The organism is Kribbella hippodromi, from assembly GCF_039531045.1.
Taxonomy (GTDB): domain Bacteria; phylum Actinomycetota; class Actinomycetes; order Propionibacteriales; family Kribbellaceae; genus Kribbella; species Kribbella hippodromi.
Map to the genome: position 1 here is coordinate 27039 of NZ_BAAAPH010000002.1, position 57671 is coordinate 84709.

Annotated in this window: 48 protein-coding genes (1 of these 48 only partly in view); 23 read left to right on the top strand and 25 right to left on the bottom strand. The window is 67.4% G+C overall.

Annotation, left to right across the window (positions count from 1 at the left end):
* The 3 genes from ABD260_RS02915 to ABD260_RS02925 all read left to right on the top strand — a co-directional run.
* A partial coding sequence (locus tag ABD260_RS02915; RefSeq protein ID WP_344231726.1) for a hypothetical protein occupies positions 1-256 on the top strand: 256 nt, incomplete at its 5' end.
* A gap of 390 nt (positions 257-646) precedes the next feature.
* Positions 647-1384: a TetR/AcrR family transcriptional regulator gene (locus tag ABD260_RS02920; RefSeq protein WP_344231727.1), complete on the top strand. Its 738-nt coding sequence runs from the start codon at positions 647-649 to the stop codon at positions 1382-1384.
* A gap of 727 nt (positions 1385-2111) precedes the next feature.
* The gene (locus ABD260_RS02925) at positions 2112-3476 is read left to right on the top strand and encodes an MFS transporter (RefSeq protein ID WP_344231728.1); all 1365 of its coding nucleotides are present in this window, start codon (positions 2112-2114) and stop codon (positions 3474-3476) included.
* Positions 3477-3665: 189 nt separating this feature from the next.
* Here the strand turns inward: ABD260_RS02925 and ABD260_RS02930 are convergent, their stop codons facing one another.
* Entirely contained in the window at positions 3666-4919 is a 1254-nt protein-coding gene (locus ABD260_RS02930) for an aspartate aminotransferase family protein (RefSeq protein ID WP_344231729.1), read from the bottom strand.
* Between the two features lie 80 nt (positions 4920-4999).
* Between ABD260_RS02930 and ABD260_RS02935 the strand changes: the two genes are divergently transcribed.
* Positions 5000-6463 carry an NAD-dependent succinate-semialdehyde dehydrogenase gene (locus tag ABD260_RS02935; RefSeq protein WP_344231730.1) on the top strand — a complete coding sequence of 488 codons (1464 nt, stop codon included), beginning with the start codon at positions 5000-5002 and terminating at the stop codon, positions 6461-6463.
* Here the strand turns inward: ABD260_RS02935 and ABD260_RS02940 are convergent.
* On the bottom strand, positions 6450-7100 hold the full coding sequence (locus tag ABD260_RS02940) for a GntR family transcriptional regulator (RefSeq protein WP_344231731.1): 651 nt from the start codon (positions 7098-7100) through the stop codon (positions 6450-6452). The two genes, ABD260_RS02935 and ABD260_RS02940, sit on opposite strands and share 14 nt — an antisense overlap.
* Positions 7097-7825 carry a maleate cis-trans isomerase family protein gene (locus tag ABD260_RS02945; RefSeq protein ID WP_344231732.1) on the bottom strand — a complete coding sequence of 243 codons (729 nt, stop codon included), beginning with the start codon at positions 7823-7825 and terminating at the stop codon, positions 7097-7099. Before ABD260_RS02945 ends, ABD260_RS02940 begins: the two co-directional genes overlap by 4 nt.
* A gap of 45 nt (positions 7826-7870) precedes the next feature.
* Here ABD260_RS02945 and ABD260_RS02950 point away from each other — a divergent pair, with 45 nt between their 5' ends.
* Positions 7871-10891 carry an FAD-binding and (Fe-S)-binding domain-containing protein gene (locus tag ABD260_RS02950; RefSeq protein ID WP_344231733.1) on the top strand — a complete coding sequence of 1007 codons (3021 nt, stop codon included), beginning with the start codon at positions 7871-7873 and terminating at the stop codon, positions 10889-10891.
* Between the two features lie 54 nt (positions 10892-10945).
* Here ABD260_RS02950 and ABD260_RS02955 read toward each other — a convergent pair whose 3' ends face one another.
* From ABD260_RS02955 to ABD260_RS02965, 3 genes are all read right to left on the bottom strand, one after another.
* Positions 10946-12136: an aminotransferase-like domain-containing protein gene (locus ABD260_RS02955; RefSeq protein WP_344231734.1), complete on the bottom strand. Its 1191-nt coding sequence runs from the start codon at positions 12134-12136 to the stop codon at positions 10946-10948.
* 5 nt (positions 12137-12141) lie between these two features.
* Positions 12142-13326, bottom strand: coding sequence for a M24 family metallopeptidase (locus tag ABD260_RS02960; protein ID WP_344231735.1), 1185 nt, complete (start codon positions 13324-13326; stop codon positions 12142-12144).
* Positions 13327-13422: 96 nt separating this feature from the next.
* The gene (locus ABD260_RS02965) at positions 13423-14172 is read right to left on the bottom strand and encodes a maleate cis-trans isomerase family protein (RefSeq protein WP_344231736.1); all 750 of its coding nucleotides are present in this window, start codon (positions 14170-14172) and stop codon (positions 13423-13425) included.
* Positions 14173-14481: 309 nt separating this feature from the next.
* On the opposite strand from ABD260_RS02965, the gene ABD260_RS02970 reads away from it, so the two are divergent.
* Genes ABD260_RS02970 through ABD260_RS02980 form a run of 3 tightly spaced genes read left to right on the top strand, consistent with a single transcriptional unit; the run spans position 14482 to position 17281 of the window.
* The gene (locus ABD260_RS02970) at positions 14482-15390 is read left to right on the top strand and encodes a D-2-hydroxyacid dehydrogenase (protein WP_344232089.1); all 909 of its coding nucleotides are present in this window, start codon (positions 14482-14484) and stop codon (positions 15388-15390) included.
* Positions 15391-15401: 11 nt separating this feature from the next.
* Positions 15402-16787: an amidase gene (locus tag ABD260_RS02975; protein WP_344231737.1), complete on the top strand. Its 1386-nt coding sequence runs from the start codon at positions 15402-15404 to the stop codon at positions 16785-16787.
* Entirely contained in the window at positions 16784-17281 is a 498-nt protein-coding gene (locus tag ABD260_RS02980) for a DUF3830 family protein (protein WP_344231738.1), read from the top strand. Before ABD260_RS02975 ends, ABD260_RS02980 begins: the two co-directional genes overlap by 4 nt.
* Positions 17282-17283: 2 nt before the next feature.
* Here the strand turns inward: ABD260_RS02980 and ABD260_RS02985 are convergent, their stop codons facing one another.
* The 4 genes from ABD260_RS02985 to ABD260_RS03000 form a co-directional block, all read right to left on the bottom strand.
* Entirely contained in the window at positions 17284-18447 is a 1164-nt protein-coding gene (locus ABD260_RS02985; protein ID WP_344231739.1) for an amidohydrolase family protein, read from the bottom strand.
* 51 nt (positions 18448-18498) lie between these two features.
* Positions 18499-19755, bottom strand: coding sequence for a M20 family metallopeptidase (locus ABD260_RS02990; RefSeq protein ID WP_344231740.1), 1257 nt, complete (start codon positions 19753-19755; stop codon positions 18499-18501).
* Positions 19756-19773: 18 nt separating this feature from the next.
* On the bottom strand, positions 19774-20712 hold the full coding sequence (locus tag ABD260_RS02995) for an NAD-dependent epimerase/dehydratase family protein (RefSeq protein WP_344231741.1): 939 nt from the start codon (positions 20710-20712) through the stop codon (positions 19774-19776).
* Between the two features lie 71 nt (positions 20713-20783).
* The gene (locus ABD260_RS03000) at positions 20784-22187 is read right to left on the bottom strand and encodes a serine hydrolase domain-containing protein (RefSeq protein ID WP_344231742.1); all 1404 of its coding nucleotides are present in this window, start codon (positions 22185-22187) and stop codon (positions 20784-20786) included.
* A 35-nt stretch (positions 22188-22222) separates the two neighbouring features.
* Here ABD260_RS03000 and ABD260_RS03005 point away from each other — a divergent pair, with 35 nt between their 5' ends.
* A complete protein-coding gene (locus tag ABD260_RS03005) occupies positions 22223-23119 on the top strand; it encodes a diacylglycerol/lipid kinase family protein (RefSeq protein ID WP_344231743.1) in 897 nt (298 codons plus the stop codon).
* Here ABD260_RS03005 and sigJ read toward each other — a convergent pair.
* The gene (sigJ, locus tag ABD260_RS03010; RefSeq protein WP_344231744.1) at positions 23093-23992 is read right to left on the bottom strand and encodes an RNA polymerase sigma factor SigJ; all 900 of its coding nucleotides are present in this window, start codon (positions 23990-23992) and stop codon (positions 23093-23095) included. The two genes, ABD260_RS03005 and sigJ, sit on opposite strands and share 27 nt — an antisense overlap.
* A gap of 110 nt (positions 23993-24102) precedes the next feature.
* On the opposite strand from sigJ, the gene ABD260_RS03015 reads away from it, so the two are divergent.
* The gene (locus ABD260_RS03015) at positions 24103-24471 is read left to right on the top strand and encodes a DoxX family protein (RefSeq protein ID WP_344231745.1); all 369 of its coding nucleotides are present in this window, start codon (positions 24103-24105) and stop codon (positions 24469-24471) included.
* A 23-nt stretch (positions 24472-24494) separates the two neighbouring features.
* On the opposite strand, the gene ABD260_RS03020 is transcribed toward ABD260_RS03015, so the two are convergent.
* The 4 genes from ABD260_RS03020 to ABD260_RS03035 all read right to left on the bottom strand — a co-directional run bounded on the left by ABD260_RS03020 (position 24495) and on the right by ABD260_RS03035 (position 33799).
* On the bottom strand, positions 24495-27326 hold the full coding sequence (locus tag ABD260_RS03020; RefSeq protein ID WP_344231746.1) for a glycoside hydrolase family 2 protein: 2832 nt from the start codon (positions 27324-27326) through the stop codon (positions 24495-24497).
* A gap of 1042 nt (positions 27327-28368) precedes the next feature.
* Positions 28369-31395: an alpha-amylase family glycosyl hydrolase gene (locus tag ABD260_RS03025; protein WP_344231747.1), complete on the bottom strand. Its 3027-nt coding sequence runs from the start codon at positions 31393-31395 to the stop codon at positions 28369-28371.
* A gap of 302 nt (positions 31396-31697) precedes the next feature.
* Entirely contained in the window at positions 31698-33035 is a 1338-nt protein-coding gene (locus tag ABD260_RS03030) for a 6-phospho-beta-glucosidase (protein WP_344231748.1), read from the bottom strand.
* A complete protein-coding gene (locus ABD260_RS03035) occupies positions 33032-33799 on the bottom strand; it encodes a DeoR/GlpR family DNA-binding transcription regulator (protein WP_344231749.1) in 768 nt (255 codons plus the stop codon). The genes ABD260_RS03030 and ABD260_RS03035 overlap by 4 nt, the downstream gene beginning before the upstream one ends.
* Before the next feature lie 104 nt (positions 33800-33903).
* Here ABD260_RS03035 and ABD260_RS03040 point away from each other — a divergent pair, with 104 nt between their 5' ends.
* From ABD260_RS03040 to ABD260_RS03060, 5 genes are read left to right on the top strand one after another with little or no spacing between them, the layout of a single operon-like run.
* Positions 33904-35022 carry a carbohydrate kinase family protein gene (locus ABD260_RS03040; RefSeq protein WP_344231750.1) on the top strand — a complete coding sequence of 373 codons (1119 nt, stop codon included), beginning with the start codon at positions 33904-33906 and terminating at the stop codon, positions 35020-35022.
* 26 nt (positions 35023-35048) lie between these two features.
* Positions 35049-36416, top strand: coding sequence for an extracellular solute-binding protein (locus ABD260_RS03045; protein ID WP_344231751.1), 1368 nt, complete (start codon positions 35049-35051; stop codon positions 36414-36416).
* 40 nt (positions 36417-36456) lie between these two features.
* Positions 36457-37290, top strand: coding sequence for a carbohydrate ABC transporter permease (locus ABD260_RS03050; RefSeq protein ID WP_344231752.1), 834 nt, complete (start codon positions 36457-36459; stop codon positions 37288-37290).
* Positions 37287-38087, top strand: coding sequence for a carbohydrate ABC transporter permease (locus ABD260_RS03055; protein WP_344231753.1), 801 nt, complete (start codon positions 37287-37289; stop codon positions 38085-38087). Before ABD260_RS03050 ends, ABD260_RS03055 begins: the two co-directional genes overlap by 4 nt.
* Positions 38088-38138: 51 nt before the next feature.
* On the top strand, positions 38139-41192 hold the full coding sequence (locus ABD260_RS03060) for a PIG-L family deacetylase (protein ID WP_344231754.1): 3054 nt from the start codon (positions 38139-38141) through the stop codon (positions 41190-41192).
* Positions 41193-41252: 60 nt separating this feature from the next.
* Here the strand turns inward: ABD260_RS03060 and ABD260_RS03065 are convergent, their stop codons facing one another.
* The 4 genes from ABD260_RS03065 to ABD260_RS03080 are packed head-to-tail and all read right to left on the bottom strand — an operon-like array spanning position 41253 to position 43864.
* On the bottom strand, positions 41253-41975 hold the full coding sequence (locus ABD260_RS03065; RefSeq protein ID WP_344231755.1) for an SIR2 family NAD-dependent protein deacylase: 723 nt from the start codon (positions 41973-41975) through the stop codon (positions 41253-41255).
* Positions 41972-42526: a GNAT family N-acetyltransferase gene (locus ABD260_RS03070; RefSeq protein ID WP_344231756.1), complete on the bottom strand. Its 555-nt coding sequence runs from the start codon at positions 42524-42526 to the stop codon at positions 41972-41974. The genes ABD260_RS03065 and ABD260_RS03070 overlap by 4 nt, the downstream gene beginning before the upstream one ends.
* 13 nt (positions 42527-42539) lie before the next feature.
* The gene (locus tag ABD260_RS03075) at positions 42540-42752 is read right to left on the bottom strand and encodes a sulfurtransferase TusA family protein (RefSeq protein ID WP_344231757.1); all 213 of its coding nucleotides are present in this window, start codon (positions 42750-42752) and stop codon (positions 42540-42542) included.
* Positions 42749-43864 carry a cysteine desulfurase family protein gene (locus tag ABD260_RS03080; RefSeq protein ID WP_344231758.1) on the bottom strand — a complete coding sequence of 372 codons (1116 nt, stop codon included), beginning with the start codon at positions 43862-43864 and terminating at the stop codon, positions 42749-42751. Before ABD260_RS03080 ends, ABD260_RS03075 begins: the two co-directional genes overlap by 4 nt.
* Before the next feature lie 190 nt (positions 43865-44054).
* On the opposite strand from ABD260_RS03080, the gene ctaC reads away from it, so the two are divergent.
* The 4 genes from ctaC to ABD260_RS03100 all read left to right on the top strand — a co-directional run bounded on the left by ctaC (position 44055) and on the right by ABD260_RS03100 (position 48477).
* Positions 44055-44852: an aa3-type cytochrome oxidase subunit II gene (gene ctaC / locus ABD260_RS03085; protein WP_344231759.1), complete on the top strand. Its 798-nt coding sequence runs from the start codon at positions 44055-44057 to the stop codon at positions 44850-44852.
* Between the two features lie 26 nt (positions 44853-44878).
* Positions 44879-46627 carry an aa3-type cytochrome oxidase subunit I gene (gene ctaD, locus ABD260_RS03090; protein ID WP_344232090.1) on the top strand — a complete coding sequence of 583 codons (1749 nt, stop codon included), beginning with the start codon at positions 44879-44881 and terminating at the stop codon, positions 46625-46627.
* Positions 46624-47019, top strand: coding sequence for a cytochrome c oxidase subunit 4 (locus ABD260_RS03095; protein ID WP_344231760.1), 396 nt, complete (start codon positions 46624-46626; stop codon positions 47017-47019). Before ctaD ends, ABD260_RS03095 begins: the two co-directional genes overlap by 4 nt.
* Before the next feature lie 219 nt (positions 47020-47238).
* The gene (locus ABD260_RS03100; RefSeq protein ID WP_344231761.1) at positions 47239-48477 is read left to right on the top strand and encodes a L,D-transpeptidase; all 1239 of its coding nucleotides are present in this window, start codon (positions 47239-47241) and stop codon (positions 48475-48477) included.
* Positions 48478-48848: 371 nt separating this feature from the next.
* On the opposite strand, the gene ABD260_RS03105 is transcribed toward ABD260_RS03100, so the two are convergent.
* A complete protein-coding gene (locus ABD260_RS03105; protein ID WP_344231762.1) occupies positions 48849-49625 on the bottom strand; it encodes an alpha/beta hydrolase in 777 nt (258 codons plus the stop codon).
* Positions 49626-49666: 41 nt separating this feature from the next.
* On the opposite strand from ABD260_RS03105, the gene ABD260_RS03110 reads away from it, so the two are divergent.
* Positions 49667-50131, top strand: a complete 465-nt coding sequence (locus ABD260_RS03110; protein WP_344231763.1) for a MarR family winged helix-turn-helix transcriptional regulator — start codon at positions 49667-49669, stop codon at positions 50129-50131.
* Between the two features lie 49 nt (positions 50132-50180).
* On the opposite strand, the gene qcrB is transcribed toward ABD260_RS03110, so the two are convergent.
* Genes qcrB through ctaE form a run of 4 tightly spaced genes read right to left on the bottom strand, consistent with a single transcriptional unit; the run spans position 50181 to position 54473 of the window.
* Positions 50181-51854: a cytochrome bc1 complex cytochrome b subunit gene (qcrB, locus tag ABD260_RS03115; protein WP_344231764.1), complete on the bottom strand. Its 1674-nt coding sequence runs from the start codon at positions 51852-51854 to the stop codon at positions 50181-50183.
* A complete protein-coding gene (gene qcrA, locus ABD260_RS03120) occupies positions 51851-52879 on the bottom strand; it encodes a cytochrome bc1 complex Rieske iron-sulfur subunit (RefSeq protein ID WP_344232091.1) in 1029 nt (342 codons plus the stop codon). The genes qcrB and qcrA overlap by 4 nt, the downstream gene beginning before the upstream one ends.
* Before the next feature lie 17 nt (positions 52880-52896).
* A complete protein-coding gene (gene qcrC, locus ABD260_RS03125; protein ID WP_344231765.1) occupies positions 52897-53763 on the bottom strand; it encodes a cytochrome bc1 complex diheme cytochrome c subunit in 867 nt (288 codons plus the stop codon).
* The gene (gene ctaE, locus ABD260_RS03130; protein ID WP_486327063.1) at positions 53760-54473 is read right to left on the bottom strand and encodes an aa3-type cytochrome oxidase subunit III; all 714 of its coding nucleotides are present in this window, start codon (positions 54471-54473) and stop codon (positions 53760-53762) included. The genes qcrC and ctaE overlap by 4 nt, the downstream gene beginning before the upstream one ends.
* 31 nt (positions 54474-54504) lie before the next feature.
* On the opposite strand from ctaE, the gene ABD260_RS03135 reads away from it, so the two are divergent.
* The 3 genes from ABD260_RS03135 to trpD are packed head-to-tail and all read left to right on the top strand — an operon-like array spanning position 54505 to position 56937.
* Positions 54505-55422, top strand: coding sequence for a cytochrome c oxidase assembly protein (locus ABD260_RS03135; RefSeq protein WP_344231767.1), 918 nt, complete (start codon positions 54505-54507; stop codon positions 55420-55422).
* A 47-nt stretch (positions 55423-55469) separates the two neighbouring features.
* The gene (locus ABD260_RS03140) at positions 55470-55889 is read left to right on the top strand and encodes an Rv3143 family two-component system response regulator (protein WP_344231768.1); all 420 of its coding nucleotides are present in this window, start codon (positions 55470-55472) and stop codon (positions 55887-55889) included.
* 4 nt (positions 55890-55893) lie between these two features.
* Positions 55894-56937: an anthranilate phosphoribosyltransferase gene (trpD, locus tag ABD260_RS03145; protein ID WP_344231769.1), complete on the top strand. Its 1044-nt coding sequence runs from the start codon at positions 55894-55896 to the stop codon at positions 56935-56937.
* Positions 56938-57009: 72 nt separating this feature from the next.
* Here the strand turns inward: trpD and ABD260_RS03150 are convergent, their stop codons facing one another.
* Positions 57010-57671 carry the 3' portion of a hypothetical protein gene (locus ABD260_RS03150; RefSeq protein ID WP_344231770.1) on the bottom strand. Its footprint extends 10 nt past the window's final position, so 662 of the gene's 672 nt are visible here — the last part of the coding sequence; its start codon lies off the right edge, out of view — the gene reads right to left on this strand; it ends in the stop codon at positions 57010-57012.

Genomic DNA, 57671 nt, shown 5'->3' on the forward strand with positions numbered 1-57671 from the left:
CGGCGACACCACCCGCGTCACGCAGTGCGTCTACGGCGCTCGCGCTGGCGCCACCAATCACGCTGCTGCCCGCGCCGGCTCCACCACCCGCGCCGCCGCCACAGACCACGCTGCCACCCGCGCCGGCGACACCACCCGCGTCACGCAGTGCGTCTACGGCGCTCGCGCTGGCGCCACCGATCACGCTGCTACCCGCGCCAGCTTCACCACCCGCCTCATGCTGGGCGAGTTCGCCACCCGCGCCGCCGCCGATTGAACTGCCTACCGCGCGGGGTGCGCCACCCGCCTCACCTGCGGTGCTTTCGCCGGCCGCCTGACGCGGGGCGAGTTCGACGCTCGCGCCGCCGCCGGTCAAGCTGCCTACCGCGCCGGGTGCACTGCCCGCTTCATGTGCGGTGTGTTCGCCACCCGCCCCACGCGGAGCCTGTCCGTCTCTCGCGCCGCCGGCGGCATCCGTCGTCTCCACAGCGGTCGTGCTGCTTGTGGTGTGGGTGCTGTTGGTGTTCGGGGTGGTGGGCGGGTCTTCTGCTGCTGTTCTGGTGCTCATATGTGCCCCCTCTTGAGATGGTTCGAGTGGTTCGAACGGTGTTCGTCTACGAACACTGTTCTACTCGCGAACGATGTTCGCGTCAAGTACAGTGTTCGTATGAGCCAACCTCCGTGGCAGCCGATCGCCCCCGCGAAACCTGCTCGGCCGGCGAAGGAACCGCTGACCCGGGACCGGATTGTCGACGCCGCCATGCGGGTGCTGACCCAGAGCGGGTACGAGGCGGTCTCGATGCGCAAGATCGCGAGCGAGCTGGGTACGGGACCGGCGTCCTTGTACGCCCATGTCGCGAACAAGCGCGAACTCGATCAGCTACTCGTGGAGCGCACCGCCGAGCAGATGGTCTTCGACGACCCGATCGACCCGGACCGCTGGCAGGAGCAGCTGAAGGCGACGATGCGCGAGATGCTCCGGGCGATGCGGGCGAATCCCGGCGTGGCACGGGCGGCGATCGGCGCGGTGCCGGTGGGGGAGCGCGCCTTGCGTACCACCGAACGCATCCTGACTCTGCTCAAAGCCGGCAACGTTCCGGACCAGGCGGCGGCTTGGGCGGTCGACCTGATCCCGCTGTATGTGACGGCGGTCGCGTTCGAGGAGACGGTCCAAAGCGCGTCGGACTGGACCCCCGAAGACGTGGAGCGCTTTGTCAACAATCTGCGAACCTACTTCGAAGGCCTCCCAGCCGACCGTTTCCCCCTAACCGTCGCCCTGGCCAACCAGCTGACCTCCGGAGCCGACGGCGACGCCCGCTTCGAATTCGGCCTCACCGTCATCACCGCCGGCCTAGCCGCCCTAGCCCCAACCCCCCTAACCCCGACCCCTAACCCCAACCCCTAGCCCCGCCCCCGATCCACCACCCCCGCGCGATCGATCCGCGACACCCGCACGATCCACCACGCCTGTGATCCACCACATCCGCGCGATCCGCCACGCCGGGTTCGCGCCAGAGGTGGTCGTACGTCGGCCCAGCGCACGGCGTACAGCCGGAATCCCGTAACCGGCGGCCAGCGCCCCCGACCGCCCACTGCACCTGCGCGTGCTCCCGATCCACCGAGCTCCCAGTCCATCGCGCTCTGGGTCCCCACCGCCTCGCTGGATCTGCCGTGCGCCCGATCAAGCGGGGCCGGACTAAGGGTGTAGTCGGCGGCTTCTGTTGCGGTTGCCATCGCTCTCCCGATCCACGCGTACCGGCTCTGCGCCGACCGCGATCCAGTGCGTACTGGGTCTGCGCCCACCGTGATCCACCGCGTACGGGATCTGCGCCGATCGCGATTTACCGTGCGCCGGATCTGTGCCCACCGCGATCTGCTGTGTACCGGATCGGGTGCGTGGGTGCTGTTCGGGCGTATTCGGGGGTACTGGGTGCTGATAGTGGATCAACTGGGAGTTACTTCTTGTGGTTCACGAATGCACATGGTTAACCTTCGGATTGTCAACAAAACTACGACCTTCCCGTGGGGCGTGTTGATTCGTGAGAGGTGGGCACTCGGGTGAGGCCGTAAACGACAGGAGGAACACTGTGGAGCCCGAGAATCGACGACCCGTGGACACCCCGTCGCCCGGGGTGAGTCCCACGGTTGAGGCGGAGCCACCGCCCGGGGTGCTCAAGAAGGCGATCGCCGCGTCGGCGATCGGGAATGCCACCGAGTGGTTCGACTACGGCATCTACGCGTACGGCGTGACGTACATCTCGGCCGCGATCTTCCCGGGTGACACCGAGAGTCAGACGCTGCTCGCGCTGATGACGTTCGCCGTCTCGTTCCTGGTCCGCCCGCTCGGCGGCCTGGTTTGGGGCCCGCTCGGCGACCGGCTCGGCCGCAAGCACGTGCTCGCGATCACCATCATCCTGATGTCCGGCGCGACCCTGTGCGCCGGACTCGTGCCTTCGTTCCACACCATCGGCTACTGGGCGCCGGTCCTGCTGGTGCTGCTCCGGATGGTGCAGGGCTTCTCGACCGGTGGTGAGTACGGCGGTGCCGCGACCTTCATGGCCGAGTACGCGCCGAGCCGCAAGCGCGGGTTCCTCGGCAGCTTCCTGGAGTTCGGCACGCTGGCCGGCTTCTCGCTCGGTGCGCTGCTGATGCTGGGCTTCTCGCTGCTGCTCGGCGACGAGCGGATGCATTCGTGGGGCTGGCGGCTGCCGTTCCTGGTCGCCGCGCCGCTCGGCCTGGTCGGGGTCTACCTCCGGTCCAAGCTCGAGGACACGCCGGTCTTCCGCGAGCTCGAGGCGAAGGGCCAGAAGGAAGAGCAGACCTCGCATCAGTTCAAGGACCTGCTGGCCGGGTACTGGGCGCCGATCCTGCGCCTCGGTGGCATGGTCATCGCGCTGAACGTCGTCAACTACACGCTGCTCACGTACATGCCGACGTACCTGGAGAAGGAGATCGGGCTCAGCTCCGACAAGTCGCTGGTGGTGCCGATCATAGGAATGTTGACAATGATGGTCTTCGTTCCGTTCGCCGGCCGGGCGTCCGACCGGGTCGGGCGAAAACCGTTGTGGTGGGTCTCGCTCGGCGGGCTGTTCGTGTTCGGCGTACCGATGTTCATGCTGATGAGTACGAACATGCTCGGCGCGATCATCGGGTTCGCGGTACTCGGCCTGCTCTACGTACCGCAGCTGGCGACCATCTCGGCGACCTTCCCGGCGATGTTCCCGACGCATGTGCGGTACGCCGGGTTCGCCATCGCGTACAACGTGTCCACCTCGCTGTTCGGTGGAACCGCGCCCGCGGTGAACGACTGGCTGACGGCGAAACTCGGGGATTCGCTGGTGCCGGCGTACTACATGATGGCGGCTTGTGTGGTCGGCGCGATCGCGCTGATCAAGGTCCCGGAGACTTCCCGGTGCCCGTTGAACGGCACTGAAATCCCCGGCACCGATGAAGCACTGCCACCGGTGGACCTGGAACCGGCTCCCACCAAGGCCTGAACCAGATCTGAACCACGCAGGAGGCCGGCCCGCCGATCTCCGGAAACAATTCGCCACTTGGCGCACCAATTGTTCCGGAAACCGCGGACCGGCCTCCTGCTACGTCAATCTGCTCAGTGAACCGAAGACGCCGCGCCCGACAGGACGCGGCGTCTTGGCCAAGGACTGCCGATCAGGTGATGGACCCGATCAGCCGACGACCGCGGAAACTGCGTCGGCCCAGAGGCCGGCGGCTTCATCGACCTCGTCGGGGGAGACCACCAGCGCCGGAATAAACCGGACGACCTGGCCCCAGGCGCCGCACGTCAGCAGTAACAGCCCGCGCCGCGCTGCCTCCTGCTGAACCGCCGCCGCCGTGACCGGATCGGGCTTCCCGTCGGCATCGCGGAACTCGTTGCCGATCATCAGCCCGAGCCCGCGTACGTCGGTGATCTGCTCGTGCTTGTCCGCGACCAGCTGCAACGCCTGCTTGAGCTGCGCGCCACGCTCGGCCGAGTTCCGGACCAGGCCTTCGTCCTCGATCACATCGAGCGTCGCCAGCGCGGCCGCGCACGCGACCGCGTTCGCCCCATACGTCCCGCCCTGCGAACCGGGCCAGGCCTTCTCCATCAACTCCGACGACGCGGCGATTGCAGACAATGGGAATCCGGACGCCAGCCCCTTCGCGGTGACGACAACATCCGGCCGCGAGCCGAAGTGGTCGCCGCCCCAGAACTTCCCGGTACGCCCGAACCCGGTCTGTACTTCGTCGACAACCAGCAGAATCCCGTGCGCGTCGGCGCGCTCCCGCAGACCGGCGAAGAACCGCTCGTTCGCGGGTACGTACCCGCCCTCGCCGAGCACCGGTTCGACGAAGAACGCGGCGGTGTCAGCCGGGGTGCTCAACGTTTGCAGTACGTAGTCCAGCTGGCTGAGCGCGAAGTCGGTGGCCTGCTCGACCGGCCAGCCGAAGTGGCCAGGGTCGGGGAACGGCGACACGTGGACGCCGGCCATCAACGGGCTGAAACCGGACCGGAACTTGGTGCCGGAGGTCGTCATCGAGGCCGCGGCCACGGTCCGGCCGTGGAATCCGCCGTGGAACACGATCACGTTCGGCCGGCCCGTCGCCTGCCGGGTCAGCCGCAGGGCCGCCTCGATCGCTTCGCTGCCGGAGTTCGCGAAGAACATCCGGTCCAGGCCCTGGGGGAGTACGTCACCGAGCCGCTCCACCAGATTGAGCAGCGGCCGGTGCATGACGGTCGTGTACTGCGCGTGAATGATCCGGCCGACCTGCTCCTGTGCGGCCGCGACCACGCGCGGGTGGCAGTGCCCGGTCGAGGTGACTCCGATCCCCGCGGTGAAGTCCAGATATCGGCGGTCGTCCTCGTCGAACAGCTGGACGCCCACACCGCGGGCAGCGACCACACCGGTCGCCTGTTTCAGGATTTGCGAGAGCTCGGCCACGGACTTCCCCTCTGAACGTCAAATGGTAGATTGTTGACAATCAGCGTATCTCAGCTGCCGAGGCCGGTGAAGGGGTGCTCATGGACGAAGCGCGCGTGGTGGACGCGGTCGAGAAGCGGTTGTTCATCGACGGGAAATGGGTCGAGGCCGGCAGCGGCGCGACCTTCGACGTCGTTGATCCGTCCACCGGCAAGGTCCTCTGCGCCGTCGCCGACGCGACTCCCGCGGACGGCCGGGCCGCGCTCGACGCGGCGGTCGCGGCGCAGCGCGACTTCGCCAAGACCTCGCCGCGCGAACGCGCCGACATGCTCACCGCGGCGTACGAACTGCTGATCGAGCGCACCGACGACCTGGCCCTGCTGATGACCTTGGAGATGGGCAAACCGTTGCCCGAGGCCCGCGGTGAGATCGCGTACGCGGCCGAGTTCTTCCGGCACTTCGCGGGTGAAGCGCTGCGGATCGACGGCGGGTACCAGACCGCGCCGGCCGGCAACGCGCGCTTCCTGATCACGAAGCAACCGGTCGGCCCGTGCCTGCTGATCACCCCGTGGAACTTCCCGATGGCGATGGGCACCCGCAAACTCGGCCCGGCGATCGCGGCCGGCTGCACGAGCGTGATCAAGCCGGCGCACCAGACGCCGCTGTCGATGCTCGCGTTGATGGGCATCCTCGCCGAGGCCGGCGTACCGGCGGGCGTCGTCAACTGTGTCACCGCGATGGACGCGGGCGGTGTGATGGAGCCGCTGATCCGGTCCGGCCTGGCCCGCAAGTTGTCCTTCACCGGGTCGACCCGGGTCGGTCGCGTCCTGCTCGAACAGTGCGCGGAGAAGGTACTCCGTACATCCCTCGAGCTAGGCGGCAACGCACCGTTCATCGTCTTCGAGGACGCCGATCTCGACGAAGCCGTCGACGGCGCGATCGCGGCCAAGATGCGGAACATGGGCGAGGCGTGTACGGCCGCCAATCGTATTTTTGTTCACAATGCGGTGATCGACGAGTTCGGCCGCCGGCTCGCGGACCGGATGGGCGCGCTGACCGTCGGGCGGGGCACCGAACCGGACATCAAGGTCGGCCCGCTGATCGACGAGGCCGGGCGGGAGAAGGTGCGGTCGCTGGTCGCGGACGCGGTCGGCCGGGGCGCGACCGTGCTCACCGGCGGCGACATCGCCCCGGGCGACGGGTACTTCTACCCGCCGACGGTGCTCACCGGCGTACCGCGGGACGCCGCGATGGCGGATCAGGAGATCTTCGGGCCGGTCGCGCCGCTGACGCCGTTCAGCACCGAGGACGAGGTGATCGCGGCCGCGAACGACACCGAGTACGGCCTGGTCGCGTATGTGTTCACCAACGACCTGCGCCGGGCGCTGCGGGTGGCGGAGTCGATCGAGACCGGCATGGTCGGGCTCAATCAGGGGGTGGTGTCGAACCCGGCGGCACCGTTCGGCGGGGTGAAGCAGTCCGGACTCGGCCGGGAGGGCGGTGCCGTCGGGATCGACGAATTCCTGGAGACGAAGTACATCGGGATCGCCGTCAGCGGCGGTTGACCAGCCGCTCGATCGCGTCGTCCATGTGCGCCAGCAGGAGCATCTCGGTACGCGCCACGTTGCCGGCCTCGATCGCGTCGGCGAGATCGGAGTGCTCCAGCGCGCGGACGTCGGTGGCGAGGTACGTCTCCTCCAGCGCGTGGATGCACATCCGGGTCTCGATGATGGACGTCTGATGCATCCGGATCAGCCGCGGGCTGCCGGACAGCCGCACCAGCGTCTCGTGGAACTCGATGTCCAGCTCGCCGATCGCGCCCGGATCGCCGTCGGCATCCAGCATCGCGTGGCCGAACCTGGACAGCTCCTTGCCGGCCGCCTCGAAGTCGCCGACCAGGATCTGGCGGGCCGCGGCCAGCTCGATCGCCTGCCGGGCGACGTACATGTCGCGGATGTCGTGCGGCGTCAGGTCGACGACGAACAGGCCGCGGTTGCGGATCGAGATCAGCAACCCTTCCTGGGTGAGCCGCTGCATGCCCTCACGCAGCGGTCCCCGACTGACGCCCAGCTTGCGGGCCAGCTCGGCCTCGCCGAGCTGCGAGCCAGGCTTGATCTCGCCGTAGCCGATGGCTTTGCGCAGCTTGTCGGCGATGATGCTCGGCGTCGACTCCTGCACCAGCGGCTCGATGTAATCGGTCACTCTCGCTTCCCCCTTGTGGTGAACAGCGTCCCCAGATGTGGCAATGACGGTACATCGCCGGTCAACTGGAGGCCTTTCCAGACCGTCACCTGGTTCGCGGTCAGGACCGGCTTGCCGACCGCCGTCTCGAGTTCGTCGACAATCGACAGCGTGTGCATCGCGGTGTCGGGAACCAGGATCGCCTCCGCGTCCGGGTGGTCGGCTGCCTTCACCATCGCGACCACCTGCTCGGGCGCCAGGGTGCCGACCTCAGCGGCGGTGATGATTCCGTTGCTGCCCATCGACACCACCTCGACGCCGCCGCCGGTGAGGAAGCGGACGAAGTGCTGGGCGACCTCCTCCGGGTACGAGGCGGCCACGGCGACCCGCCGCAGGCCGAGCTCGCGGCAGGCGTCGACGAAGGCGATCGAGGTGGACGACGCCGGTACGCCGAGCGCCTGCGCCACGCCGGCCGCCTGGATGTTCGCGCCCTCACGGCCGAACACGAAGCTGCCCGACGTGCACGCCCACATCACCGCGTCCGGCCGGGACGGCGCGAGCTCGGCGGCGCCTTCGGCCAGCCGTTCGGCCCGGCCGAGGTCGAGCAGCGCGTCCACCCGGTGCGCGTCCTCACCGACGGAGGTGATCACCACCGGCAGCTTCACGGTCCCGTCCAGCCGCGCCTCGAGCGTCGGGTAGTCGTCCTCCGCGCTGTGTCCGGGATAGAGCAGCCCTACCGTGACCATCCGACCTCCTGGCTGACGTCAACCGAAATGAGTAGATTGTCGACAATGTTAACCCCAGACGATCCAACAATCGGCTCCACCGGGTACGACATCTCCCGCCTTGTTGCCGCCCTTCGCCGGGAACTGCGCGGCGAAGTGGCTGACGACCGGCGTACGCGGGCGCTGTACGCCGCGGACGGATCGAACTACCGGGCTGTGCCGGACCTGGTTGTCGTACCGGCGGATGCCGACGAATTGGCGGCCGCCGTCACGCTGACCGCCGCGGCCGGGGCGCCGGTGGTGGTACGCGGCGGCGGTACCTCGATGGCCGGCAATGCGATCGGGGGAGTCGTCATCGACACCTCGCGGCATGTGAACCGCATCCTCGAGCTCGACCCTGCTGCACGGACTGCCGTCGTCGAGCCTGGGGTAGTACTGACTGATCTGTTGGCCGCCGCGCGTCCGCACGGGCTGGCGTTCGGCGCCGATCCGTCGTCCGCGAGCCGCGCCACGCTCGGCGGCATGATTGCCAACAATGCGTGCGGCGCGCACTCGGTCGCCTGGGGTACGACTGCCGACAATCTGCAATCTCTGGACACCGTCCTCGCCGACGGCACCCGGCTCACCTTCGACGCCGTCTCGGCCGGACGCGACGTGCTGGCCGCTCGCCCAGGGCGGGAAGGCGAGCTGCATCGAGCCCTGCAAGCGTTCGTGGACCAGAACGAACTGTTGATCCGGCGCCGGTTCGGTCAGTTCACTCGCCAGATCTCGGGCTATGCGCTGCACCGGCTGCTGCCCGAGCACGGCTACAACGTGGCCGGTCTGCTGGCCGGCAGCGAAGGCGGGCTTGCCGCGACGCTCCGCGCCACCGTGCGCCTGACAGAGTTGCCCAAGGCAAAGGTTCTCTGCGTACTCGGCTTCGGCGATTCGATCACCTCCGCCGACTGCGTACCCGTCGTCCTCCGGCACCGCCCGCTCACGATGGAATCCATCAACAACGAGCTCGTCGACCGGCTGCCCGCGGAGGTCCGCGACGCGGCCGTCAGCGCTGGGCTTCCGGCCGGAAACGCCTGGCTGCTGGTCGAGATCGGCGGCGACGACGAGCCGGCCGCCGCCGGCGCAGCACGCACGATGCTGGAAGAACTGCGTGACTCGGGCTCGCCCGCCACCGCCTCGCTTGTCACTGACCCGAAGGCGCAGGCCGTCCTGTGGCGGTGCCGGACCGATGCCGCCGGCCTCGCGACCCGGCGTGCGGATGGTGCCGAGGCGTGGGGCGGATGGGAGGACGCCGCGGTACCACCGGAGCGGCTCGGCGCGTACCTGCGCGGACTGGACGAGCTGCTCGGGCGGCACGGTCTGTCCGGTGCGTCGTACGGGCATTTCGGCGAGGGCTGTATGCATATGCGGATCGACTTCGACTTGCTGAGTACGCGCGGCGTCGCAACGTACCGGGAGTTTGTCGACCAGGCCGCGGACCTTGTGGTTGAGCTTGGCGGTTCGGTGTCCGGCGAACATGGCGACGGGCGGGCGCGCGGCGAGTTGCTGAGCAAGATGTACGGCGCTGACGGCGTTGCGCTTTTCGGTGAACTGAAGCGCATCTGGGATTCGGACGGCGTGCTGAACCCTGGCATGATTGTCGACCCGCCGCGGCTCGACCTGGCGATCCGGCACGACGGCGCGGCGAAGAACCGGCATGTGGCGACGCTGTTCGACTACCCGGACGACGGGCACGATTTCGCTCGGGCGCAGCGGCGGTGCGTGGGGATCGGCAAGTGCCGGCAGACGTCGGGCAGCGTGATGTGCCCGAGCTATCAGGTCACGCGCGAGGAACTGCATTCCACCCGCGGCCGGGCGCATCTGCTCTGGGAGATGCTGCAGGGCGACCTGATCACGGATGGGTGGCGGTCGACGGAGGTACGCGACGGGCTCGATCTGTGCTTGTCCTGCAAGGGCTGTTTGTCGGATTGTCCGGTGAACGTTGACGTGGCGACGTACAAGGCGGAGTTCACGCACCATCACTATGCACGGCGCCCGTGGGCCCGGCCGTTGTCGCATTGGTCGATGGGGTGGTTGCCGTTGTGGTCCCGGCTCGCGTCCCGGGCGCCGAAGCTCGCCAACCGCTTCGCCGGGCTGCAGCTGACCAAACGCCTGGGCGGGATCGCGGCCGAACGAGAGGTGCCGCCCTTCGCACCTGAAAGCTTCACCCAGTGGTTCAACCGCCGAGGGGGATCGTCGCCACAGAGTCGTCCTGCTGGGGAGAGTCGCGCCGTCGCTCGGGATGGCGGAGCTGGTCTGGAGGGCGGAGTTGGTTGGGGAGGTGGTGCTGGTGGTGGGCGGAAGGTGGTGCTTTGGCCGGACACGTTTACCAACTATCTGGCGCCTGAGGTCGGGCGGGCGGCTGTGGAGGTCCTGGAGGCGGCGGGGTTCGAGGTCGTGCTGCCGGACAAGCCGGTTTGTTGTGGGTTGACCTGGATCTCGACCGGACAGCTGACAACTGCCCGGCGCGTACTCGACCGCTCGGTGCAGGCACTTGCGCCGCACCTGGCCGCAGGTACACCGATTGTCGGTCTCGAACCGAGTTGTACTGCCGCGCTGCGCGATGATGCGCGACGCCTTCTGGTCGACAATCCTCTTGTTGACACGTTGGCGGCGAACACGCGGACCTTCTCGGAGTTGCTCATCGAGGCGGGCTGGAAACCGCCGCAGGTCGGCGGCGAGGCGTACGTGCAGCCGCACTGTCATCAGCACGCCGTACTCGGCTTCGATGCCGATCGTGAACTGATGTCAGCCGCCGGAATCGACGCTCGCGTCGCCGACCCCGGCTGCTGCGGCCTGGCCGGCAACTTCGGTTTCGAACGCGATCATTACGAGGTGTCGAAGGCAGTCGGCGAACGTACGCTCCTGCCGGCCGTACGCTCGTTGCCCGACGCAACGACCGTGCTGGCCGACGGCTTCAGCTGCCGTACCCAAATCACCCAAGGCACGCCCCGCCGACCACAGCACCTGGCCGAGCTCCTAGCCGCCGCACTACCCGACCCGAACCGTCAAGCGGACGAGACCCCGCACGACCACCCCGTCACCGAGTAGCCCGGCAGCGCCTCCGCGTGATCGCGCACGACCCGCATGGTCACCACGTGCGGGTCAGGCGGCGGAGAGTTTGTCGGTGGCGCGGCGGAGGCGGGTGATGCCTTCGTGGATTCGGTCGGGGGGTGTGGAGGCGAAGCAGAGGCGGAAGGCGTCGTTGAAGCGGCCGGTGGGGGAGAAGGCGGGGCCGGGGATGAACGCGACGCCCTCGGCCAGGGCGACCTCGAAGAGCTTTTCGGTGTCGACGCCGTTCTCCAGCGTGACCCAGAGGAAGAATCCGCCCTCGGGATCGGTCCAGTGCGCGATGTCGCCGAAGTGCTCGGTCAGCGCCGCGTGCATCGCCTCCTTGCGGCGCTTGTACTCCGCCCGCTGCGTGACCAGATGCTCCTCGAGATGCCCACCGGCGAGGAACCCAGTGAGCAGTCGCTGCGCCGGCAGGTTCGTACACGTGTCCATGGCCTGCTTCGCATTGATCAGCAACCGCTGCAGCTCCGGGTCCGCGTCGACCCAGCCGACGCGCAGACCGGGCGCGACGATCTTCGAGAACGTCCGGACCGCGAACACCAGCGGATCACCCGCGCCGAGCTCCCGCAGCGTCGGCAGCGGATCGCCCGCGAACCGCAGCAGACCGTACGGATCGTCGTCGATCACCATCGATCCCCAGGAGCGGGCGAGCTCGAGCAGGCGATGCCGGCGTTCGAGTGAGAGCGTCGCGCCGGACGGGTTCTGGAAGGTCGGGATCGTGTAGATCGCCTTCGGCGTCCGTCCGTTGAGCAGCCGTGGTAGATCGTCGACAATCATACCGTCGACATCGACCGATACCTCGAGCAGTTCGGCCCCGTACGAGAGCGCGGTCGCGCTGCCGTTGGTGTACGTCGGCGACTCCACGACGACGAGATCGCCCGGGTCGACGAAGATCTTGCAGAACAGGTCGAGCCCCTGCATGCCGCCCGCGGTGACGGTGAGGCGATCGGCGGTCGTCTCGTCACTGGTGCCGCGCAACATGTCCAGCAACGCCGCGTGCAAAGGCGGATCGCCCTCGGTCGCCGCATAGTCGTACGCGTCCGGGCGGCTCAGCTCCTGGGCGGCGATTGCCGACAATATCTGCGCCGGCACCGCCTCGGCAGCGGGCGATCCCATCGCGAAGCGAACGATGTCGTGCGTCTGCTTGTGCAGCAGGGATGTGCTCGAGTCGATCACCGAGCCCACCAGTCCGGTGGTGCGTGCGGCGTAGGGGAGTGCTGGCACAGCGGCTACCTCCTGATTGTCAGTTCGTGGGACAGTCCGGTCAGACGTTCCACTCCGTCGGCGGTGACCACCACGGGCTCGGACAGCTCATAACCCCAGCCGTCCATCCACATCCCGAGAATGACGTGGAACGCCATCCCCGCGGTCAGCACGGTGGTCTCCTCGGGGCGCAGGCTGACGGTGCGTTCGCCCCAGTCCGGCGGGTACCCGATGCCGATCGAGTACCCGATCCGGGATTCCTTCACCAGTCCGTGCGCCGCGATCACGTCGTTGAACGCGGCGTGGACGGCGTGGCCGGTGACGCCTGGCCGGATTGTCGACAATGCGGCGCTCATGCCGTCGGCAACGATCTTGGCGGTTTCCCGGAGCCGCCGCGGCGGCTCGCCGAGCATCATCGTCCGGGCCAGCGGCGCGTGATACCGGCCGAACACGCCGGCCAGTTCGATCGTCGTCGCCTCGCCCGCGACGAACGGGCGGTCGGTCCAGGTCAGGTGCGGCGTACCGGCGGCGTTGCCGGTCGGCAGCATCGGCACGATCGCCGGATAGTCGCCGCCGTGCTCCGGCGTACCGGTCGCCTGCGCGGCGAGGATCTCGGCGACCAGGTCGCACTGCCGCAGTCCCGGCTGCAGCTGATCGAGCGCGATCCGCATCGCCTGCTCGGCGATCCCGCCCGCGATCCGCAGCTGGCGCAGTTCGTGCTCCGACTTCACCAGCCTGACCCAGTTCACCAGCTCGGCCGAGTCGACCAGCCGGCGCCCGGGCAGTCCGTTGCCAAGGGCAAGATAACCGCGGGGCGTGAAGTAGTGCGCGTCCGCTTCGACGGCGACCTCCGCGCCAACCGGTACGAGATCGCGGCACCTTTCGGCAATCCAGTCGTACGGATGAACGTCCGGCCGGTGCACCAGATGTTCCGGGTACCCGTGGATTTGATCGGCGCGCAAGTTGCACGTGTACGACGCGCCGGCCGCGTCCATCGCCCGCGCGAACAACTGCACTTCGCCGTCGGCCGGGACCAGCAGGCACTGTGGCGTGTAGAAGGACCACGCGTCGTACCCGGTCAGGTAGAAGAGGTTCGCGGGATCGCTCACGATGAGTGCGCCGAGGCTGCGCTCGGCCAGGACGGCGCGGACCCTGGTCAGCCGGCCGGAGTACTCGTCCGGCTCGACCGCCTGCTCCAGCAGGTCGGACACCTTCGTCACCTCTTTCCGGTTCGCGCGGGATGTCGTTGGATGGTGCTGTCGCTGGGATGGTGCTGTCGTTGTGATGGGTGCTGCCGTGGTGGGTGGTCAGCCGAGCAGGCGCTGGCCCGGTCCGATCGCGGTGTGGCCGGCGAGTTCCAGCGCAGACCACATCGTGACCTGGTTGGCGGTCAGTACGGGCTTGCCGAGGGTGGCTTCCAGACCGGCGATCACGTCGTACGTCGGCAGGTTCGTGCAGCTGATGAAGATCGCCTCCGCGGAATCACTGTCGACGCCGCGGACCAGCTCGACGGTCGTCTCGTACGGGACCGCCCAGATCTGCGCGATCAGCCCGAGCCCGGCGGTCGCGACCACCTCGATCCCGGCCTCGCCGAGGAATCTGCTCAGCCCGGCGGTCAGGTCGTTCGTGTACGGCGTGACGGTCGCGATCCGGTTGATGCCGAGCCGGTGTAACGCGAGCAGAAGCGCCCCGCTGGTGGTCACCGCGGCCGGGGCGCCGGCCGCGACCATCGCGTCGACGAGCGCGGCCTCACCGGTCAGCCCGCTGACGAAGCTGCCGAACGTGCACGCGTACGCGACCGCCAGCGGGGCGACCGGGAGCACGTTGTAGGTCGTCCGCGCGACGAGTTCCGGGTCCGAAATGTGTACTGCCATTTCGACGGTCGCGGCCATCGGGGCGTACGGCATCCGGGTCAGGTGCAGGGTGACATCGTCGGGTACCCAGCGCCACAGTTCGCGGTCGAGCGCGAAGTCGTACGGCGCGACGACGCCGATGCCCGTCTGCAGCAGTGTCGGCACCGCTGCCGGCAACGGGTGAGTGGAAGGACGCGTGCTCATGCGAGTCAGTGTGCGGTCCCGAGGATATTGTTGACAATCCTACCAGCGAGTTCCTAGCCTCAAGTGGTGCCAGCCACCCCGCCAACCAGCCCGCCTGACACCCCATCAGCTCCGCCTGCCACCCCCGCGGCCGCCGGAGCAGCCACCCCCTCGGCCACCGGAGCAGCCACCCCTGAGGCCGCCGGAGCGGCGACCTCCTCCGGGGCAGGCACATCTGTCATTGCCGGGGAAGTTGAATCGTCGGCGCGGGGTGGGCGGCCTGTTGTGGCGGTGTTGTGTGAGCGGGCGATTGATCGGCCGCCGGGGCTGGTGGGGTTGCCGGTCGACTTTCGGTATTGCGACGCCGGTGGGCTGCGGGATGCGGTGCGTGGGGCGCGGGCGCTGCTGCTCTGGGACTTCTTCTCCACCGCGGTGCGGGACGTCTGGGCAGACGCCGACGCGCTCGAGTGGATTCACGTCACCGCGGCCGGCGTCGACACCTTGCTCTTCGACGAGTTGCGCGATTCAGCCGTCGTGGTGACCAATGCGCGCGGCGTCTTCGACCGGCCGATCGCGGAGTACGTGCTCGGCGCGGTGATCGCGCACGCCAAGGACAGCAGGCGCAGCTTCGACCTGCAGCGCGCGCGGCAGTGGCAGCATCGCGAGACCCAGAGCATCCTCGGCGCGAAGGCGCTCGTCGTCGGCACCGGCGGGATCGGCCGGACCGTCGCTCGCCTGCTCCGCGCCGCCGGCTTGGAGGTCCGCGGCGCCGGCCGGACCGCACGCTCGGACGATCCGGACTTCGGAGAGATCGTTGCCAGTAGCAACCTGCGGGACGAGATCGGCTGGGCCGACCACGTCATTCTCGCCGCACCGCTGACCGATGCGACCCGCAACCTTGTCGACAATCCTGTATTCACCGCGATGCGGCCGGGTACCCACCTGGTCAATGTCGCCCGTGGTCCGATTGTCGACGAAACCGCACTGCTCGCGGCCGTCGGCACCGGCCACGTCGCCGCCACCCTCGACGTCTTCGATCGCGAACCGCTGCCGCCCGACCACCCGCTCTGGACCGCGCCGAACGTGACAGTCACCGCGCATATGTCCGGCGACGTGATCGGCTGGCGGGCCACCCTCGCGGCCCAGTTTGCAGACAATGCACAACGCTGGCTGGCCGGCGAGCCGCTGCTGAATGTTGTTGACAAAAAGCTGGGCTACATCCCGACGGGAGATCGATGACACAAACATCGATGACACAGGCGACCGAGTTGGTCGAGGGCTACCGGACCGGCGCGCTGTCCCCGGTCGAAGCGACCCAGGATGCGCTGAACGCGATCGAGAAGTACGACGAACAGGTCAACGCGTTCGTCCTGGTGGATGCCGAAGGAGCACTCGCCGCGGCCAAGGAGTCGGAGGCCCGCTGGCGCGCGGGTACGCCGCTCGGCCCCGGGGACGGCGTGCCGACCTCGATCAAGGACGCATTGTGGACAATCGGATGGCCGACAATGCGCGGCAGCACGATGATCGACCCGGCCGGGCCATGGGACCAGGACGCGCCCTCGGTCGCACGGCTGCGGGAGACCGGCGCGGTCATCCTCGGTAAGACGACCACCCCGGAGTACTCCTGGAAGGGCGTCACCGACTCGTACACCTACGGTGCGACCGGCAACCCGTGGGATGCGACCAAGACATCCGGCGGTTCGAGCGGCGGCTCGGCGACTGCGGTCGGCCTCGGCATGGGCGCGTGGTCGCTCGGTACCGACGGCGGCGGATCGGTCCGGATCCCGGCCGCGTTCACCGGTACGGTCGCCCTGAAACCGACGTACGGGCTGATCCCGCTCTTCCCGCCCAGCGCGTTCGGTACGTTGTCGCACGCCGGACCGATGACCCGGACCGTACGCGACGCGGCCGCCCTGCTCGACGTGGTCAGCGGCTTCGACCCGCGGGACTGGTCCGCGATGCCGACGCCGGCGACCTCGTTCCTGCACGGGATCGACGACGGCGTCGCCGGACTGCGGATCGCGTTCTCGGCCGACCTCGGTTTTGTCAACAATGATCCGGAGGTCGAGGCGCTGGTCCGGACCGCGGTCGGCGTACTCGCGGACGCCGGCGCCGTGGTGACCGAGGTCGACCCAGGCTTCACCGACCCGATCGACGCGTTCAACGTGCTGTGGTGGTCGGGCGCCGCCAAGGTGCTGTCGGCGTACGACGTCGACGATCGAGTCGATCCAGGACTGCGCCGGGTCGCGGAACTCGGCGCGGCGTACTCGGCCTCCGACTTCCTCGACGCCACCAACATCCGGATGGAACTCGGCACGTTGATGGGGAAGTTCCACGAGCAGTACGACGTACTCATCACGCCGACGTTGCCGATCACCGCATTCCCCGTCGGCCAGGACGTACCGGACGGGTCCGCGTCACCGGATTGGACCGACTGGACGCCATACACCTATGCGTTCAACCTCACGCAGCAGCCGGCGCTCAGCGTGCCGTGCGGCTTCACGAAGTCCGGACTGCCCGCCGGTTTGCAGGTGGTCGCGGCGCGTCACGCCGATGCGCTGACCTTGCGCGTCGGGCACACGTACCAGGCCGCAACCGACTGGCATCACCGCACCCCCACCCTGGAGGCCCAGTGAGCAAGTACATCACCGTCAGCCTGGACAAGCGCGGCGTGAGCTGCGTGGCGAAGCTGCTCGAAGACGTGGCGCCTCGGACGTGTACGGCGGTCTGGGACGCGCTGCCCTTGTCGGCGCCGGTGTTCCACGGCAAGTACGCGCGCAACGAGATCTATGCGCTGCTGCCGGCGTTCGCGCCAGCCGATCCGGGCAAGGAGAACACCACGATCACGCCCATCCCCGGCGACCTGTGCTGGTTCTCGTTCGACTCCGACGACCTGGGCAACCCCGCCTACGGCTACGAGAACACAACGGGCACTGGCACAACTGGTGCGATTGTCGACCTCGCGATGTTCTACGGCCGCAACAACCTCCTGATCAACGGCGACCAGGGCTGGGTACCAGGCAACGTCTTCGGCGCAGTCACCGAAAACCTCGAAGAATTCGCCGCCGCCTGCCAAGACCTCTGGATGGGCGGCGCCCGCGGCGAAACCCTCACCTTCACCCGGCTGTAAGGTCAGCGGCCGACGATTGTCCCATTGTGGACAATCTGCTGGATGCGCTGTTCCAACGCCGTGCAATCCAGGTCGGTACCGGCCAGCAGCACCAGGTCAGCGCGTTTGCCGGCCACGAGCTCACCCCGGTCGTCCGCGAGACCGAGCAGCCGGGCGGCGTCGATGGTCGCGGCGCGCAGAGCACCGGCGTCGCCCAGGCCGGTCGCCGCGAGGTGCCGGAGCTCCCACAGCACTTCCGTGTGCGGCCGGACCGGGTTGTCGGACCCCATCGCGATCCGTACGCCCGCGTCGATCGCCAACCGCATCGACTCCCGATGCGCTTCGGCGGCTCCTTCGGGGGCGTGCTCCGGATCGGTCTGGGTGACCGACAAGGTCGGCACGTACCAAGTACCGGCGTCGGCCATTGCACTGATGGCGGCCTCGTCGAGGTACGTCCCGTGCTCGATGCTCGCGGCACCGGCGCGCGCTGCCAGCTCCGCCGCGCGAGCCCCATGTGCGTGCACCATCACACCCCGGCCGCCACGACGACGTGCCTCGTCCACTACCGCGGTCAACTCGTCGAGCGTTAGCTGCACATCGTGTACGCCGGTGCCGAGCGCCATCGATCCGGTCGCCGTGACCTTGATCCAGTCCGCGCCGGCCCGGACCATCCGCCGCACCACTGCCCGCGCCGCGTCGGACCCGTCGAAGATCGGATCGGGCAGCGCGGGGTCGTCGAAGAAGTCGAGCGATCCGGTTCGTGGCGACCAGCTGTCGCCGATCGCCCCCGTCGTACCCACCTGGCGAAGGCTGATGAGCAGGTCCGGGCCGTCGATCCAGCCCTTGGCGATCGCCAGCCGTACGCCGGCGTCGGCGCCCCACGCATCCCGCACGGTGGTGACGCCGAGCCGCAACAGCGTCCACAGCACTGGTACGGCCGACAGCGGGCGGACCGAGCGCGGTACCTCCAGCGGACTGAGCCGGGTCTGCGACAGGCACACGTGGGTGTGGCAGTCGATGAATCCCGGCACCAGCAGGTTGTTCTGGCAGTCGATCGCCTCGTCGCCGTCCAGCCCGATCCCGACGTCGACGATCCGATCGCCTTCCAGAACAACGTCCGCCGGCCGCACTTCACCGGCCACCACATCAAGCACGGAACCGGAATGCAGCAGAACGCGAGGGCTCATCCCCGCATTCTCGCAAGCCTCAAGCGCTCACGCCCGCGGTCCGAAGAGCATTCAGCTGAGGAGGCGGAGGGCGGTGAGGGTGTAGGTGCGGGCTGCGGTTAGGAGGTCGGTTAGGGGGACTGACTCGTCGGCTCGGTGGGCTTGGGTGGTTACGGAGCCGGGGCCCAGGACCAGGACGGGGATGCCTAGGTCGCGGGCTATGTAGCCGCCGTCGCAGGCGGCGGTCCAGCCGGCTAGGGGGAGGGGTTCGCCGCCGGCGTCGGTGCGGGCGGTTTCGGTGATGCGGACCAAGGGGGTGTCTTCGGGGGTTTCGAAGGCGGGCATTTCCATTGGCATGGCGAGGTCTACGGTCAGGCCTCGGTCTTCCAAGTGGAGGGCCTCGACGCGGCGGGTCAGGTCGGCCAGTACCTCGGCGGGGATCTCGCCGGGGAGGAGGCGGCGGTCGGCGACCAGTACGCAGTCGGCGGGGACGATGGAGCCGCCGGTGCCGCCGTTGATTTGGCCGACGCTCCAGGTGGCTGGGCCGAGGAGTTCGTGCGGCGCCGCGGCCAGTTCGGCGTGTAGCTTCTCGATTTCGGAGACGATTGCGGCGGCGCCGTAGATGGCGTTCGCGCCGCCGTCCGGGTTGCCGGCGTGGGATGCGCGGCCGTGGACGGAGACCTGGAGGTACGAGTCGCCGCGGGCCGCGACGATGGTTTGCAGGTCGGTCGGTTCGGCGGTGATACAGCCGAGGTACTGCCGCGCGGCACCAGGCCGCGTACCCAGACCATGCCCCGCACCGTGACCATGCCCTTTGTCGGAGAACTGGCCGGCAGCGGAGCGATGCTCCTCGATGTACGCGCGGATGCCCTTGCCCGTCTCCTCCTCGTCGACGACGGCGGCCAGCTCGACAGGCCCGGTCAGCGTGGTTTCGCGGAGCGCGGCCATCGCGACCAGCGCAGCCGCCAGACCGCCCTTCATATCGGTCGCGCCGCGGCCGTACACGCGCCCATCGCGGAGCAGACCGCCGTACGGGTCGACTGTCCAGCCGTCGCCGACCGGTACGACGTCAGTGTGCCCGAGCAGCAACAGGCCGGGATTGTTGCCGCCGGCAAGGGTGATCGAGACGTTGTCGCGACCAGGCTCGACCGGCGACGTACGAACCTCCAGGCCGAGGTCGCGCGCCGCGGCGGTCAGCGCGGTGACCGTCGCGGCCTCCTCGCCGGGTGGGTTCTGGCCGGGGGCGCGGACCAGGTCCTGGGTAATCCGGACCAGCAGATCCGGGTCGATCCGGTCCAGTACTTTCTGTTCGGCGGGCGTCAGGCTCATGCCCACCAACCTTAGGTGTCACAGCCCGTTCCGGAACCCCTCGCGCCAGGACGCGTACCCGGGCTGCCAGTCGAACGTGGTTTTCGCCAGCGTGTTGTCGGCGCCGCGGATCTCGGTGAACGCCGCGACCCCGGCGTCCCCGGCGGCGAGGCGCCCGATCCAGGTGGGGACGCGCCGCGGCGGTTTCGCGCCGAGGATGCGCGCCAGCTCGGGCAGCCAGACCGCGACCTGCGCCGGGTCGTCGTCCGCGACCTGGTACACACCGGTCGCGGAGCTCTCGATCGCCTTCACCGTCACCGCGGCCGCGTCGTCGTAGTGGATGAACGACCAGACACCAGTGCCGTCGCCGATGATGGGCAGCCGCCGCTTGCGTACGAGCTCGACCATCGAACCGCCCTTGCCGATGTCGCCGGTCGGGCCGTAGAAGCTCGCGTACCGGAGCACGACGCCCTCGATGCCCTCGGCGTCCGCGACCACCGACTCCAAGTGCTTGAGCCCGGCCATCGTCTCGCGCTGCGACGGCGCGGGCTGCGCTTCGAACGGGTCCGCCTCGGTCTTGGTGGCCGATCCACCGTGCTGCAGATTCCAGCCGGCGTACGACTGGACGACGAACCGTCGTACGCCGGCAGCGCGGGATGCGGCGAGCAGGTTGTCGGTGCCCTCGGTCCGCAACCGGTTGGTCATCGCGAAGCTCTCGTCGAAGTGCTTGAAGTCGATCCCGCTCTTCAGCGCCGTCATCTGATGCACGACGACCTCTGGGCGTACGGACTCCACCGCGGCACGTACGGAGGCCGCGTCGAGACCGTCCGCGAGTACGACCTCCGCACCGAACGCGCGGACGCCGGCCGCGCTCGACTCGGACCGGATCATCCCGGTCACCTCATGCCCGGCCGCCACCAGTTGCGGTACCAGCGACCGTCCGACACCGCCGGTCGCACCTGCCACCAAGACCTTCATCTCGTCCTCCGTCGTCTGCGATTACGACTCGGAGGACACGCACCACCCGCTCTCGTGTGACATGAGGTAGGTCACACCTCGGAGATGATCGTGAGGTGCGTCGGCCCGAACGACACGTTCTGCTCCGCGTCGACTGTCATCACGCCGTCCTCGGTACGGCAGGTCAGGGTGAGCACGAACGGCGTCTCGACGAACCGGATCGTCGCCACGAACGCCGTACCGTCGGCCGATGCACTGGAAACGACCCGCTGCGTGCTCTGCGGATCGGCCTCCTTGAGCACCCCGACCGAGTTGAGCTCGGCCCAATCGCCTGGGCGGACGACGATGTCGACTGGGCTGGTCGCACCCGGCTCCAGCCCGGCAAAGGTGAACGTTCCGGAACCGTCGGAGTCCAGTCGGACCGCGGTCAGACCGGCCAGGTTGTCGGCGAAACGGTACGTCGTGCCGTCGCCAGCGGTCGGTGCCGCTCCGGCCGGCGCCGGCAGTTGGAGGTGCTCCGGGCGCGGGACCGCCGGTACCTCTTTACCCTCCAGGGCCGGGAGCAAGAACTCCCAGACCGTGTTGAGGATGGCCTGCATGTCACCGGTTGCGCTTGTGACGACCAACGCGGCGTCGTAGTCCGGGAAGACCAGCACGTACTGCCCGAAGGCGCCGTCGCCGCGGTACGTGTTGTGGCGCCCGCGCCAGAACTGGTAGCCGTACCCCTGCTTCCAGTCGGGGTTCTCCTGGTTGTCGTTCGGCACTTGCTTGGAGGTGGCCGCCGTGTACCACTCGGCCGGCACGAGCTGGGTGCCGTTCCACTCACCGTTCTGCAGGAGCAGTTGCCCGAAGCAGGCCAGCGACTCGGTGTTGATGCTCAGCCCCCACCCGCCGGTGGTGATGCCTTCCGTCGACGCCTGCCAGCTCGCCTCGGTTGCGCCGAGTGGCTCGAACAAGCGCCGGCGGAGGTAGTCGACCAGCCGCTCACCGGTCAGCCGCTGCAGGATCGCGGACAGCATGTACGTGGCGCCGCTGTTGTAGACGAACACGGTGCCCGGCTCACGCTGCACTTCGAGCCCGAGGAAGACCTTCACCATCCGGCGATCCCGGCTGAGCGCCTCGACCGTGTCCTGCGAATGGCCGGTCGTCATCGTCAGCAGGTGCCGGACCTGCATCGCGGCCAGGTTGGGGCTGATCGTCTCCGGCAGCACTTCCGCGTCGAAGAACGAGACCACCGGGTCGTCCAGCTTGAGCAGCCCGGCGTCGATCGCCAGCCCGATCGCGGTAGAGGTGAAGCTCTTCGACACCGAGAACAGCAGGTGCGGATCCTCCAGCCGGTACGGCGCCCAGGCCTCCTCCAGCACGACGTGCCCGTGGCGCAGCAGCATCAGGGTCTGGATCTCGGGCGCTCCGGCATCGAGCGCCCCGACAAAACTGTCGAGCGCCGCGACGGACAAACCCTGGGCATCTGGCGCACTCCGTGGAAGTCTGCTCATCCCAGCACGCTATCTCCCCGAACGGACAAAATAAGGTGAGTCCTGCCAGTCGAGCAGCCGTGATCGTCAACCCGGTGAAGGTCGAGGGCGACACATTCCGCCGCAGCGTCGAGACCGCGCTGGCCGAGCGGGGATTCGATGAGCCGCTGTGGCTGGAGACGACGGCCGCCGATGCCGGGGTGTCGATGGCCCGGCGCGCGATTGACGCGAAGGTCGACCTGGTACTCGTCGCGGGTGGGGACGGGACCGTGCGCGTGGTGTGCGCGGAACTGGCGGGAACCGGGATTCCGGTCGGCGTGCTGCCTGGTGGTACGGGCAACTTGCTGGCGCGCAATCTCGGGATCTCGCTTGAGCTGGAGGTCGCGCTGACCGAACTGCTCGACGCTTCGGAGCGGGCGATCGACAGTGTGCGGATCGACGGCGACGGGTTGCCGGCCGATCGGTTCGTGGTGATGGCCGGGCTCGGGTTGGACGCGGCGATCATCGAGGACGCGCCGGAGGAGTTGAAGAAGCGCGTCGGCTGGGCGGCGTACGTGGTGTCGACACTGAAGAATGTCAACCATCCGACGATCCGGGTGGAGATTATTGTTGACAATCGACCGCCGGTCCGGCGGCGCGCGCGGACCGTCGTGATCGGCAACGTCGGTACGTTGCAGGCGAACATCCCGCTGCTCCCGGACGCCGAACCGGACGACGGCACGATCGACGTGGTCGTCCTGGCGCCGCGGCGGATCAGTCACTGGCCGAGGCTCGTGCTCGGACTCGTGATCAGATCCTGGCGCGAACGTCACGTCGAGCGTTTCACCGGTCGGCGCATCCAGGTACGCGCGGACCGGACCGTACGCCGCCAGCTGGACGGCGACGCCATCCCTGAAGGCACCACGCTGCTGGCCGAGGTAGACGAGTCAGCCCTGATCGTCCGCGCGCCCTGACCGCGGTGGTGGTGTGTCAGGGGAGGTTGGCTGGGTGGATCGGGATTGCAGGTGGGTCAGTTTGCTTGGATTCACCACGCCGTGGATGGCGGTGATCTGAGCGTCGGCGATGGTGAAGGACCAGATTGCCACCGTGCGGCCGTCCTGAGTGTGGACGCGTAAGGCGGGCTGGCCGCCGACGTGGACGGGCTCGGTGGTGAGGTCGTGGAACTTGCCGAAGGCGCCGATGATCAGGCGGGCGACGTTGTCCGCGCCGTGTACGGGACGGGGGAAACCGCCCTTGCCGCCGCCATCGCCGGTGAAGGTGACGTCGGGGGTCAGCAGTGCGACCAGTGCGGCGAGTTCGCCGTCCTCGGCGGCGGCGACGAACCGGCGGACGAGTTCGTCGCGTTCTTGCGGCGATGGATCGTAGCGTGGTCGATTGTCGGCAATCCTACGACGAGCCCGGACCGCGAGCTGGCGGCAGTTGGCCGGCGACTTGCCGAGGAAGCCGGCCAGCTCGTCGTACGTGTAGCCGAAGACGTCACCGAGCAGGAAGACGGCGCGCTGGTCCGGCGTGAGGCGTTCCAGCACCACGAGGAAGGCGGTGGACAACGAGTCCGAGAGTGCGGCGCGGTCGGCCAGGTCGACGTACTCGTCGACCGCCGGCTCCGGGAGCCACGGCCCGAAGTACTGCTCGCGCTGCCGCCGCGCCGACCGCAACTGGTCGATCGCCAACCGCGTCGTCACGGTCGTCAGGAACGCTTTCGGGGAGGTCACGTCGGGCTCGCGGTGCAGCCGCAGGTACGCCTCCTGCACGACGTCCTCCGCGTCACCGAAAGTGCCCAGCATCCGGTACGCGATCGACAGCAACAGCGGCCTGAGTTCCTCCATCACTCCCTCACAGACGATCCAACCTTTCCACCTGTGACAGGAACCACTGCACCACGGGGGTCAACGGATGAGGTGTCACGGGGTGGGATTGTTGATCGTCTGCAATTGGTATGAACGTGATCAGTTGGGTCTTCAGTGGGGTGTTGGCGGTTGTTTTCACGGTTTCCGGGGTGGCGAAGGCGGTGATGTCGCGGCCGCGGTTGCTGGCCAGTGGGCAGACGGGGATCGCGCCGTTCCCGATGCCGTTGGTTCGGTTTGTTGCCGGGTGTGAGTTGTTGGCGGTGGCTGGGTTGTTTGCGCCCTGGCTGAGCGGGACGGCGCGGGTGCTGACTCCGCTGGCGGCGGTTGGTCTTTCGGTGGTGATGGTCGGCGCGGCGACCTCGCATGCGTCGCTCCGCGAGCCGCGGCCGGTGGCAGCCAACGCTGTGCTGCTCGCGTTGGCTGCCTTCGTCGCCGCGGCCCGCTTCGCCGCCCTCTGACAGCTCTATCTGCTGGGACCGTACTAATTGGCGGGGATTGTTTGGGTGGGGGTGTTCCAGGCGGTGATACGGATGGAGGGGGTGGAGGTTCCCAGGTCGGAGGCTCGGTAGGTTGCTTTGAGGGTGATGGATTCGCCGGGCCAGAGGGTGGCGGCGTTGTCGGTCCACCGGACGGGCAGGACCGGCTTGCCGGCATTGTCAACAATGTCGGTGTCTACAAAGAACGCGGGCGTCTTTCCGGTGGAGGTGTTCTTGAGGGTGACCGTGGTCGTCACCGAGTAGCCGGTGCGGACGGTTTGTAGATTGTCGGCACGGACGGTGGCCGGCGCCAGGTCGGACAGGCCGGAGAGGTCGGCGTAGCTGGTGGTCGGGGTGTACCACCAGTCGGTCTTCGACCAGTCGAGGGTGTCGGGTTTTGTCGACAACCAGTACACGTTGCGGCTGAGCTCCCGGCCGGCCGGGTCGGTGAGTACCAGCTTGGCCAAGTAGGTTGTCGACAATCCTTCGATCGCCGGGATCGTCAGCGCGGTCGCCTTGCCGCCACCACCCGGTACCGAAACCTTCGTGGTCTGGCTGAACTTCTCGGTCCCATCGAGGTTGTAGACCTTGACCGTTGCCTTCAGCCCGTTCGCGGCCTTCGGGGTTTGGTTGATCACGGCAACGGATTGGTCGTCGTACGAGTACTGGATGTGCAGTGGCTCGTTCGCCTTCTTCGCGCCGTAGTACGCGCCGTTCTGATCCAGGTAGACGTCGAAGAGCTGCCAGTTCAAGGACGTCCAGCCGCTGTTGAGTTGCCAGTAGATCAGCCCGGTGGACGGATTCGTCGCGTCCGTGAAGTTCCGGGCATGCGACTCGAACTCGGCCCGCACGTTCTCGTACTGCGCCAGATGCGACTTGCGGACGTAGTCATCCAGGTTCTTCGGCGCACCGTACCGGCCGGCCAGCGCGTTGCCGAAGAGCTTGAAGTTGTTGAAGGTGCTCGACGACGAGCGGTGGTACTGCGCGGCCGTCGGGTCCTTCCAGAGGATCTCCAACTCGGCCGGTGTGAGGAACCGGTTCAGCGTGTCCATCGTCGGGATGCCCGGCCCGCCGCTGGTCTCGGAGTTGAACCCCCACGCGCCGCCGCTGTCGGAGTGCGCCTTGTCGTACCAGTAGTTCGGCGGAATCCAGTCGTACGGACCGTTCATCTTCATCCCACCGGAGCCGAGCTGCGGTGACTTGCGTCCGGACGCGGATGCGATCACCGGTGTCTGCCAGTCGGCTGCGGCGAGCGCGTCCAGGTAGTTCTTCTCGATCCGCTCGTTCGGTGCCCAGTCGCTGCCGATCAGGAAGGTGAACACGCTCGGGTGGTCGCGCAGTCGCTCGGCCTCACCGGTCATCGACGCCTTGGCGATCGGGTAGTCGGCTTCGACCCAGCGTTCGCCGCTCTCGCCGCCGCTGTGGACCTGCCCTTCCCACTTGTCGCAGCATTCCCAGCCGGGCATCACCAGCAGGCCCATCCGGTCGGTCATCTCGAAGAACTCGTCGGGCTCCAGATGGCCCTCGAGCCGGATCGCGTTCAGGCCGAGATCCTTTACATAGTTGAGCTTGTCCTGCACGTACTGCTGATCCCAGCGCAGGAAGATCTCCGCGTTGTACCCCGCGCCGCGGATCAGCAGCGGTTTCCCGTTGATGCTGTAGAGACGGCCGCCGGCGCTGGTCAGCGTGGACGTCACCTCCCGTACGCCGAAGCTCGATTGCGCGACGTCGGATGATCGAGCGGCGACGGATGATTGGCCGGTAACGGAGGCGGTCAGGGTGAGCGAGTACATCGGCTGCTTGCCCAGTTGCGCCGGCCACCAGACCTTCGGGCGCCGGAGTTCGACGGTGTCGAAGGTGACCGTCTTCTTCTCCTTGGCCGCCAGGTCGACCGTTTTGCTGATCGGCACGCCGGCCACTTGGCCGTGCACTGTGGTGCGCACCGGGGCGGCGGAGTCGTTGCGTACGTCGACTTTGGCGGTGAGGGCGGCGCGGTCGAGGGACGGTACGGTCAGCTTCGTGACCACGTGCGCGCCGCGCAGGGCGACCGGGCCGCTGCGGCGTACGAGGATGTCGCGGACCATGCCCATGTTCCGGTCCGGTGGAGTTTGTACCCAGTCGAGCCAGCCGATGGTCAGGTCGCGGTTCGGGTTGTTCGGGTAGATCTTGAAGGCGATCGCGTTGCTGCCTTTGTGTACGAGGTCGGTGATGTCGAGGTCGTGGTGGGTGTACGTGCCGGCGATCTGGTTCTTGTCGGCGACCAGGTTGCCGTTCACCCAGACGTCGGCGCGGGAGAGGATGCCGCTGAAGTCGAGGTAGGTGCGCTTCGAGGTGTCGGTTAGGTCGAGGTTCGAGCGGTACCACCACGGGACGGTGAACTGCTCTTTGTCGATGCTCTTCATGTTCGTGGAGAAGTACGGGTCGGGGTACTTCCCGTGGGCGAGGAGGCCGGCGAGCACTGTTGTCCGGGCGGCGACTGGAAGCCAGCCGTTGGTGGGGAAGCCGGGTTTGGTGACCGCGGCGTCGTCGGGGACCTGTTTGGACGACTGGATCAGGAAGCCGGGGATCGGGGTCGCTGGGCCGTTCGCGAGGAGGCTGGTCTGCGCGTGCACGCTGCGCACGGCGGCACGCGCCGCTACCGCGCTGGGTGTGGTGACCGTACTGGCGGCCGGGTCTGCTGCGGATGAAGGACCTGCGGCAGAGGAAGAACCGGCGGGGGAGGTCGGGGATTCTGCTGCGGCGGCGGGTGGGGTGGTGGTTCGGGCGGTGGCGGTCGCGCCGCAGAGTGCGGTGGCGAGGGCGGCCACGGTCAACCATCGGGCGATGCGGGCGCTCATCGGGGGCGGCCTCCTGGAGGCTGGGCTGATCCGGCCTGGGCTGGACAAGCCGGATCTGATCGGGTCTGGGCTGATCGGGTGCGGGGTTGCTCGGGTGTGGGTTCCTCGAGCGCGGCTTGCTCGGGTGCGGGTTGTCTCGGGTGTGGGCTGGGGCTGGTTGGGTGGGGCCTAGCTGGTGGGAGGGGCCTAGCAGGTAGGTGGGGCCTAGGGTTGGTTGGAAAGAAAGTTTCCCAACGCGTCAGAGCACACGTTAATATCGAACCAAGCAGCCTGGCAACGAAAAGCACCCGATCGACCGCAGAGAGTCATCAACTCCGACGGCTCCGGCGGCTGCGGCAACGAAGACAGACCGAGGAAGAAGGTCTGGATTCCGGTCTCGACGACGGCTGCGACGGCGGCTGCAGGAGCGGGGCCGATCACTAGCGCGCCCGGCGGGCACTGGTCCCGGGGCGAGACCATCGGCGTCGAACGCGGTGGGCATCCATCGGCGTCGAACGCGGGCGGCATCCACCGGCGCTGAACCCGGGTGGCGTCCATCGGTGGTTGATCCCGGGTCGCGTCCAGCGACCCGTGCGGTGCTGTGCGCGGGTTACGTCGAGTGGCGTGCGGGTGCTGTGCGCGGTTGTGTCCAGCGGGCTGTGTGGTGCTGTGCGCGGGTTGCGTCGAGTGGTGTGTTGTGGCGGGCTTGCGTCCAGCGGGCTGTGCGGTGCTCTGTACGCGGGTTGGGTCCAGCGGGCTGTGCGGTTCCTGAACCCAGGTCGCGTCCAGCGGCCCGTGCGGTGCTGTGCGCGGGTTGCGTCGTGCTGTGCGCAGTTGTGTCCAGCGGGCTGTGTGGTGCTGTGTGGGGTGTTGTGCGCGGGTTGTGTCGAGTGGGCTGTGCGGTGTTGTACGCGGGTTGGGGTCTGGCGGGCTGTGCGGTCCTGAACCCGGGCCGCGTCCAGTGCGTGTGGGTGTTGTGCGCGGGTTGTGTTCAGTGGCGTGGGCGTGCGGTATGCGGGTTGTGGTCAGTGGGTGGTGTGGTGTTGTGCGGGTTGGCGAGCGGTTATGTGGGCTGTACTCCGGTTGCGTCGACTAGGTGGCCGGTGTCGGTGTACTGGGCTAGGGCTAGTTGGCCGGTGCGGAGCTTTGTCGTGTCGGTGTGGGGGAGGCGGAGTGTTGTGTAGCCGGGGCGTAGTTCGTGGGGGTCGTAGCGCAGCGCTACTGATGAACCGCCGATGTCATCGGCGTCTACCTTCAGCGCACCAGTGGCCGACCAGTGCAAGCGCCAGCGGAAGCGCTCCGGGTGGTCGACGGCGGGTACGACGAGAGTGTCGCGGGCAATCCACTGTGCCTTCGCCTGGCTAAGGTCCGGCTGCGCGGCCGGCTTGGCGGTTGTCACTGTCAGCTGATGAGTCGCCAGCACGTACGAGAACGTCACAACCAACCCATCACGCGGCACCGTAACCGGCACGTTCGCAGCCGGATAACTCTCGTCCCACGACAAGTTGTGCGCGACCTTCGCCTCGTAGCTGCCAGCACCCAACTCAGTCGTCGACCACGTGTACGTCCCGTCGCCATCCTGATCGGTCAGCCAGGGGCGCATGCAGGACGGGTCCCAGTCCGCAGGGCAGCCCAGCTCGGACTGGAACGACCCAGGCACGGTGATGACCGGCCCCTGCGCACTGGAGGTCGCGAAGTGCCGCCCGTGCTCGTAGTAGAAGGTGACAGGTCCGCTAGGTGTGGTGTACGAGATGTTGGCGCCGTTCAACGCACCACCAGCTCCGTAGTTCTCGTCCCAGCTCTTGTTGATCGCTGCCTTGTAAGCGTGCTCACCCGTCGGCAGCGTGTACGTCCCCTTCCACACCTTGTCCTTCGAGTCCAGCGTCAGCTGTGCCTGCGCGCAGTCCGGTGACCAGTCCGCCGCACAGCCCATCTCACTGTTGTGATCGCCCGGCACCGACACGTTGGCCGGCTGCACGACCGGCCCACCGCCATCTCCACCCCCACCGGGTGGCGGAGCATCACCCACCACGCCGTAGGAGCTAGAGGCGGAGTAGTTGCCCGAGGCATCCCGTAGGACAGCGCGGTACTCAATCCGCGTGCCTTGAGGCAGCCCGGACACATCCTGGAACACCCGGTACGGCGCGTTGTCATCCGACCCGAGCCGCTTCCACTCGGTAGTACCCGCCAGCCGGTAGCCAAAGGTCACAGTGGCCGGAGTGTTCTCCGGAACAGCTGCAGCGATCTCAGCACGGCCGCTGACCGTCGCACCGAGCTCCGGCGAGCTCATGTAGACAGCAGGTGCCTTGGCACGCGCCGGCACCTTCTTCTGCGCCTGGTACACAGTCACGGACAGAGGTGCCTGACTGACCCGCACCCGCCCCTCCCGGTCGGTCAAAACCGACTGGGAAGAGCCATACACCGGCCGCAGCCAGGTGTGCGGTCCGTAGGTAGCAACCGTCGCAGCAGCAGCCGTCTTCGAGTTGTTCGCCACTACCAGGTACTCGACGTTGTCGCTACCGAGCCGACTGAACGCGTACAGGCCGTTGCTGGTAGACGAGTACCGGTGCACCTGCCGCCCATCCGACAGGGCCGGGTACTTGGACCGCAACCGAGCCAACCCCGCGATGTGCTTGTACAGCGGCGCATTGACGTCGTACCGGTCCTTGCTGCCGATCGTCGTAGTGCCAGTACCGTCGACAACCTCATCGTCCGCGTAGTCGGCGGTCTTGGTCGCGAACATGTCCTGCCGCGCGTCCTTGTCACCACCCGCCCCGGTGAAACCCTGCTCGTCCCCGTAGTAGATCACCGGCTGGCCACGCGTCAGGTACATCAGTGAGTGCGCCAGCTTGTCCCGCGCGAGCAGCTCCTTGCCGGACGCCCCGCCCTGCTTCAGGAACGTGCCGACCCGGCCCATGTCGTGGTTGCCGAGGAAGGTCGGCAGCTGGTACGCGTTCGAGTCGGTGTCCGTGTAGTAGTCGTCGTTCGCGTACAGATCACGCAGTTTCGTACTCGGATCGCCCTTCGCGTACGCGACCGCGTTCTGCTGGAACCCGAAGTCCAGCGTCGCCTGCAGGTTCCCCTTGGTCGTGTACGTGGACATGAACTGTGGATTCGCGTCGTACACTTCGCCGAACATGAAGAACTTCTTCGTACCCGCCGCCCGCGCCGCCGCCAGTACAGCCGGGGAGAACTTCTGCCAGAACTCGAGGTTCACGTGCTTGACGGTGTCGATCCGGAACCCGTCGATCCCGAACTCGGCCCAGGTCTTGTAGACGTCGATCATCCCGTCGCGGACCTTCGGCTGCTCGGTGAACAGGTCGTCCAGCCCGACGAAGTCGCCGTATTCAGCGCTCTCACCGGCGAAGGTCGAGTCGCCGCGGTTGTGGTACAGCGTCGGATCGTTCAGCCACGCCGGCACCTTCACCGAAGCGTCGGCGGGCGTCCGGAAGACGGGTACGTTCGGGAACGAGGTGTTCTTGTCCAGCGGCGGAAACGTGTCCCCGGCGGCGTACTGCTTGTCGTCGAAGACGTTGCCGGCCGCATCTTTGTACGGGGTGGTGGACTTCGGGATGTACCCGTAGTTGCCGGACTGGTACGAGATCACGTCCGCGGTGTGGTTGGTGATGATGTCGAAGAAGACCTTCATCCCCTTGCGGTGCGCGAGGTCGATCAGCCGCTTCATGTCCGCGTTCGTCCCGAGGTGCGGGTCGATCTGGGTGAAGTCGGTGATCCAGTACCCGTGGTAGCCGGCGCTCACGTCCGTACCACTGCCCTGGACCGGACGGTTCTTGAAGGACGGGGTGAGCCAGATGGACGTAGTACCCAGCGACTTGATGTAGTCGAGCTTCTGGATCACTCCGGCCAGGTCACCGCCGTGGTAGAAGCCCTTGTCCGTCGGGTCCAGCCCGGTCTTCAACCGGTCGCCGGTGAGTCCGCCGGCGTCGTTGGACTTGTCGCCGTTGGCGAACCGGTCCGCCATCAGGAAGTAGAACCGCTCCTTGGTCAGGTCGGCCCGCAGACTGGGCGCCGCAAGCGCCTTGTCCGCCGCGGTCACCGCCGGACCAGGCAGATCCACCGGCTGAGCCACAGAACCGGCCACAGCAGGCGGCCCAGATGCGGCCGGTGCAGATGCGGCCGGTGCGGGTGCGGCCGGTGCAGGTGGTGCCGCCCCCAACCCCAGCACCACCACCGCACCAGCAGCGATCCCCGCAGTCCAACGCCTGTACCCGCGCATCCCGGTCCCCTCCCGCCGACGGACGTTGCCGGGAGGTTAGCGTCCGCTCCTTACGCTGAGGAGCCCTCGAACGTCACAGAAGCGTCACGAGCAACCAGAGCGGGCTACGGGAGCGGGCTAGGGAGCGAGCAACCGGAGCGAGCAACCGGAGACAGCTAGCGAAGCAGCTCATCCAGATCAGCGTGCCGGCTCCGGTAGTTGGTCAGCAGTGTCCGTGCGGTACTCACCGAGTCGACCAGCGGATGCAGCGCCAACGCCTCCAGTGCCAACCGCGGCGAGTGCTCCAGCGCAGCCGTAATCGTCAGCTGCTCGACAGCCTTCACCTGCTGCACCAGCCCAAGCTGATGACCAGCCAGCGGCGAAGTAGCAAGCGGATGCGGCCCATCCGCGTCCACCGTGCACGGCACCTCGACCACCGCGTCCGCAGGCAGCCCAGGAACCGTACTTCCGTTCCGCACGTTCAGGATCATCGTGCTGCGCTCGTTCCGCGCGATCGCCGCCATGATCGCGACCGCGACCCCTTCGTACCCGCCGCCGGCCACATCCGCGGCGTCACGGGCCTCGGAGGCCTCGCGGGTTTCCTTCATGTACGTGGAATCACGCTCTTCGCGAACCGCACGCCAGCGACCGAGCGCCGACGCCGGATCGGCCGCGACCGCGTCGTAGAACGCACGCTGCTGATTCAGCAGGAACTCACCACGGGTCTCGGCGCTGCCCCGGATCGACGCGACCGCGTCCCGGGTGAAGTAGTAGTAGTACAAGTACTCGTTCGGGATACTGCCCAGCGTCTGAATCCACTCGGCGCCGAACAGCCGCCCCTCCTCGATGGTGCCGAGCAGGGAGTCGTTCGCGATCAGCTCCGGGAGGACGTCGCGGCCGTCGTACCCGAGTTCGTTCAGCCAGCCGAGGTGGTTCAGGCCGACGTACCCGAGTGAGGCCCGGTCCGGGTCGTGGCCGAGTGCGCGCGCGGCGCGCCGGCCGAGGCCGATCGGGGAGTCGCAGATCCCGATCACCCGGTTGCCGAGCACGCGCTGCATGGCCTCGGTGATCATGCCGGCCGGGTTGGTGAAGTTGATCACCCAGGCTTGCGGGCAGATCGCCGCGACCCGTTCCGCGACGTGCATCGCGGCCGGTACGGTGCGCAGCCCGTACGCGAGCCCGCCGGGGCCGGTGGTTTCCTGGCCGAGCAGCCCGAGGTCGAGCGCGACCCGTTCGTCCGCGGTCCGGCCGGGCAGTCCGCCGACCCGGATCGCGGAGAAGATGAAGTCGGCGCCGTCCAGCGCGACGTCCAGGTCGGTGGTCACCTCGACCTTCGGCGCGTCCGGCTGCTCCGCGGCCAGTTGCCGCAGCACCTCGCCGATCGCCTCGAGCCGGTCCGGCACGACGTCGTACAGGCAGACCTGATCGACTCGTTGGCCACCCCGGTCACGCATCACCGCGCCGTACACGAGCGGAACCCGGAAGCCTCCGCCACCGAGGATCGCCAGCTTCATGTGATCAGTACCTCCACGCCATGGTCGCTGCAGTTCTGGAGTGTCACCGGGTCGGCCCCGGCGTTTGTCACTAGTACGTCGATGTCGTCGGCGCTGCAGACCTTGAGCTTGCCGTTGCCGGGGAACTTGTTCCGGTCGGCCAGCAGCACGGTCTTGTCGGACGCCTTGATCACTGCCCGTTTCACCGGTACCTCGACGGTGGTGGTGTCCAGGACGTACCCGTCCCGCTGGACGCCGCTCGCACCGAGGAACGCGATGTCCGCGTGCACCTGGCGGAGCGCGTCCTCGGTCACCACGCCGACCAGCGAGTGGTACGCCCGGCGGACCCAGCCACCGAGCAGGATCAGCTCCACCACCGGATCGTCACGCAGCACGTCCAGCACCGCGAGACTCGTCGTCATCACGGTCACCGGCCGGCCGCGCAACTCCTTGGCCAGCAGCTGGGTAGTGGTGCCGACGTCGATCAGTACCACGTCGCCGTCCTGGACCAGCGTCGCCGCCAGCCGGGCCACCTGCCGCTTCTCGGGGGTCGCGTCCGCGGCCACCGAGGCGAACGGGTAGTCCCGGTCGGCGTCCTCGGAGTCGCCGGCCGGAACGATCGCGCCGCCGTGCACGCGAGTGATCTGGCCGGACTCGTCCAGCTGCTGCAGGTCGCGGCGGATGGTCGCCGAACTGACCCCGAGCAGCTGGGCCAGCTCCTCCACCGAAGTGGCGCCGCCGGTCCGCAGCCGCTGCACGATCTCGAGTTGCCGCTGGTGTCGCACGGCCCGAACAATAGCAGGCAAATGTGATCAGAAGTGAGCAAGTCCTGAATATTTTTGATCATAAATGCTTGCCACAGGACTTTGTCAGGAGCAAGATGACCGGCATGCCTGATACGACCTACGACCCGCTCGCTGGTCTGCGCGGCCCCGGGACACCCGATTTCGACGTCTTCCTGTGGGGCACGGTCTTTCTCGACATCATCTTCACCGGTCTCGCCGACCGTCCCACCGGCGGCACCGAGGTGTGGGCGGACGGGATGGGCTCGTCACCCGGCGGCACCGCGAACCTGGCGATCGCGGCCTCCCGGCTCGGCCTGCGGACGTCGCTCGCGGCGGCCTTCGGTGACGACGACTACGCGGACTTCTGCTGGCGCACCCTGTCCGAGCAGGAGCACGTCGACCTCAGCCGGTCCCGCCGGTTCGACAACTGGCACTCGCCGGTGACCATGTCGGTCGCCTACGACGGTGACCGCAGCATGGTCACGCACGGGCACCCGTCGCCGCTGCCGGCCACCGAGCTGATCGGGCAGCCGCCGCGGACCCGGGCGGTGATCGTCGACCTCGGCGACATCGAGCCGCTCGGCGACCCGACCCGCTCGACCTGGGTCGACCTGGCCCGCAAGGAGGGCGGCCTGGTCTTCGCCGACGTCGGCTGGGACCAGACCGGTGCCTGGTCACCCCAAGTACTCGCCCAGCTGGAGCACTGCGACGCCTTCCTGCCGAACGCGGGCGAGGCGATGGCGTACACCCGGACCGGGTCGCCGCAGGACGCTCTGTACGCGCTGGCTGACCGGGTGCCACTGGCAATCGTCACCGACGGCGCGGCCGGTGCCATGGGCATCGATGCGAAGACCGGTGAAGAAGCCCGCGTACCGGCCCTGCGGGTGCCGGCGCTGGACCCGACCGGGGCCGGCGACGTGTTCGGCGCCGGACTGGTCCTCGGAACATTGGCGGGCTGGGCACTGGCCGACCGGCTGGCCTTCGCCACGCTCTGCTCGGCCCTCGCGGTCCAGCAGTTCGGTGGCTCACTCGCCGCCCCCGGCTGGGGCGACATCGCCGACTGGTGGCAGGATCTGCGGACCAGCGGTGATCAGAGCAGCTACACCCGCTCGCTGCGCCGCAGGTACGAGTTTCTGGACGAAATCGTCCCCAGTGTGCCGGTCGGCGCCGTACGCCGGGCCGTGGCGACCATCGCCCGGAACGCCGACGTCACCAACAACTGACCGTTCAGGTCGGAGGGAGTACCCCCATGTCACGCAATCCCCGGCTCGGGATCGTCGCGGCTGTCGGCCTGCTCGGCCTGGTCGGCACGGTTGCCTGTACGCCCGGGTCGAACAACTCGGCCCCGCCGTCACAGGCGAACCCGTCGTCGGTACAGACCGACGCTGCCAAGCTCGGCGACGTCAACCTGGTGGTCTGGGACCAAGAGGTCCGGGGCGGCCAGGCAGCGCAGATGAAGCAGCTGAACGACGCGTTCCAGGCGAAGTACCCGAACATCAAGCTGAAGCGGGTGTCGCGGTCGTTCGACGACCTGAAGACCACGCTGCGGCTGGCGCTGAGCGGCAACGAGCCGCCGGACGTCGTCCAGGCGAACAACGGCCGCTCGGACATGGGCGAGTTCGTCAAGGCGAATCAGCTCGTACCGCTGGATCCCTACGCGAAGGCGTACAACTGGGACCAGCGCTACCCGCAGTCGGTCCGGCAGTACTCGCAGTACACGCCGGACGGGAAGACGTTTGGCCAGGGCAACCTTTACGGCATGCCGCAGGTCGGTGAGGTCGTCGGCATCTTCTACAGCAAGAAGAAGCTCGCCGAGGCCGGGGTGCAGCAGCCGAAGACCTGGGACGAGTTCCAGTCCTCGCTGGCCACGCTGAAGTCGAAGGGTGACGCGCCGCTGGTGCTCGGCAACCTGGAGAAGTGGCCGGCCATCCACGTCTTCGGTACGGTCCAGGGCCGCACCACGCCCGCCGACACGATCAAGCAGCTCGGGTTCGGCCGTAAGGGCGCGTCCTGGACGACCGACGAGAACAAGAAGGCCGCGCAGACGCTGACCGACTGGGTCGGCAAGGGCTACTTCAACGCCGGCTTCAACGGGCAGGACTACGACCCGGCGTGGCAGGCCTTCAGCAAGGGCAAGGGCACGTACCTGATCGGTGGTACCTGGCTGGCCGAGGACCTCGGCAAGGCGATGGGCGACGACGTCGGCTTCATGCTGCCGCCGGGTACGTCCGCCGACGCCGCGCCGATCGCCACCGGCGGTACCGGGCTGCCGTTCTCGATCACCACGAAGAGCAAGCACCCGGACGCGGCCGCCGCGTACCTGAACTTCATCACCAGCGCGGACGCGATGAACATCCTGGCCAAGACCGGCAACCTGCCGGTGGCCGACACCTCCAAGCAGGAAGTCAGCGGATCGCTGCAGAAGGACGTGTTCGCGGCGTTCGGCAAGGTGGTCGAGGCGGACGGACTGGTTCCGTACCTGGACTACGCGACGCCGACGATGCCGGACACGATCGGTGCGGCCCTGCAGGACCTGCTGGGTGGCAAGGCCACCCCGGACCAGTTCGCCGAGCGGCTAGAGAAGGACTATGGCGCGTTCTCAGAAGCCAACGGGTAGTCCCCCCGGCGAGCCCCGGAAGATCGCTTACCTGTACATCTTGCCGGGGTTCGCCGTCTACGCGGCGTTCCTGCTGTACCCACTGCTGCGCTCGGTCCAGCTGTCCTTCTACGACTGGGACGGACTGACGCTCGGCAAGTGGGCCGGGTTCGCCAACTACCAGGAGATCATCAGCGACGAAGGGCTGCGGTCCGCGTTCGGGCACGCGCTCGTACTGATGCTGTTCTTCGCGGTGATCCCGGTCTGCGTCGGCCTGCTGCTGGCGTCGATCCTGAACCGGGCCAAGGTCCGCGGGCTGCCGTTCTTCCGGACGGTCGTCTTTCTGCCGCAGGTGATCGCGATGGTTGTCGTCGCGGTCGCCTGGCGGCGGATGTACGCGCCGGACGGCACGATCAACGACCTGCTGCACGCGATCGGCCTGGGTTCGGTCGCGCGCGGCTGGCTCGGTGACTATGCGCTGGCGCTGCCGGCGGTCGGGTTCATCGGGTCCTGGTTCGAGACCGGTCTGGTCACCGTGCTGTTGCTGGCCGGGATGAGCCGGATCAGCGGGAGCCTCTACGAGGCGGCCCGGCTGGACGGCGCCGGACCGGTGCAGGAGTTCTTCGCGGTGACGCTGCCGTCGGTCCGCGGTGAGATCGCGGTCGCGCTGACGCTGACCGTGATCGCCGCGCTGCGGACCTTCGACCTGGTGTACGTGACCACCAGCGGCGGACCGGGCAATTCGACGTCGGTGCCGTCGTACGAGGTGTACCACCGGGCCTTCGAGCTCGGCCGGGTCGGCTCGGCCGCGGCGATCGGCGTCAGCCTGACCGTCCTGATCCTGCTCATCTCGCTGGTCATCAACAAGATCGGCGACCGGGAGGGGAGTCGATGATCTCGCGTACGGAGAAGGCGGCGAACTACGTCATCCTGCTGGCCTTCGCCGCCTTCGCCCTCGGACCGATCGTGACCGTCGTGCTGGCGGCGCTCGGCCCGAACGACGCCGGTGACACGTCCGGCTTCGGCAACTTCGCCGAGGCCTGGAAGATCGGCCACTTCGGCACCTACCTGCGGATGAGTCTCGCGGTGTCGGTGTCGGTCGTGGTGATCAGCGTGCTTTTGTCGGTGCTGGCCGGCTTCGCGTTCGGCACCATGCGGTTCCGCGGCTCCGGCATCCTGTTCTACCTGTTCCTGCTCGGCATCATGATGCCCAGCGAGGCGATCGTGGTACCGCTGTACTTCGATCTGCGCACGCTCGGGCTGACCGACACGTACTGGGCGGTCGCGCTTCCGCAGGTCGCGCAGTCCGTTGCCTTCGGCACCTTCTGGATGCGGACCTTCTTCCGGGCCGGCGGCCGCGACCTGGTCGAGGCGGCCCGGCTGGACGGCGCGTCCACCCGGCGGATGCTCTGGCAGATCCAGGTTCCACTGGCCCGGCCGGCCATCGTCACGATGATCGTGCTGGTGTTCATGTGGACCTGGAACGAGTTCCTGATTCCGCTGGTGATGGTCACCAACGAGAACCTGCGGACCGCACCGCTCGGCCTGGCCTTCTTCCAGGGCCAGTACAGCCAGGGGTTCACCCTGCTCGCGGCCGGCGCGGTGATCGTCGCGACGCCGGTCGTCATCCTCTATCTCTTCCTGCAGCGCCATTTCATCGCGGGCATGCTCGAGGGCGCGGTCAGGGAGTAGCACCACCCGTTCGGGGGATATCCGTCACATCCGCCATAGGGAGACAGCAGAATGAAGCGTTACCGCACCATGGTTGCCCTGCTGGCAGCCGCTGTCCTGATTCCGCTCGGAGGCGTAGCGGCGACCGGGATGGCCCAGGCCGATCCCGGTCCGGCCAAGTACGTCGCCGACCGGGCGACCAAGATCGACGTCATGGGGGAGTGGGCCCACCCCGACGACGACACCAGCATCATCGGCCCGTGTGGCGTCTGGCACGACCGGTACGGCACCAAGTGCGGCGTGATCATGGTGACCCGGGGTGAGGGCGGCGGGAACTCGGCCGGTACCGAACTGGGTCCTGACCTGGGTCTGCGCCGCGAGAACGAGGACCGGGTCGCGCACTACCGGTCCGGCACGATCGACATCTTCAACCTGGACCGGGTCGACTTCTTCTACAACCAGAGCGCGCCGCTGACGCAGTACTTCTGGGACCACGAGGAGACGCTGCGCCGGGTCACCCGGGTGATCCGGGAGACGCAGCCCGAGGTGTACATCGGCTTCACGCCGACGCTCGCCGCGGGTCACGGCAACCACCAGCAGGCCGGGCGGCTGATCTGGGAGGGCGTACTCGCTGCGGCCGACCCGAACATGTTCCCGGAGCAGCTGAAGGGCAAGGACGCGCTCAGCACCTGGCAGGTGAAGAAGGTCTTCTCCGGCGGTGCAACAGCGGGTACGGGCGGTACGACCACTGCCGCGAACTGTACGACCGGCTTCACGCCGACCGGTCTCGACACCGTCGCCGGTGTGTGGACCGGGTACAACTCGCCGTACAAGTGGCCGGCCGGCAACCTGCAGGGTCAGCCCGCTGGTACCCCGAAGATCTGGCAGCAGGTGGCTGACGAGGGACGCGCCGCGTACCCGACGCAGAGCCGCGTGATGTACAAGGGCACTTCGGCGCCTGCCTGTTCGCGCTTCGGCATGACCGAGTCGTTCGTACCGTTCCAGCCGAACAGTAACGCTGCCGCTGGTCAGGACGACGCGATCCTGTTCGGTGCGACCAAGCCGGACCCGGGTGGTCTTCCGCTCGGCACGCTGGAGTACCTGACCTTCGACCGGTTCCTCAACGTTGCCGGTACGCCGTTCCAGGCCACGCTGCACCTGCGCTCCGGCGCCGGTCCGCTGAAGCCGGGTACGGCCGCGCTGACCGTACCGGACGGCTGGAAGGTCAGCCCGCCGCAGCGAGTCGGTGTGGTGAAGGGCAACAAGGAGACCACCGTCACGTTCACGGTCACGCCCAGCCCGACGGCCGCGGTGAACCAGAACGCGAAGGTGTCCGCGCTGTACAGCACCGGCAACAAGACCGGGTACACCGACAACCTGGTCCGGATCGTTTCGCCGACCGAGGGCCGGTTCCAGCGCTGGGGCAACTGGAAGGAGTACGACGACTGGTTGGACAAGACTGCTCCGCAGGCCACCCGGCTCGGTCGTTCGCCCGCCATCCAGTCCATGGGCATCGGCAAGACCATCGACGTACCGGTAGTGGTACACAACTGGTCGAACCAGCCGCAGAGTGGTGCGGTCAGCCTTGGTCTGCCGGCCAACTTCACTGCCGACGCGGCCTCCAAGCCGTACAGCAACCTGGCCGCGGGTGCCGAGACCACAGTGACGTTCAAGGTGACGAACAGCGACACCACGCTGCCGCAGAACCAGAACGTGTCGATTCCGATCACCACCACGTACAGCGCCCCGGCGGGTACTGGCAACGAGGTGCTGACGCTGTCGCTCGTACCGAACACGACCATTGCCAAGGCGACCACCACCCCGAAGGTGGACGGTGTGGCCTCTCCTGGTGAGTACACCGGTCCGTCGCTCGACCTGGGCCGCATCTGGCAGGGTGCCTCGAGCTGTACGGGCGTCGACGACTGCGGTGTCTCGCCGACCGGCGAGGGTTCCACGGCGAAGGTCAGCTGGTCCGACGACGCGCTGTACTTCTTCATCCACATCAAGGACGACTACCAGTCGTACGCCGTCACTCCGGAGGAGTGCGTCGGCCACTGGCAGGCGGACTCGGTCGAGATCCTGCTCGACCCGCGGGGCACCGCTTCGCAGGACCTGATGGACACCGCGAACACGTTCAAGCTCGGGATCTTCCCGTTCACGAACGACCCGCAGAACAAGAACGGCAACGGCGTCAACGGCGCGTGCTGGTCGCGGGACGCCGACAACCACCAGGGCTACTCGACCGGGCCGCTGGCGAAGAACGTCAGTGACGCGCCGAACGCTCCGGGCGTCGAGGTGGCCTCGACCGCGAAGTGGGTCGGGTCGAACGAGACCACGGTGCCGCACGCGTACACCGGCGGTGGCTACGACCTCGAGGTGAAGATCCCGCTCGCGGACCTGCCGGCCGCGGTGGACCCGGCGAAGCTGGGGCTGAACATCACGCCGTACGACAACGACGACACCTCGGCAGCGGGCACCACGACGCTGCGGCACATCGACATGAGCACCCGGCTCGGGTGGTCGGCACTGGGCAGTGTCCAGTCCGACCCGTACCGCTGGGGTCAGGCGACCGTCGCGGGCTACACCCCGCCGGCGGACCGTCCGACCAAGCCGAGTGCGCCGAACGTGTCCAACCCGAACCTGAACGGCGTGCTGTCGCCGCAGACGATCGCGCAGTCGGCACGCAACGGCGTACCGATCTCGGGCCGGGTGCCGGCACCGGACTCGAACTCGCTGAAGGTGAAGAAGGTGTCGGTCGGGCAGTCCACGGTCGACGTGGACCTGTCGTCGACCGGTTCGGGCAGTGCACAGCTGTTCCTGTGGACTGGTCTGATCGGTGCGATTCCGGTGTACACGACCAGCTGCTCTCCGGCTGCTGACCCGGCTCCGGACTACGGCTTCACGCCGTGTGCGGTGTCCGACGGTGGCTACCCGGCCTGGTCGCCGGACATGAGCGGGCACGTCGTGAACCACACGGCGAGCCAGATCACGTCGAAGACGAAGCACCTGTCGATCCCGATCACGGCGGCTCAGCGCAGCGCCCTGCTGAAGGACGGCCGGCTGCTCATCTCGTACCAGACCCCGAAGGACGAGGTTCAGGCGCTGGATCTGAAGCTCAACCGCTGATCTGAGGTACTGGGCCCTGTCTGTTCTTCAGGCAGGGCCCAGCTTCATGCGGGCCCAGCTTCAGGCAGTGCCTAGTAGGTCGGGGAGCGTCGTTTCGATCGGCGTACGCAGCACAGTGGTTGCCTGGTCGTCGTACGGGGTCGGCTGGGCATTCAGGATGATCAGCGGCTTGCCGTCGCTCAGTGCGAGGTCACAGAGTCCCGCGGCTGGATAGACCTGCAGTGACGTACCGATGGCCAGGAACACGTCCGCAGTGGCAGTAGCGGCAACGGCACGATCCAGTACGGACCGGTCGAGCGCCTGGCCGAACGAGATGGTCGCGGACTTCAAGATGCCGCCGCAGACCGTACATGCTGGGTCCTCGTCGCCCGACTCGAGCCGGGGGAGTACGTCGGCCATCGGAATGCGCCGGCTGCACTGGAGGCAGTCGACGTACCAGACTGTCCCGTGCAGCTCATGCACCAGCTCTGGCGACGATCCGGCCTTCTGGTGGAGCCCGTCGACGTTCTGCGTGACCAGACCGGTCAGACGACCCTGTCGTTCCAGGTCGACCAGCGCCAGGTGTCCTGGGTTCGGTTCAGCCAGCCAGGCTGGTACGGCGAGCCGGTGCTTCCACGACGCGACTCGCACTTCCCGGTGCGCGACGTACTCGTCGATGTCGAACATCGCCTCCGCACCCGGGTTCTTGGTCCAGACACCCTCCGGTCCACGGAAGTCCGGGATCCCGGAGGCAGTCGAGATCCCGGCTCCGGTCAGTACGGCGATGCGTTCGGCGTCGATCACACCTCAGACGGTATCCATTCGGTGGCCAGCACCGACATCACCACCTCGTCGTACCACTCGCCGTCCCAGCGCAGTGCGTCCCGCAGTACCCCCTCGCGCTTGAAGCCGGCCTTCTCGTACGCCCGCTCGGCGCGGGGGTTGAACGGGAAGACGGAGAGGCTGATCCGGTGCGACCCGAGCTGCTCGAAGCCGTAGCCGACAGTCATCCGGGTCGCCTCGGAGCCCAGGCCACGGCCCTGGCCGGCCGGACCGATCAGGATGCGGAAGTTGCAGGACTGGTTGTCGGGGTCCCACATGTTCAGTACGACCTCACCGACGACCAGATCGGTCTTGCGGTCGACGATGACCAGGTCCAGCCGGTCGGTCTGGTCCTTCCGGGTCCGGGCCCACTCCCGCGCCCGCTCCTCACTGATCTGCCCGTGGCTGCCAGTGAGGCGCATCACCTCTGGGTCGTTCATCGCGGCGAACAGGGCCTCGTAGTCCTGCTCCTCCATCGGCCGCAGGACAACCAGCTCGCCGGTGAGGGTCGGCTTGTACGCGAAATCGGTCACAGCGCGGAGTGTGTCAGGCGACCCGCCGCACGACGTACCGATTTTCCCCTGCCGACACGAGCTCCTGGGAACGCATCCGGCACCACGCCGGGATGTCAGTGGCTGCGGCCGGGTCGTCGGCCAGCACAGTGACCGTGTCGCCGACGGCAACGGTCGGAAGGGCCTTGGCCAGCTTGATCACCGGGAGTGGGCAGAGCAGACCGCGACAGTCCAGGTCGACGTTCACATCCCCACCTCTGCCCGGATGCGCTGCACGAGGCCCGGTAGCACGGCACTGAACCGTTGGACGTCCTCGTGGCTGGTCTCGCGGCTCAGTGACACGCGGACGTTGCCGTGGGTGAGTACGCCCATGGCCGCAAGTACATGCGATGGGCGGAGCGTGCTTGACGTACACGCTGAGCCGCTGGAGACCGCGAATCCTTCAGCATCCAATGCAGTCACCAGGGCCTCGCCGTCTACGTACAGGCACGAGAACGTGAGGATGTGTGGCAGGCGATCGTCCGGATCACCTACTACCTCCACATCCGGTATGTCAGTGGCGATCCGGTGCCGGAGCTCGTCTATCCAGGCGCGGTGCTGTTTGTTGAGTTCATCAGCTTCAGTGAGGCGCGCTTGGAGTGCTGCAGCGGCTGCTAGTGCGTTCGGTACGTTCGGGAAGCCGGGGGAGAGGCCGTCCTCGCGCTGGTCCATTGGCCAGGCCGGTGCGATCCGCGTGCCTTTTCGTACTGCCAGCAGCCCTACACCGGCCGGACCGCCCCACTTGTGCGCACTGGCCGCCAGCATGGACCAGCCGGCGGGTACTGGGTCATGCCCTATCGACGCTGATGCATCAACAAACAGTGGTACGTCGTTGCAGTCCTGGGCGATCGCGGCGATCGGTTGCCTCGTACCCACTTCATGGTTGGCCGACTGGACAGCAGCCACTGCCACACCAGGCCGGCGTACGGCCTCTGCGAACGCCTCCCGATCCACTTGGCCGCGGATGTCCACGCCGATCTCTACACCCGCCTCACCGGCGCTGTGCAGTACGGCGGAGTGCTCGACTGCGCTGTGTACGACCGCCGTACCGACGCGGCGCCGTGCGGCCGTCAGAGCAGCCAGACCGACCTGGATGGCATCCGTGCCGGAGGTGGTCAGGTACAGCTCGTCAGGACGCACTCCAACGCCCTGCGCGAGTACTGCACGGGCGTTGTCCAGCAGGAGTCTGGCGGTCCGTCCTTCATGGTGCAGACGGACCGGATCGGCCCAGCCGGAATCCACCGCCGACAGCAACATCTCCCGCGCCGCGGGGTGCATCGGCTCGGCCGACGCGGCGTCCAGATATGCACGCTCACTCACACGGGAAACGCTAAGCCCTACCTATGCGCAGGACTGGGAAGGGTGTCCAGTAGTGTTTGGTCGTCAGTCTCACTTGGGAAGGGAAAGGCGCCCCGTGGGTTCGAACGGCACGCCCGGAGTGGATGAGCGACCGGCAGGTTTTGCTGGTGCCACACGTCCGGCGAAGCGACGCCTGCTGGTAGGTGCGGCGGTGGTGCTCGGCACCCTGCTGCTGACCGGTTGTTCGTCGGCGACCACTGAGCAGTGGAAACGACTCGGTCTGCCCGAGGGTGCATCTGACCGGACCGAGGCGATCAGAAGCCTCTGGATCGGCGCCTGGACGGCCGCACTGATCATCGGTGTGATGGTCTGGGGCCTGATCCTGTTCGTCGTGGTGCGGTACCGCAAGCGGAACGAGGACGCACCCCGGCAGGTGCGGTACAACCTGCCGCTGGAGGTGCTCTACACGCTGGCACCGTTCGCGATCATCGGTGTGCTGTTCTTCTACACCGTGGAGCACGGCAACCAGGTGACCAAGATGGACGCCAACCCGCAGCACACCGTGAACGTGGTGGGCCAGCAGTGGCAGTGGACCTTCAACTACAAGGACACCGTCGACGGCAAGCAGGGCGTCTGGGAGACCGGCACCCTGGACAAGCCGGCCACGCTGTGGCTGCCGGTGAACGAGTCGGTGCACTTCGACCTGACCTCGCCGGACGTGATCCACTCCTTCTGGGTGCCGTCGTTCTACTTCAAGCTCGACGTGATCCCGGGCAAGACCAACAAGTTCGAGCTGACCCCGACCAAGACCGGCACCTTCGCCGGCAAGTGCGCTGAGCTCTGCGGCCTGTACCACAGCCGGATGGTCTTCAGCGTCAAGGTGGTCAGCCGCGACGAGTACGACGCACACCTGCGCGAGCTGGCCGCCAAGGGCCAGACCGGCGCGGCAACCGGTGGCGCCGACGCCACGACCATTCCCGTGACCGGGGAGCAGGAGGGTCAGAAGTGACCGACTTCGCCGAGCGCACCGGCGCTATCGGTAGCACCACCGCGCTGCCCCGGCGGCGGACCAAGGGCCAGCTGCTGGTCAAGTACCTGACCACGACCGACCACAAGCTGATCGGGCACATGTACCTGGTCACGTCGTTCGTGTTCTTCCTGATCGGCGGCGTGATGGCGCTGCTGATCCGGGCCGAGCTGGCCAAGCCGGGCCTGCAGATCGTGAACGAAGAGGTCTACAACCAGCTCTTCACGATGCACGGCACGATCATGCTGCTGCTGTTCGCGACGCCACTGTTCGTCGGCTTCGCGAACGAGATCATGCCGATCCAGATCGGTGCCCCGGACGTCGCGTTCCCGCGACTGAACATGTTCAGCTACTGGCTGTTCCTGTTCGGCGGCTCGATCACGATCAGCGGCTTCTTCACGCCGGGCGGTGCGGCCGACTTCGGCTGGTTCGCGTACGCCCCGCTGTCGAACGCGGTCCGGTCACCGGGTGTCGGTGGCGACCTGTGGATCATGGGCCTGTACCTGGCCGGTCTGGGCACGATCCTCGGCGCGGTGAACTTCATCACCACGATCATCACCATGCGCGCACCGGGGATGACGATGTTCCGGATGCCGATCTTCACCTGGAACATCCTGGTCACGTCGATCCTGGTCCTGATCGCGTTCCCGATTCTGGCGGCAGCGCTGCTCGTACTGGAAGCGGATCGATCGCTCGGGGCTCATGTCTTCGACGCGGCCAACGGCGGACCCATACTTTGGCAACACCTGTTCTGGTTCTTCGGGCATCCAGAGGTGTACATCATCGCGCTGCCGTTCTTCGGCATCGTGACCGAGATCCTGCCGGTGTTCAGCCGGAAGCCGGTCTTCGGGTACATCGGCCTGGTCAGCGCGACGCTGGGTATCGCGGTGCTGTCGGTGGCGGTGTGGGCGCACCACATGTTCGTCACCGGTGCGGTGAACCTGCCGTTCTTCTCGTTCATGACGTTCCTGATCGCGGTACCGACCGGGGTGAAGTTCTTCAACTGGATCGGCACGATCTGGGGCGGATCGGTGTCGTTCGACACCCCGATGCTCTGGTCGGTGGGCTTCCTGACCACCTTCCTCTTCGGCGGTCTGACCGGCGTCATCCTGGCCTCACCGGCGCTCGACTACCAGCTCTCCGACTCGTACTTCGTGGTCGCGCACTTCCACTACGTCGTCTTCGGCACGGTCGTGTTCGCGATGTTCGCCGGGTTCTACTTCTGGTGGCCGAAGTTCACCGGGCGGATGCTCGACGAGCGGCTCGGCAAGCTGCACTTCTGGCTGCTGTTCATCGGCTTCCACACCACGTTCCTCGTCCAGCACTGGCTGGGTGTCGAGGGCATGCCGCGGCGGTACGCCGACTACGGCGCGAACGAAGGCTTCACCACGCTGAACGAGGTCTCCAGCGTCGGCGCCTTCATCCTGGGTATGTCGATGCTGCCGTTCTTCTACAACGTCTACAAGTCCCGGAAGTCGCCGAAGGTCGGTGTCGACGACCCGTGGGGCTGGGGCCGTTCGCTGGAATGGGCGACCAGCTCCCCGCCGCCGCGGCACAACTTCGTGTCGCTGCCGCGGATCCGGTCTGAGTCCCCGGCGTTCGACCTGCACCACGCGGACATCGCGCTGGCGGAGTACCCGGACAACAAGGCCGGCAAGGACAACCTGCTGGATGCCGGTGAGGACGCGGGCCGGGTCGAGCATCTGACCGAACAGGCCGACGGCGATGCCAGGACCGAAGGGAAGGACAAGGCGTGAAGGTCGAAGCCTGGGTCTTCGGGATCCTGAGTGTGTTCCTGCTGGTCGTGACGCCGGTGTACTGGCTGATGTCGGAAGACCCGACCGGTACCACCGCGCTGGTGATGACCTTCTTCCTGGCGCTGCTGGTGGCGTTCTACCTGAGCGTCACCGCCCGCCGGATGGACGCCCGTCCGGAGGACCGCAAGGAAGCGGAGATCGTCGAAGGAGCCGGTGAGCTCGGCTTCTTCCCGCCGCACTCCTGGTGGCCGCTGTGGTGCGCGCTGTCGCTGTCCGTCGTGGTGCTCGGCATCGTGTTCGGCTGGTGGCTGTTCATCGCCGGCTGCGCGGTCGGCATCATCACGCTGAGTGGCTTCATCTTCGAGTACTACCGGGGAGACCACGCACACTGAGTGACATGACGAAGCTCACTGGTTGAGAGTCGTACGAAAAGCGCCGTCCGGGAACGAACCGGGCGGCGCTTTCGTGCGTCTTAAAGGCGTTGGTCGGTTGGATCGTTATGGTCCGTACCGGTTAGCTGGTGATGCGATGCTGAGAAATGTCGCCGCGGCACGTTACCCTTACCGCGGTTTGACTAAACAGGGGAGAGCTGGGGAATGGTGAGCGGTTCGGTGAGGAAGCACGGCCTGGCCGTGGCTGGGATCTGCGTGCTGCTGCTGGCCGGGACGGCCTGCAGCGACACGAAGGCCGGCAGCGGCGGCAACGGCCAGTCGACGCCGGGTGCGTCGAGCTCGCAGAGCAGCACCCCCGGTGCCTCGACCACGCCAGGCGAGTCGCCGACGCCGTCGGAAGCCGCGGCGGCGATCTCGATCGTGCCCGCCAAGGGCGCGACCGCGGTGCAGCCGGACAAGCCGGTGACGGTGAGCACGACGGCCGGCAAGCTCACCACCGTGACGCTGAAGGACGACGACGGCGACAAGGTCACCGGAACCTTCAACACCGACAAGACCCAGTGGACCTCGGCCGCGCTGCTCAAGCCGAGCGCGACGTACACGGTCAGTGGGTCCGCGGAGGGTACGGACGGCGCCAGCGTGCCGATCAGCTCGACGTTCAAGACGCTGAAGGCGACGAAGAGCCTGAAGGCGTCCGTCGTGCCGCTGAACGGTGAGACCGTCGGTGTCGCGCTGCCGATCCAGATCTACTGGAACAACCCGGTCAAGGACCGCGCCGCGGTCGAGAAGCAGCTGTCGGTGAAGACCTCGGTCCCGGTCGACGGCAGCTGGCACTGGGTGAACAGCAAGCAGGTCAACTACCGCCCGAAGAACTACTGGCCGGCCGGTACCAAGGTGACAGTGAACATCGACACCCAGGGCGTGAACGCCGGGAACAACACCTGGGGTACGTCCAGCCGGACGATCGCGTTCAGCATCGGCAAGTCCGTGGTCAGCAACGTGAACGTGAAGAAGCACACGATGACCGTGACGATCAACGGCAAACTGGCCCGGAGCATCCCGATCACGGCCGGCAAGGACGGGTTCACCACCCGCAGCGGCGTCAAGGTGATCATGGAGAAGTTCCCGACCAAGCGGATGGACGCCGCGACCGTCGGCATCAAGCCCGGCGACCCGAACTACTACAACATCAGCGACGTCCGGTGGGCCCAGCGGGTCACCAGCTCCGGCGAGTTCCTGCACGGCGCCCCGTGGTCCACCGGCAGCCAGGGCAGCGCCAATGTCAGCCACGGCTGCGTCGGCATGAGCCTCGCCGACGCCCAGTGGTACTACAACCAGACCCTCCGCGGCGACCCGGTCATCGTCACCGGCACCTCCCGCCACATGGAACCAGGCAACGGCTGGACCGACTGGAACACCACCTGGGCCGCCTACAAGTCCGGCTCAGCCCTGTCCTGACCCACGCACAGCCAGGTTGCTACCGCGGGACCTTTGAACTCACCACCGCGTCCAGGCTGAGCAGGACGAAGTGGTGGTGAACCTGGCCATCTGGTTGCTGAGTGCCATCGCCGGCGACCCGGTGCTGCGTTCGAAGCACCTGCTTGATGTGTTGCCGCAGGTCTTCCCGTGGATCAGGGGGCCCAACTGACCGGCCCCAAACCGGTTTGGGGCGGGTCACGGCCCGTTCTAGGGGTACAACCTTCCCCGCTCCCCGTGCGCAACTGCCCCCAAACCGGTTTGGGGGCAGTCAACACCCGCTTGACGAAACACGGAGGGACACCTGCCGGCGGGGGCGGACAACGGGGCCGCCGGTAGCGGGCGCCCGAAGGCTACTGACTGAGTAGTGCGTCTATCAGCTCGTTGGTGTGGAGGGTTGGTAGGGAGTGGTGGGTGGCTTGGGGGAGGTGTAGGACGGTTGCGCCGGTGGAGTGGGCTTGTTGGGTGAGGGTTTGGGGGTTGTGGGCTTTTGAGCGGTCGGCGACTACGACTGTTGTGGGTGGGAGATTGGCGAAGGTGCGGGGGCGGTGGGGTTTTACGGGGCGGGTGGTGGGTTGGAGGGTGGCTAGGGCCGACAAGTGGAGCCACTCGGGGTCTATGGGGAGGCCCTGGGTTTCCCAGTGGATGAAGGACTTGTAGCGGGGTTCTGACGGTCTGAGGAGCATGGGGAGGGCTCTGGCTACGTACGTGGGTTTGAGGCCGGTGAAACAGTCCGTGGGGTCGATCAAACTCAGCTTCGCGACGGGGAACTGGAGTGCGTACGTGAGGGCTATCCAGGCGCCGTACGAGTGGCCCACCAGCCACCGGTCCTTCAGGCCGCGTAGGACCGTCGACAGCCACGCCATCAGATCAGTGACGGTACGGGGCGGGGGAGCGGTGCTGAGGCCCGCGTCGCCGGGGAGGTCGGGAGCGTACACCCGGTAGCGCTCAGCCAAGCGAGGTGCAACCGCGTACCAGACCGGTGCCGTCGCGCCATGTCCGGCCAGGAGTACGACGGGTGGACCATCGGCCGGACCGCACACGTTCACATGGGTGCCGCCAAGGTCGAGATGCTCGACCGGGACCTCCCACCGGCGGAGCAGGGCGGCGTACGCGTCCTCAAAACTCATGCAACCGACAATAGCTCACTGAGTGAGGTAAATTGCCAGGTATGCGAGCAGGAGTGACGCCCCACGACCCCGAACGAGCCGCCGCCCTGGAGCTGGTGCACCGCTTGCGGGACGTCGCGCTGCGGCTGGATCTGGCGATCGGGGAGTTCGCGAAGACGACTGGACTGCACGGCACCGACGTACGGGCCCTGGTACGCCTCCTGGACGCCGAACGCGCCGGAGCGGAAGCCACGCCCACCTGGCTCGCCCAACAGCTCGGAATGACCTCTCAGGCGACAACGGCAGTCATCCACCGCCTCGAGGCCGCCGGCCACGTCGAACGCCGCAGAAGCCGCACCGACGGCCGCAGCAGCCACCTCCAGGTCTCCGACAGCGCAATCGCCCTCGGCTGGCAGTTCTTCGGCCCGCTCCTGGACCAGATGGTCGCGACCACCAGCACCCTCACCAAGTCGGACCAGGCGATCATCGCCAACTACCTGACCGCCCTCACCCAAGCGATCGACTAAACGACGAAGGGCCCGCGGCAGGAAGCCGCGGGCCCTTCGAAGTGATTGATCAGGAGCGGTCGCTCGTGACCTCTCGGTAGGTTTCGGTCTCTTCGGTCAGCTCGTGGATCTCGTCGGCGTCGTGAGCGTGCTCGTGCGCCTCCTCGATCTCGGCCGCCGTCGGCTTCTGCACCGCGTCCGCGAAGTAGAAGCGGGACAGCCGGGCGCGGAGCTTGTTCAGCGCCCGGCGCGGGGCGCGGACACCGTTCTCGTCCGTCTCCGGGCCGATTTCGTGCGGTACGACCCGGTCGCGGGCCGTCAGCGAGTACGCCTCGAAGGTCGAGATCGGCTGGTGCTTCTCGGTGTACTTGCCGTCCGCGTCCCGCATGATCACGCCGGTCTCCAGACCGTGCAGCAGCCGCTCGTGGTCGGCCCGCTGCAGCGAGATCGCCCACCGCCGGGTGATCCAGAACGCCAGGATCGGCCCCAGAATCACCGCGAACCGCAGGAACCACGTGACGTTGTTCAGCGACAGGTGGAAGTGGGTCGCGATCAGGTCGTTACCGCCACCGATCCACAGCATCGCGTAGAACGTGATGAACGCGACGCCGATCCCGGTCCGGGTCGGTACGTCCCGGGGCCGGTCGAGCAGGTGGTGCTCACGTTTGTCGCCGGTGATCCACCCCTCGATGAACGGATACGCCGCCACCAGCGTGACGAACGCCGGCGGAATGATCAGCGCCGGGATGATCAGGTTCCAGCTGAGCGTGATGCCCCAGAAGTGCGATTCGAAGCCCGGGAAGATACGGACCGAACCTTCCAGCCAGCCCATGTACCAGTCCGGCTGCGCGCCGGCGGTCACTTCGGCCGGGTTGTACGGCCCGTACAGCCAGACCGGGTTGATCTGCATCAGCGCCCCCATCAGGGCGGTGATACCGAAGACCACGAAGAAGAAGCCACCGGCCTTGGCCGTGTACACCGGGAACAGCGGGTAGCCGACCACGTTCGTCTGCGTCCGGCCCGGACCCGCGTACTGGGTGTGCTTGTGGTACACGACCAGGAACAGGTGCACCGTGACCAGGGCCAGGATGATGCCCGGTATCAGCAGCACGTGCACGATGAAGAACCGGGAGACGAAGTCGCCGCCGGGGAACTCACCGCCGAAGATGAAGAAGTTCAGGTACGTACCGATCACCGGTGACGCCTGGATCATCCCGTTCGTGATCCGCAGACCGGTCCCGGACAGCAGGTCGTCCGGCAGGCCGTACCCGAGGAAGCCCTCGATGATGCCGAGGAACAGCATCGCGAACCCGATCAGCCAGTTCAGCTCCCGCGGCTTGCGGAACGCGCCGGTGAAGAACATCCGGAGCAGGTGCACCATCATCGCGGCGATGAACAGGATGGCGGCCCAGTGGTGGATCTGCCGCATCAGCAGACCGCCACGGACGTCGAACGAGAGGTCCAGCGTGGAGGCGTACGCCTCCGACATGTGCAGGCCCTTGAGCAGGCTGTACGAGCCCTGGTACTCGACCTCGGCCATCGACGGCTTGAACCAGAAGGTCAGGAAGGTACCGGTGAGGATCAGGATGATGAAGCTGTAGAGCGCGATCTCGCCGAGCATGAAGGACCAGTGGTCCGGGAAGATCTTGCGCAGGTTCTTCTTCCCGATCTTGGCGATGCCGAGGCGATCGTCGACCCACTTGACCGGTCCAGGGAACTCTGTGTTTGCTGACACTGTTGTCACCCTCGTTCGAAGAAGCTCGGGCCGACCGGCTCGTCGAAGCCGCTCTGCGCTACCAGATAGCCCTCACTGTCCACCGTCAACGGTAGCTGAGGCAGCGGCCGGGCCGCAGGGCCGAAGACGACCTTGGCGCTGTCGGCCAGGTCGAACGTCGACTGGTGGCACGGGCAGAGCACGTGGTGCGTGGTCTGCTCGTACAGCGAGATCGGGCAACCGACGTGGGTGCAGATCTTGGAGTAGCAGAGGATGCCGTCGACACCCCAGTTCTCCCGGCCCGGCTTGGTGCGGATCTCGCTCGGCTTGATCCGGACCACGATCACCGCGGCCTTCGCCTTGGCGTTCTGGTACTCGATCGGGTTCTCGTCCTGCAGCGGCGCCAGGTTCGCCGGGGCGGCGTTCACCAGCTGGCCGACGACCAGGTCGGAGGGCTTGATCGGGCGGTCGGTGACGTCGTTGACGACCCGGATGCCCTTCGCCCAGATCGTGTTGTACAGCGCCCGGCCCGGCAGCGGGCCGAGGTCGCGGAGCAGCACGATGGCCGGCAGCCCGAGCACCCCGAGGGCGCCGAGCAGCGAGTTGCGGATCATCTTGCGGCGGCCGAAACCGGACTCCGCGACACCCTCTTTGAACGCCTCGCTGATCTCCGCGATCTGCTCCGGCGTCGAGTGCGCGTCGTGCCGGTCCTCGGCGATCTCCTCGTCGACCATCAGCTTCTTGGCCCACTGGATCGCGCCGGCACCGATCAGGAACAGGGCGAGCCCGATCCCGATGCCGATCAGCATGTTGTTCGCGTTGCCGCTCAGCGGGCCGAAGACGATGGTCGCGTCCCGCGGTACGGCGAAGTACGCCACACAGGCGCCGAGGACGAGCAGGGTGGCCAGGCCGAACATCGCCGACACCTGGCGCTCGACCCGGTCGGCCGCCTTCGGGTCGATGTCGGTGATCCGCGGCTCGTGCGGCTCCAGGCCCGGGTCCGGGATCGGTTCCGCGACGTCGACGACGCCGTGCTGCTCTTCCTCCGGCTTCACCGGAAGGTTGTCCTTTGTCACTTGGCCTTCGCTCCCTTGGCCTTGACGCCCTTGGCGCCGATCCACACCGCTACGGCGACCAGCAGGCCGATCCCGACGATCCAGCCCCACAGGCCCTCGGAGACCGGGCCGAGCCGGCCGAGGCCGAAGCCACCCGGGTTCTTCTGCGTCTCCAGCGTCTTCAGGTAGGCGATGATGTCGCGCTTGTCCTCCGGCTGCATCACCTGGTCGGAGAACACCGGCATCTGCTGCGGGCCGGTCAGCATGGCCTCGTAGATGTGCCGCTCACTGACTCCCATCAGCGACGGCGCGTACTTGCCGTTCGGCAGTGCGCCACCGCTGCCGGCGAAGTTGTGGCAGGCCGTGCAGTTGGTCCGGAACAGCTCGCCACCGCGGGTGATCTGCTCGTCGGTGGCCTTGCTCACGTCGTACGCGTCCGACGCCGGCACCGCCGGGCCCGGAGCGAGCGAGGCGACGTACGCGGCCAGTGCCTCGATCTCCTGCTCCGAGTACGCCGGGGTCTTGCGCGGGATCTGCGCGCCCGGCTGCATCGCCGGCATCCGGCCGGTACCGACCTGGAAGTCGACCGCGGCCGCGCCGACACCGATCAGGGACGGACCGGCCATCTTGCCGCCGCCGTTCCCGCCGCCCTCGGCGTTCAGGCCGTGGCAGCTGGAACAGCCGACCGCGAAGAGCTTCTTGCCCTCCTCGATCTTCTGGGACTGGGCCGAGTTGTCCGCGACCGCGTTGTCAGGGGCGAAGGCGGCGTACGCCGAGCCGACTGCCAGCAGGCCGAACAGGAGCACGACGAGGCCGGCGGACCGGTGCCGTCGTCGCGCGGAGAGAAAACGCGCCGGTGACAAGGAAGTTCTCTTCTCACTCATTTGAGCAGGTAGATGGTCGCGAACAGGGCGATCCAGACCACGTCGACGAAGTGCCAGTAGTACGACACGACGATCGCCGAGACAGCCTGTTCGTGGGTGAACTTGCGGGCCATGTACGTCCTGGCCAGGACGAACACGAAGGCGATCAGACCGCCGGTGACGTGCAGACCGTGGAACCCGGTGGCCAGGTAGAAGACCGAGCCGTACGCGTTCGCCGAGATGGTGATGCCCTCGTGCACCAGTTCGGCGTACTCGGTCACCTGGCCGGCGACGAAGACCGCGCCCATCAGGTACGTGAGGATGAACCACTCACGCATACCCCAGGCGCGGATGTTCGCCAGCGAGCCGGACCGGCCCACCTTGCCGTGCTCGGCGGCGAACACGCCCGCCTGACAGGTGAACGACGACGCGACCAGGATGAACGTGTTCACCGAGGCGAACGGGACGTTCAGGTGCTCAGTCATCACCTGCCAGAGCGTCTCCGTCCCCGGAGCCGCGGTGGCGGTCGTCACCGACCGGATCGTGAAGTACGCCGCGAACAGGGCGGCGAAGAACATCAGTTCGCTCGAGAGCCAGACGATCGTGCCGACACTGACCATGCTGGGACGGTCGTGGTGTCCGTGTTCACGAGACGCTGGGAGCGCGGTTGCAGTGGCCACGCGGTCATTATGTCGGTCCACTACTTCAATGCCACGACCACCCCCGTGCATGTCGCTCAACTGTTGTTTCTACTGTGGAAGCGTGCCTCCCCTTCACGCCACGCCGGGCGACCGGATCGAGCCGCTGACACCGCTGCGGCTGCTGACCGGCTGGACCTTCGAACCGGTGTTACTCGGCGTGATCATCGTGCTCGGTGGGCTCTATCTGTACGGGGTCCACCGGCTGCGCGCCCGTGGTGACAAGTGGTCCCGCGGGCGCACCTTCGCGTTCGTCGGCGTCGGGCTGGGCAGTGCGGTGATCGCCACCCAGTCCGTGCTCGGCACGTACGACACGGTGCTGATCAGCGTGCACATGGTCCAGCACATGATCCTGTCGATGCTGACACCGCTCGCGATGGCGCTCGGCGCTCCGATCACGCTGGCGCTGCGTACGCTCCCGCAACGGCAGCGAAAGTGGTTGCTCTCCGTATTGCATTCACGGTTCGCGAAGGTGATGTGCTTCCCGCTGATCGGGTTCACCTTGTTCGTACTCAGCCCGTGGGCGCTCTATTTCAGCGGCTGGTACGACGCGACGCTGCGCTCGACCGCACTGCACGACCTGCTGCACCTGCACTTCATCCTGGTCGGATCACTGTTCTTCTGGCCGTTGCTCGGGCTGGACCCGGTGCCCGGCCGGGTGATCTACCCGTTCCGGCTGATGTTGACGTTCCTCACACTGCCGTTCCACGCGTTCCTGGGGATCACGATCATGTCCGCGAACAAGCTGATCGCGGAGGACTGGTACACGAGTTTCGGCCGCGCCTGGCCGCCGTCGCCGCTGCGCGACCAGTACATCGCCGGCGGTCTGCTCTGGGGCTCGGGTGACCTCGTCGGGGTGGCGTTCTTCGCCGTTCTGTTCGTCCAGTGGGTGCGTCAGTCACAGCGCGAAGCACGCCGTGAGGACCGGCGCCTGGACCGGTTGGAGGAACAGGCTCGCCGGACCGGACAGGCACCCCGGTAGCATTCGGCTTGTCCACTCGTCACAGACACACAGCTTGGGATGGATCGATGAGTTCAGAGCGTCCGCTGAAGGTCCTGGTCTACAGCGACGACCGCACGACGCGGGAGTCCGTCCGGCTGGCCCTCGGCAAGCGGCCGGCCGCCGACCTGCCCGAGCTCGAGTACGTCGAATGCGCGACCGAGCCGGCCGTGATCAAGACCATGGACAAGGGCGGGATCGACCTCGCCATCCTGGACGGCGAGGCAGTGCCGGCCGGGGGGCTGGGGATCGCGCGGCAGCTGAAGGACGAGATCTTCCAGTGCCCGCCGATCCTGGTCATCACCGGCCGTCCGCAGGACGCCTGGCTGGCCACCTGGTCGCGGGCCGAGGGCGCAGTCTCGCACCCGATCGACCCGATCCGGCTGGCCGAGGTCACCGCCGACCTGCTCCGGCAGCGCGTCGCCAAGCTCCCCGCCACCACCGCATAACCCGGTGGGCGCCTACACCTGGCCGCAGGTTCTCGGTCCGCTGCTGCGGCACGAGGACCTGGAGGCCGCCGCCACCGCGTGGGCGATGGAGCAGATCCTGTCCGGCGCCGCGACCCCGGCCCAGCTGGCCGGTTTCGTGATCGCGCTGCGGTCCAAGGGCGAGACGGTCACCGAGGTCGAGGGCCTGGTCCGGACGATGCGTGACTTCGCCACCCCGATCAGTGTTCCGGGGCGGACGCTGGACGTGGTCGGTACCGGTGGTGACCAGGCCCACACCGTGAACATCAGCACGATGTCCGCGATCGTCGCGGCCGGTGCCGGCGCGAAGGTCGTCAAGCACGGCAACCGGGCCGCGTCCTCCGCGTGCGGCGCGGCCGACGTCCTCGAGGAGCTCGGCATCCCGCTCGACCTCACCGGCGCACAGGTCGCCGAGGTGGGGGAGCGGGCCGGCATCACGTTCTGCTTCGCCGCCGCGTTCCACCCGGCGCTGCGGAACGCGGCGGTCCCGCGGCGCGAGCTCGGCGTACCGACGACGTTCAACCTGCTCGGCCCGCTGGCGAACCCGGGCGATCCGTCCGCGCAGGCAGTCGGCGTCGCGGACGGGCGGGTGGCCGGGCTGATGGCCGGAGTCCTCGCGCGGCGCGGGATCGACGCGCTGGTTTTCCACGGTGACGACGGGTTGGACGAGCTGACGACGCGTACGACGTCGCAGGTCTGGGTCGTCGGTGGCGGAAAGGTCGAGGGGCCGGTCACGCTGGATCCGCGCGAGCTGGGGATCACGCCGGTTTCGTCGGATGCGCTGAAGGGCGCGGACGCCACGTACAACGCCAAGGTCGTTCGCGCGTTGGTGGATGGTGAGCAAGGGGCGGTACGGGACGTCGTACTGCTCAATGCGGGGGCGGCGCTGGCGGCGTACACGCCTGAGGAGGGGTCGGTGACGGCGCGGATCCGGGTCGGGATGGACCGGGCGGCCGAGGCGATCGACTCCGGGGCGGCGAAGGACGTACTGGACCGGTGGATCGCCGCCTGCGCCGAGGTGCGCGGCTGATCGTCTTCTTGTGAGGCTTGTTGTTTCTTGTGAGGCTTGGGCCCGGCGGGTTGTCCGCCGGGCCCTTTGCTGTCAGTTGATGGTGATTTGACTGACCTTGTAGCGCCAGACGTTCTGCCAGGCCGGGGTCGAGCCCGCGATGTCGGCAACCGACACGGCCGCCGTACCGTCGCCGCGGTCGATCACCGCGATCATCACCGTGGAGAACGTCTCGGCGAGCTTCGGCTGCTTCACCTCCACCTTGGCGACGATCTCGTGCCCCGGGTGACCGTTGACGGTGATCACCTTGTGCGTCGTACCCGGCAGCAGTTTCGCGTTCTTGTCGTACAGGTTGATGATCGTGCGCCCACCGACCTGTACCGCGGCCGCCTTCAGACCGGCCGCCGTGTTCTTGTACGGGATGTCCGCCGGCAACTGCCCGAACCCGACGTAGTTGCCCCAGTTGTTCTTCTTGCCGTCGTAGTTCTTGTGCACCGTGAACCAGATCCCGGTCCCACCGGCCAGCCCGGTCCGATCGAAGTCGTTCGACCAGGCCGAACTCATGATCGGCATCTTGTCCTTGTTGGCGGCAACCAGATCGGTCCCGATCACCTTCCCCCGCGGAGTAGGCGTCTCCGACGGCTGCACGGACGGACTCACCGTCTCCAACGGCTTCCCCGCCGAAGGCAACGCAACCGGCGCAACCGCATCCGCCTTGGACCAGATCCACCCGACACTGACCCCGGTAGCCGCCA

Excerpts from the sequence above, each read along its gene's own strand:
- ABD260_RS02920 (WP_344231727.1), top strand. The coding sequence starts at position 647 with ATGAGCCAACCTCCGTGGCAGCCGATCGCCCCCGCGAAACCTGCTCGG.
- ABD260_RS02935 (WP_344231730.1), top strand. The coding sequence starts at position 5,000 with ATGGACGAAGCGCGCGTGGTGGACGCGGTCGAGAAGCGGTTGTTCATC.
- ABD260_RS02945 (WP_344231732.1), bottom strand. The coding sequence starts at position 7,825 with ATGGTCACGGTAGGGCTGCTCTATCCCGGACACAGCGCGGAGGACGAC.
- ABD260_RS02950 (WP_344231733.1), top strand. The coding sequence starts at position 7,871 with ATGTTAACCCCAGACGATCCAACAATCGGCTCCACCGGGTACGACATC.
- ABD260_RS02965 (WP_344231736.1), bottom strand. The coding sequence starts at position 14,172 with ATGAGCACGCGTCCTTCCACTCACCCGTTGCCGGCAGCGGTGCCGACA.
- ABD260_RS02975 (WP_344231737.1), top strand. The coding sequence starts at position 15,402 with ATGACACAGGCGACCGAGTTGGTCGAGGGCTACCGGACCGGCGCGCTG.
- ABD260_RS02985 (WP_344231739.1), bottom strand. The coding sequence starts at position 18,447 with ATGAGCCCTCGCGTTCTGCTGCATTCCGGTTCCGTGCTTGATGTGGTG.
- ABD260_RS02990 (WP_344231740.1), bottom strand. The coding sequence starts at position 19,755 with ATGAGCCTGACGCCCGCCGAACAGAAAGTACTGGACCGGATCGACCCG.
- ABD260_RS02995 (WP_344231741.1), bottom strand. The coding sequence starts at position 20,712 with ATGAAGGTCTTGGTGGCAGGTGCGACCGGCGGTGTCGGACGGTCGCTG.
- ABD260_RS03000 (WP_344231742.1), bottom strand. The coding sequence starts at position 22,187 with ATGAGCAGACTTCCACGGAGTGCGCCAGATGCCCAGGGTTTGTCCGTC.
- sigJ (WP_344231744.1), bottom strand. The coding sequence starts at position 23,992 with ATGGAGGAACTCAGGCCGCTGTTGCTGTCGATCGCGTACCGGATGCTG.
- ABD260_RS03015 (WP_344231745.1), top strand. The coding sequence starts at position 24,103 with ATGAACGTGATCAGTTGGGTCTTCAGTGGGGTGTTGGCGGTTGTTTTC.
- ABD260_RS03020 (WP_344231746.1), bottom strand. The coding sequence starts at position 27,326 with ATGAGCGCCCGCATCGCCCGATGGTTGACCGTGGCCGCCCTCGCCACC.
- ABD260_RS03030 (WP_344231748.1), bottom strand. The coding sequence starts at position 33,035 with ATGAAGCTGGCGATCCTCGGTGGCGGAGGCTTCCGGGTTCCGCTCGTG.
- ABD260_RS03040 (WP_344231750.1), top strand. The coding sequence starts at position 33,904 with ATGCCTGATACGACCTACGACCCGCTCGCTGGTCTGCGCGGCCCCGGG.
- ABD260_RS03045 (WP_344231751.1), top strand. The coding sequence starts at position 35,049 with ATGTCACGCAATCCCCGGCTCGGGATCGTCGCGGCTGTCGGCCTGCTC.
- ABD260_RS03055 (WP_344231753.1), top strand. The coding sequence starts at position 37,287 with ATGATCTCGCGTACGGAGAAGGCGGCGAACTACGTCATCCTGCTGGCC.
- ABD260_RS03060 (WP_344231754.1), top strand. The coding sequence starts at position 38,139 with ATGAAGCGTTACCGCACCATGGTTGCCCTGCTGGCAGCCGCTGTCCTG.
- ABD260_RS03105 (WP_344231762.1), bottom strand. The coding sequence starts at position 49,625 with ATGAGTTTTGAGGACGCGTACGCCGCCCTGCTCCGCCGGTGGGAGGTC.
- ABD260_RS03110 (WP_344231763.1), top strand. The coding sequence starts at position 49,667 with ATGCGAGCAGGAGTGACGCCCCACGACCCCGAACGAGCCGCCGCCCTG.
- qcrC (WP_344231765.1), bottom strand. The coding sequence starts at position 53,763 with ATGAGTGAGAAGAGAACTTCCTTGTCACCGGCGCGTTTTCTCTCCGCG.
- ctaE (WP_486327063.1), bottom strand. The coding sequence starts at position 54,473 with ATGCACGGGGGTGGTCGTGGCATTGAAGTAGTGGACCGACATAATGAC.
- ABD260_RS03140 (WP_344231768.1), top strand. The coding sequence starts at position 55,470 with ATGAGTTCAGAGCGTCCGCTGAAGGTCCTGGTCTACAGCGACGACCGC.